The following is a 57,671-nucleotide window of genomic DNA, read 5'->3' on the forward strand; positions in this document are numbered from 1 at the left end:
CCAGCTTATCAAAGGAGTCGACTAAAAAGGGGAGATTGATCAACCCGAAGCGTGGTCCCAGGTTGGTGGCGGCAACAGAGCTGCACCCCATGCCCTGAATGGCGCCCATCTGCAGCTGGTTGAGCACTTCCACCTCGCCGCCGAGCATGGAAAACGGCTTAAAGTCGAGATAGATTTGACCGTTGGTGCGTTTCCATAGCTCATCGCGTATGGCAAAGCCGGCATAAACACCTTTGATAACCGGGTGGGACACATTGGAAACGATGCAACGGTATTTGGCTCCGGATGGATCAAAACTCGGTTTCCACGCATCCAATGACGGGGGGGCTGCGGCGAAAGAAATTCCGCTAAGCAAGAGGCTAAAAAGGCAACATAGGGCTACAATCGAAAGTCGTTTCCTATTCATCGTCTTCTCCTTACATTGAGTTGAACATATGGTTGGTGTTGATATGCTCGTGCGGCTGGCCATATAGGCCACAATGCGGTCACCTTATACAAAAACCGGCAATATAGCAACCGCTTTTAAGCGGTCAAAGGACTGTCGGGCGATATTGTATCCATAATGATTAAAGCGAGTTGAATTGAATGAAAGGTTTTAATGGCGGCTGATAACGGGCACTATCCCCTGATCTTTTTATGGGAATTGCGTGCGTTCTGCGTTGCGGGGTGGCTCAGGATCTTCTGTAATCCGCCGGGGTCAGGTTGTGCTTTTTGAAAAGCTCATAAAGATCGGCCCTGAATTTTCCGGAAATTTCAGCAGCCCTGCTCATATTTCCCTCGGCTTTCTCAATCAGTTGAAGCAAATAGTTTTTTTCAAAGTTGGCTTTGGCCATTTTATAAGGCTGAATTTCGCTGGGTTTGATGTTGCGGGACTGAAGCATAAACTCTTCGGTAATGACTTCCCTTGTGGTCATGGCGACCGCACTCTCTATTGAATTTTCCAACTCCCGTACGTTTCCTGGCCAGTCGTATTGAATCATTTTTTGCAGCGCGGAAGGGGACATTCCCTTAATTTTCTTGGGTCCGTTTCCGGTGAATTTTTTTAAAAAGAAATCACATAACAGCGGAATATCTTCTTTCCGTTCCCTGAGCGGCGGCAGGTGGATCACAATGACATGAATCCGGTAGAAAAGATCTTCTCGGAAAAGCCCCTTCCGAACGGCTTCCTCAAGATTTCTGTTGGAGGAGGCGATCAGGCGCACATTGAGTTTAAAGGGAAGCGTGCTTCCCACCGGCAATACTTCTTTTTCCTGAATGACCCGCAGCAGCTTGGGTTGCATGGACAAAGGCATTTCCGATATCTCATCCATGAAAAAGGTGCCGTCCTGCGCCCGGGCAAACAACCCTTGCTTGCTGCCGACCGCACCGGTAAACGCGCCTTTTTCGTAACCGAACAGTTCGCTTTCCAGAAGTGTTTCGGGAATGGCGGCGCAATTGACCGCTACAAAGCGTTTATCCTTTCTGGGCCCGGCCACATGCAGGGCTTTGGCGATCAATTCCTTGCCGGTTCCGCTTTCTCCCTCGATATAAACCGTTGAATCCGATTGAGCAGCCAGGGCCACTTTTTCCAGCACGCGCTGCATTTTTTCACTTCGACCGATGATATTGTCAAATCCGTAACGCTGCCCGATAAGGTTGCGAAGCCGGTCGATTTCCCGGCTCAATTCGTTTTTTTCAAGGCAATCTTTTATTTTTCCGTGTAACTCCTGATAATCAAACGGCTTGGTAATATAACTGGTTGCCCCTTTTTTCATGGCATCCACGGCGCTATCGATACTGCCGTGAGCCGTGAGGATGATGACGGGCAATGCCGGACTAAGTTGGTGAAGTGCTTCCATAAGTGCAATTCCGTCTGTTTTGCCCAGTTTTAGATCCACCAGCGCCATATCATAAGACGCGTCCTCGGCCTGCTTGAGCGCCTGCTTGGCTTGCATGGCCGTGTCCACTTCATAGCCATCGGCTTCCAATCGCAATTTGATGACCTTAAGAATATTGATGTCATCATCAACCACAAGTATCTTGTTCATCTTTTTTTCCCCTACACCCGGCTTTGCCGGAAGTTTTTAGCCAGTAGCCATCCGCTTGCGGCGCATGGCTTGTTTTGCGAACTGTCTAGGATTATGCGGGTGCCTCGCAGACCTCTTTGACAATAGGGTTAATGTTCGGCCGACTCCCGTTTTCTTTCTTCAATTCCCAGATCGACTTGTTTAAGCTCCTCAATCTGGTTTTCAAGGAGGCGGATCTTCGCTTTCAGGTTGCTTATCCGCGTTTTGAGAGTGTTATTATTGTGCGTGAGCCGCCTCAGGGTGTCTTGATTGTTCTGCGCCTCGGTTTTCAGCGCCTGGATCGCTATATTCTGTTGTTCAAGCGCTTCGAGCGTAATGAGCCATGTCTCGGCCTCGGCGCTTAGTCGGCTGTCGGGGAAGCGGTCTCTCAGTTTTTTAAAACAGTCGGTTGCTTTTATATTGTTTTTATTCGGATTTTTTGAATGAAGGTGGAACAGGCTTCTTTGATAAAGCGCCTGGTCGCCGATCATTTCGGAATAGCGCTGTAATGCGATTTCATTTTTTTTAAAAGCGTGTTCAAAATCACCCCGGACCGCATCTTCAGCAGCTCTTGAAAGAAAGGCGTGAGCCCGTTCTTGGGGGGTATCGGAAGGATCGGAATGAGCGCATCCGAAAAAACCGATCAGAATGATCACGCTGCAGGTAACGTAAAGAAAAAGGTGCTCCATTTTTCGGGCTCGCTTTCGGCCCATATTTTACCTCCATGAGCGGACACAATATGCTTGGCAATCGAAAGGCCCAGACCTGTTCCCCGGCCGGTTTCCCTGCCATTTTCTATGCGGTGAAATTTGTCGAATATTTTTTCCAAATGGGCCTGTGCCATGCCGGCACCGGTATCCGAGACGGCTACCTTGATAAAGTCCCCGGCGTCGTTTTGCGCGTCGGCGCGGATCATAATCGAATCCCCGGCTGAAGTAAATTTCAAAGCATTTCCCAATAAATTTTCCAGGACCTGATCGATCCGCTGCGAGTCAATGGAAACATAGGGCAGGGTATCCGGAATGCAATGGCTTAGGGTGACCCCTTTGCGCTGGGCGATGGGCGTCAGCTTTGTGATCATTTGCTGGGCCAGTGTTTTAAAACAACAAGCTGTGAAATGGTACACCATCATGTTCCCTTCCATTCGTGAAAGATCCAGAATTCGATTGACCGAGGCGATCAGCCGCTCGCATTCCTGCTTGGTGATAGACAGGAGTTCCTGCTGCTTTTCGGGATGCTCGGCATAGGTGCCCTCCAGCAGCATGCTCGAGGCCTCCCGGATGGCGGTAAGCGGCGTCCGCAACTCATGAGAAACATGGCTGATGAAATCTATTTTCATCTCATCGAGCTCTTGTAATCGAAGGCACATGCGATTGAAGTCGTCCGCCAACTCCTTGATTTCCGGTGGAGAAGAAATATGGGTAATGGGTACAAAGCGGCCCTTGGCAATCTCTTTGGTGTGCTGCTGAAGCCGTAAAATAGAGCGATTGATAATGCGGGTATTCAAAAAAGCGATCAGTGCCCCCAGCACAACCACAAGACCGGCGGACAGAGCGGTTGTTCTAAGCACCTGGTCGCTGATCCGGCCCGACTGTTGAATCTTTTCATTGCGACTGCGCCTTGATAATTTTATTAATTGCCTTATCGTCTGATCAATTTCATTCGTGATGCGATCTTTTTGTAAACTTGTTTCCCCGGTCGAGACGTTCGATGACGGGGTTTCTATCTGCCTTGCTTCCACGTCAAAAACAGAAAGGTAGCGTATGTACAACTCAAGTGTTTTAGAGAACAGGGCCAGTTTATCCGGGTCGGTCATCAGGGGGCGAAGCGTTTCATGGTTGGCAAGAAAAAAGTCTTTTATTTTCCAGAATTCATCATGAAAATCTTTATCCTGAGCAATGAAATATTTTTTTTCAATGCCGACCTGGGAGATAAGGGTTTCCAATAAAAGCTCCGATATTCGGATGGCCGTGCCGTCAACCGAATCGATTGCCCGCGTGAGCCGATTCAAATGGTTCAATTTTAATGTAACGAACCCCCCCATAAATATGACCACCATCATGATGGCCAGATAGCCGATCGTTAGTCGCTTGAGAATGGTCCATTTCATAGAGGCGCCTTTTAAAAAAAGGTTGTGCTTTTCAGGAAAATGAATCTGACATAGGGGGACGCTTCCGTCAAGTCGTGGGTGCCCGGGGAAAAACGCATCGTCGCTCCTTGGGAGCCCTCTTGTCGGTGCGTCGTTAATTTTTTATTCAATCTGCTTGATTAATTCTTCAAAACACACTACGAAGCGCTTACGAGCATTATGGATTGCCATCTGCCTCTCATTATAGTGCTGTGAATGGCTTGTTAGTACACAAGCCGTCAAATTTGTGGCGACGCCGTCAATGGAACCTGGTTCGTGACACTACCTTTTTTGCCCGATATATATAACGATAACATTTCCTATCCCTTGTTATTTTTTGCTTTTCGCTTTTCAGTGCGGTCGTCTGCAGGGGGTACGGTTGATGATTAAATGCGATCAAGGTGGCGTATTATCTGTATGAAGTTTCATTCATTGATTATTTATCGATATGAAAATTTTCAATAACAGCCTGATAAATAAGATATATAAAGTGTATAATATTCCATACATCAAGGCTTTTTGCGGAACCGAATGGCCTTAACTTGAATAATTTTTCCTTCGGCGCGCATGCCCGACAATTTTTGTTTAATGATAACAATATTGGATAATTAAGTTTTTCACTACCTTTTTTGTGGATAAAAAAAGAAAGCAGCGGATGAGGGGCCGCTCTTGGTATGTAACTTGCTTGAGAACCCTACTGACCGGCGTTGGTAAATAATGTCATGCGGCATCTGATATGCGGAAGGTTCAACTTTTACCGGGTCTTTTTTTGAGCTATGAACGTATGGGGAAAAACCGTGTTGGACATCTTCAATCATTATAAGGATGTATCGTAAGCTTATGAAACGAAAATTTGAAGTACCAGCCGTCAGGACAAAAGACCAGCTGTTCGCCGAAAAACTGAGAAATAAAATTAAAATTGATATTGAGGATGCTGCTGCTTACCAATTTAAAATAGCCGACAAAAAGGAAGAGCTAGAATGTGCCAGCAGATTGGTGCATGATAAATATGTTCGAAAAGGATACATGACGCCGACCGAAAGCGGGCTGCGATTGAGCCTGCGAAACGCATTGCCTGAAACGACAACTTTCATAGGGGTAAAAAATCAAGTTGTGGCCAGCACGCTGACCCTTTTCCAGGACAGTGAAATGGGGCTTCCCATGGATGCTATTTATAAGCCGGAGCTGGATCAGTTACGCAGCCAGGGTCGCAAAATCGCTGAAGTCGGCTCCCTTGCTTCACATATTTGCGTGGCCAAATCAGATCAAACCGTCTTGATGCACGGAAACAAGATCATGCATTCCTATAGTCGTGATTATTTGGGCGTGGATGATCTTGTCGTTGCCATTAATCCGAAACACCAATGGTTTTACCAGCATATATTGCTTTTTGAGCAGATTGGGGAGTTAAAGGCTTATGATTATGTGAAAAAAGCACCTGCCGTGGCGTACCGGTTAAATTTAAACATGGCGGAGTATCATTATAAAGCAGCTTATGAAGATAAGCCGCCCGAAAAAAATCTTTACCGGTTTTTTTATGTGGATAAAAGCCCTTCTATTCGATTCCCTGCGGAAAACCAATGCCTGTGTTTTTGGAATAAAGAGCGAATCAAGTATTTTTTCGAGGAAAAAACCTGTTTGCTGGCGGAGGCTGATAAAGAGGCGATCGAATGTTTGGAAAAAAAATATAAAAACTTGGAAAAAACTTATTATATGAAGCTGCCAGAGCCGCCGGCCTATCCCGCCACTGCTGCCGATTTGCTTTATCCCGATTTTCACCGTTTAAATTATTTGCCCGCCGCTTGACGCGGGAATATCAAAAATACCGTGCCGGCCGTGCAGGGTACGCAAGGCCGGCATAGGCCCTTTACCAGAAAAATGCACGCTTTTGCGTGTATATTCGCCGAAGGTGAAAGATGGCTTTTATGCCTCCTATCATCCCAGCCTTCCAGCTTCCGGCGTTGCCGGGTTAGGTCAATGCTTGAAGCTTCTTTGCCCGGTATACACCATCGTGGCGCCGGCTTCATTGCAGGCTTCAATGGACTGATAATCATTGTCGGAGCCGCCCGGTTGAATGACGGCTGACACGCCCTCCCGAAGGCCCACATCCACGCCGTCTCTGAACGGGAAAAAGGCATCGCTCACCATGGCCGCACCGATCAGACCGCCTTTTTCATTTTTCACCCGGTTGTCGATTTCAGCCTTTTGAGTCGGATTTGTCAATTCGTTGTAGGCAATGCCATATTGTTCAAAGCAATATCGGTCCGCGAGTTTTCGATAGGCTTTGTCCCTTGCGATTTCCGCGACGCCGACCCGGTCTTGCTCGCCGGTGCCGATACCCACGGTGACGTCGTTCTTAACATAGATCACGGAATTAGAGGTGATGCCGGCTTCCACGAGCCAGCCGAAAAGCATATCCCGATATTCCTTGTTCGTGGGAGGGCGGTTGATTTGGTAGCGGGTTCCCTGGACCTCACAGGTTGCAAGGGCCAGATCTTCCTTTGTGCGGGCCCGGGCCGTGAAGGGCCACTGGGCGATAATGCCGCCGTCGATCAGGCTTTTTAAGTCGATGTAGGCTTGCCCGACATAGTCCGAAAGGCGATGAATGTTCTGAATTTTGATAACGCGAAGGTTTTTTTTCCGTGCGAAAAGCGCCATGACACCCGGCTCGAAATCCGGCGCGACCACTACTTCCGCATATTGCCGACAGATTTCCTCGGCGGTTTGTTGGTCGATGGCGCGGTTGACGGCGATACAGCCGCCGAAGGCCGCGACCCGGTCCGCCATATGGGCTTTGGTGTAGGATTCGGCCAGGGTGGTTGAACGGGCCACGCCGCATGGATTATTGTGCTTCACGATGACCGTTGTCGGCTCGTCCGTAAAATACCGAAGGATATTTAAAGCGTTATCCGCGTCGGTGAGATTTGTTTTTCCCGGATGCTTTCCGGATTGAAGCAGCTCGATGTCCGAGACCAGGTATCGGCCCGGTTGAATGGTTTGAACGTTTCCCAATACCAGGTTGCCGTTGACCAGACGGTAGAGTGCGGCTTCCTGGCCCGGATTTTCGCCGTAGCGAAGGCCCTTTCGAACGCCGTCTATGGTCCATGCCACCTTTTCATAAAAAAGCGTTTGGCGTTTGGCGCCATCCACAAAGCTGATTTCCATTTGCGGGGAAAAATGATCATCCATGATGGTTCGGTATATCTGTTTCAGGTCTTCTGCCATGAGTGACTCCTGATGGTTGATTTGAGGGGATTACAGTTGATAACAGCCGGCTGCATCGGCCGGCGTCTTTGTTAATAAAAAGTCGGCGATGGCGCGATCGAAATCGGCCGTGTGGGAAAAGGCCTTTTGCGCCAGGGAAAAGCGCTGCTTCAGGCTCAGGTGGCCGCTTGTTTTTCGCATATCGTCAACGATCATGGGATAATCCGCCGGTGTGACCACCGACGCCACGCGGATGAAATTCTTGGCCGCGGCGCGGATCATGCAGGGGCCGCCGATATCAATGTGGGTGCGCGCTTTTTCCACGGAAGTCTCGGGACCGGCAACGGTTTGCTCAAAGGGATAGAGGTTAACGACTACCATATCAATCGGCACGGCCTGAGTGCGCTTCAGATCCGCTTGATGCGCCTCATTATAGGTTTCGGTCAGTAATCCGAGATAAATTTTAAAATCAAGGGTTTTTACCAGCCCGCCCTGAGTTTCGGGTTGACCGGTATAGGCGGAAACCTGCGTCAGGCAGTCCGCCTTGCCGCCGAGAATAGATAGTATTTTTTGGTAGGTGCCGCCGGTGGAAAAAAATTGAATGTCCGGGTTTATCTGCAGCAGTGCGGTGATAAACGCCTCAAGTCCGTCTTTATCCGAAACGCTCACCAGGACGCGATTGATTTTGACGAAATCATCAATTTTTTCAACAAGATTAAGTGTCATTTGATTTACCTTTCTCCATTGAATTCCTGAATAAACCGCTTAAAAAAATGATCCATGAACCGATGCCGCTCCTCGGCGATTTGACGGCCCGTTTTTGTCAGAATGCGCTCTCTGATTTTACAAAGTTTGACTTTAAATTCACGATATCCGGTGTCATTCCTGGAATAAGAGGGCGCCGTGGTGACATCGATATTCGGGTTATGCAGGCAGGCGCCGACCTCGCCGGCAAACATAAAGGCTCTTGCCACCCCGACAGCGCCGATGGCATCGAGTTTGTCCGCGTCGAATAACACTTTGGCCTCAATCGTTTCCGGTGTCACCGCACCTCGGAATCTGTGGGATTCGATACAGTGAAGAATATTATCTTTACGGTTCTTGTGAATGGCCAGTTTAGAAACGATCGGGGTGGCCAGTTGCGCCCCTTTTGCCGCATGGCAGATCGCCCCTTTTACCGCATCCTGATACCCTCTGCCGATATCGTGTAAAAAAGCTGCGCTTAGCACAACGGTCAAGTCCGCGCCCTCCGCCTCTCCGATACGGCGGCAAAGGCGGCTGACCCGTAAGGTGTGGTCCCAGTCGTGGCTGCCTGTGGCGCAGGTGAACAGGCTTCGGGCGATGGTTTTTACGATCGCTATCGTGCTCTCGCAGATGTCCGAATCATTTTCCGTGATAGGATAACACGGCGCAACATTACCGTCGGTTTTCATCGGTGGGACTCCGGCTCGAGTTATCCGCCTTGGTTATTGTCAGCCCGCAAGCGACATAAAGCCATTTGCGTCAAAAATGATGTTCAATTAGCATAAAACCCATAAAGCGGGCAACCACTTGCGGACGGGATTTTATGCAATCGACATTAGGGATTCCCATCGTTCATATTCCGTTGCGACCTGCAGCCCCCGTGATTCAAGCAGGCGGACGATAGCGGGAGAATTATACCGCAGATAAGGATTGACGTTCAGTTCATCGAGCAGGGTTGAGCGGACATGGGTGGGCGTATAATTACTCAAATAAACATCGATATCCTTGTTTTCCGGCTCCAGGTGCCGTGCAAAGGCCATGGAAGCGGCGACATAATCGTGCCCTGCGTAGATAACGGTTTCTTCGGGAAAAGCCGCAAGGGCTTTGAGTGATAAGAAAAACCCGTGCATGTCGCCGGAAAAACAATTGCCGATCGTCCCGTTGAAGAGCGTATCTCCTGTCAGCAGCGTGTTGCCGGCCTGAAATACCACTGAGTCGGAAGAATGGCCCGGTGTGCGAAACACCCGGACCGTCCCGCCGTCAAGGGGGAATTGCTTTTTTTCTGCGCTCATGAACGCCGTAAATGCCATGCCGCCGGAAGCTTGCTTCAGGGCCTTGTCTCCGGTGGTGTGATCCGTGTGGCTGTGTGTGTTGGTGATAAATTGAAGGTTAAGCTTGTGAAGGCGCAAAAAGGCAGATATCTCTGCCGTGGCGCCGCCGTCGACGGCCATGGCGGTTTGGGGCCCATAAATAAGGTAGCCGAGGTTATCGGCTGAATATCGAAATTGTTGAATTTGAAGTATCGTGTTTATGGGGTGCCCCCATTTTGTTTTTCTTTTAAAAAGTTTTCAAAATCCAGCAGGATGGGTATTGCCTGTGAATTATCGGTTGCCGGGTGCTGATGAGCGACGCTGGGTGCTTTGCGTTTTAGCCGCAGTTCCATCAGTTGGCGAATGGCACCGAGTTGTACGGATATAGCCGAAAGGCTATGCGCGATTTCGTTCAGCACCGGCTCCAAACCCGCAGGGGAAGTATTCGAGACGGGCAAGGGGGAGGATTCAGCCTGTTGCGGCTTGGGTTGCTTTTCCACCGGATCACGCAGTCCCAGATACTCCGACCAGAATGTTTTCATATCCGTGAGTGAGTGATCGCTCACTTTCCCGGAGATCAACCGTTCCGCTATTTTACGAATACATATCGACGCCATGGCCTTTGGATATAAGGATATAAAGGGCTTTTGAAGCCTCACCGCCTCGGTGACATGGGCATCCTGCGTGATAAATCCGATGGCGGAGATTTTCAAGGGAAGGTGTTTCGCCACGGTTCGGCTCAGGCTCAGATAAGGGATCTTGGCATGCTGTAAATGACGAGCCTGGTTGACGGCCACCAGGACGTGCTTTGTAAATCCTTGTGCGCTTAAAATTTTCAGCAGGGAATAGGCGTCGGTGAGGGATGTCGGCTCGGGTGTGATAATCAGCAGCATCTGTGAGGCGGCGCGACAAAAGGCGGTCACATCCCCGCCGGCGCCGGCGGACGTATCGAAAATGACAAAGTCGTAGTCATCGAGCATCTTGAATTCAGTTAGAATTGGTTCGATTTGCTCCGCTTGAAGATTTGCCAGCTTGGAAATTCCCGTGCCGCCCGGAACGATATCAATTCCCATATAGTTGTGAATGATGATGTCGGAGAGGGTTTTTTCCCCATTGATCACATGCGCTAGATTGACCTCCGGATAGATTCCCAGCAAAATATTGATATTGGCAAGTCCCATATCCGCATCAAACAGGCAGGTGCGATATCCCCGGGTGGCCAACTGAAGGGCAAGATTGACGCTGATATTGGTTTTGCCCACGCCGCCCTTGCCGCTGGTTACGGTAATGATTCGTGGCATGACTCCCTCACGGTATGGAATGGGTTGCCGGCCGGTACGGCCGTAATAGCGCCCCCCGATTTCATCGCGATAATTCGAAACAGCACCCGATCACAATGATGGATTTGGCAGATTTTCTGAAGATGGTTCCGTATAAACTCACTGAACAGTTTCAGCTCGGCGGGCTGAGCGCGCAATCCCCTGGCGATGGCCAGTTTTTCGTAGGCACTGTGAAGTCGCGCCACTGCTTCCGCCTGAGCGTCAGGGTGTGACAACAACTCGATGCTGACGATGGCGCCATCGGCGATGGCGGTTTGTGTTTCGTCAACCGTCAATTGCTTCGGTTTTAGCCGGGGTACCGGTGACGGGTTCATATAGATCAGTCGAAAGAGTCTTTCAAAAGATTTTTTGGTGATCAGTGTGCTCTCGATTCTCAAATCAATCTGCTTTGTCCTCAGTGCGCGAATCACTTTGATGCTTTCCGGATCGGATATGGCGACGGTTAGATGATTTTTATCAAGGCTCACCGGCAGGACATGAAACCGCCGGGCAAAATCATGGCCGATAATATCGGTTAACGCGTCTCTTTGATTGGCGGAAAAGATCAGCCGGTCATATTGTTTGAACGGAAGATTGTATTGAATGGAAATGGCCTCATAGAGTTGGGTTTCCGTGATGAGCCCCTCTTGCAGCAATATTTTTCCGATCGGTTCGGCGCGATTTTTCTGTGCTGAAAGGACGGTTGCGAGCACTGTTTCATCAATGGCGCCTTGCCGGATCAGAATCCGGCCGAGTTTTAAATGTTTGCGGTATTTTGACAGGACGGTGTTTAAATCGATGGGGGTGATCAAATGCAGGTCGCAAAGAATTTCACCAATGGTTCTGGGTAATTTTTTGGCGCGCACGGCGCTTGCCAGGTCCGATTCGCTGATCAGGTTAAGCGTCACGGCCAGTTTTCCCAGCCGAATGTCATCCAGTGTTCGCTCAAGAAAACCCCTCAGGTGCGCTCGTGTGATAACGCCTTGCCGCAATAACGCTTCATCCAGCGGAATATCCGCGCTTTTATGTTGGATAATGGTATCGAGCGTGGCCGGGTCCAAAAGGCCGGTTTCTACCGTATAAGCGCCGATGTGGTTGCGAAGCTCCGTGTGAGCCAACAGGCGCTGAAGCTGGTTCGCGCGGATAAGCCCTTTTTTTACAAGAAGTTTGCCCAGGGGAAGCGCGGCCTGACACGCCTCCTGCTTTTGAATTTCCAGGGCGGTATCAATATCCGATGCGTGGACATACCCTTCGTTTACGAGCAAGGTGCCGATCTTCTGTGTTCGGGTCTCAATCGGGTGTTGTTCCGGTTCGGGCGGCATAATGTAAGATCCTTAAAATAAACGACAGCGCGCATTGGGGGGCCGCACCCGTTTTATTCTTTGAAATTGTTGGACATACTTTATCGTTCCGCGTGTATGTTGTCAAGGCCTTGAATGCTTTCGGGTGAGGGTTATTTCTGCCGCAGGGGGTGTTTTCGGATAAACCACCCACTTTGCTCCCCACCGGACGAATGGCCCATCAATTTTGGATATTTTTATTATAAAAATAAGGTGCTATGTCCTTTTAAATGTGGCGTAATTCAGTATTTTTATCTTGACATTGGCCCTTAAATAGGGTTTTAACGGTTTAAAGTGGATTAAAGTGGATATATGGGGAGCGAAATGTTTCGAGGTAGTTCCAATCATACCATTGATGAGAAGGGACGATTTATCATCCCCACTCGCTTTCGGGATGTTATCCGTGCCAAGGGGGAGGAAACCCTCATGATCTCCAAAATGGACGGATGTCTTGTTGCCTATCCCATGGATGAATGGAGCAAAATCGAGGAGCGATTGCTGGCGACGGTCGATAAAAGTGCTAAAATGCGCCGGTTCCGGCGTATTTTTATTGGCGCGGCATTTAAATGCCAGGTTGATCGGCAAGGACGGGTGTTGATTCCACCGGTGCTGCGGGAATACGGCGCATTGGATAAAGAGATTAGTCTGGTGGGTGTGCTCGATCACTTCGAAATATGGTCCAAGGAGAAGTTGGACCTAGAGGAAATGCATCATGAGGAAGATCTGAAAGAGGAGGACTTCAGCAACGAAATAGCCAAACTCGGACTATAATGCCATGCCGACTCGCCACCCCTCAGCCATGCCCGAAGAAGTGCTTGCGTGCTTGAATTGTCAACCGGGAAAAATTTATGTCGACGGCACCCTCGGGGGTGGGGGGCATGCCAAGCGGATTTGTAAGCGCATTTCACCGGGGGGGCGGTTGATCGGAATCGATCAGGATCCGGCGGCCGTAAAAAACGCTGAAGTGGTTCTTGCTTCCTATGCGTGTGAGCACCACCTGTTCCACGAAAACTTTCAAAACCTGCCGGCCATTCTTTTGCGGCTCAATATTCCGGCCGTCGATGGTATTTTACTCGATCTTGGAATCTCCCTTTATCAGCTTGAAGCCAGTGGACGAGGCTTTAGTTTCATGCGAGACGAACCGCTCGATATGAGAATGAATCCGGCAGTGGGCCCTACGGCCGAAGCGCTGGTCAACGGCTTGGACGCTCGGGAGCTGACCCATATTATTCGCACCTATGGCGAAGAACGGTGGGCCAAACGGATTGCTGGGCGGATTGTGGCGGCGCGGGGCGAAGCGCCGATTCGAACCAGTCGAAGACTGGCCGAGATCATTACCGCTGCGGTTCCGGCCAAGGCGGCCGCCAAAGAACGGATTCACCCGGCCACCCGCTCCTTCATGGCGCTTCGAATTGCGGTGAACCGGGAGCTGGATGTGCTGACGGGCTTTTTGGAAACGGCGCTCGACTGCCTCGCGCCCAAGGGCCGCCTCTGCATTCTTTCCTTTCATTCCCTGGAAGATCGGGAAGTAAAGAGACGCATGAAATTCTGGGCCTCGGGGTGCACATGCCCCAAGGAGATTCCGATTTGCGTGTGTGGGAAAAAGCCCTTGGTTCGGATGCTGACCCGAAAGGTTATGCGGCCTACGCCCGCTGAAATTGCAGACAATCCCCTGGCCCGCAGCACTCGGCTTCGGGCAGTGGAAAAACTTTAGGCCGCAGCCTGTTTCGGGTGAGGCTGCAGGATAAGCGCATGGAGTAATCGATGCCGCCCAAACAATCGCAGCGAGGGAGTGCCTACAGGAAATGGACCAGTATTTGGATTCTCGTGATGATGGTGTTTATCAGTCAATTGCTGATTTATGCCTGGTGCCGGGTGCAAAACGTCCGGAGAGGATATGAAATCATGGAAGTGCTGGCGGAGCAAAGACGGCTTCTGGCCGTGCGCGAAACGCTTAAAGTCGAATTGGCGCGGTTAAAATCACCCGGCCGGATTGCCCGCATTGCCCGGGAGCAATTCGGGCTGGTATCTCCCGGCAAACAACAAACGATTGATATGGAATGAAGCGAACCCGAAACGACCCGATAAAACGACGCATCGTTGTCGTCGGCGTTCTTATGAGCCTTTGGTTTGCCGCCGTCGGCGGCAGGGCGGTTTATTTGCAGGCTTTTCATGGTGACTGGCTTTCGCAGCGGGCATCGAACCAATATGAGAGAACCTACGAGCAGCAGGCAAAACGCGGCACCATCTTTGACCGGAATTTTCGGGAGATGGCCCTCAGTGTGGACGCCACATCTATTGGCGCCAACCCGGGTTGCATACAAAACAGGGTTGAGACGGCCAGCGCGTTGGCCGGTGCTTTAAATCTCGACGGAAAAGAACTGATCAAGCGGCTTTCCTCGAAAAGCCCCTTTGTGTGGGTGGAGCGTCAGATAACCCCCCGGGAAACCGAGTCTGTTATGGCGCTGTCTTTGCCGGGCATCGCTTTTCGGCAGGAACATCAGCGCTTTTATCCGAGCCGAACCCTGGCGGCCCAGGTGATGGGCTTTGTCGGCATTGACGGCCGGGGCTTGGAGGGGATCGAATTTCGGTATGAACAGGACCTTAAGGGGGATACGCGCCGTCTCACCGTTTTGAAAGATGCGCTCGGAAAAGGATTTTCCCCGGGCCAGGCCGATCCTCTCGGAAACTGTAATGTATCCGAAAACGCAGAAGCGCTGGTTCCGGCCGGGAATAATGTGGTGCTGACCATTGACCGGACGATTCAATACGTTGTTGAAGAGGCCCTTGCTGAGGCGGTTCAAAAGTTCGATGGCAAGTCCGGTATCGCCATTGTCATGTCTCCGTCCACCGGCGCTGTTTTGGCCCTGGCCCATTACCCGTTTTTCAATCCGAATGCTTATGCGAATTTCCCCAAGGAAATATTGCGGAACCGGGCTATCACGGATCCGTTCGAGCCGGGCTCCACCCTGAAAATGTTTACGGCGGCCGCCGCGCTCGAACACGGCGGGCTGACGCCGGAGACGCAATTTTTCTGCGAGAACGGCTCGTTCCGGGTCGGCCGGCACACGATTCGCGATACCCACCCCCATGAACGGCTGACACTTCAGGAGATTGTTCAGGTATCCAGCAATATCGGCGCGGCAAAGGTGGGTGCTCGAATCGGTGCTTCGGCATTGCATACGACCTTGAAAGACTTCGGGTTTGGTGAAAAAACGGGTATTGATTGTCCGGGAGAAAGCAACGGTTTTCTGTTGCCGTTCGATCGCTGGACGCCCATAGATGCATGTGCCATTGCATTCGGCCAGGGGGTTTCCGTTTCCGTGGTGCAGCTCGTCACTGCCGTTAGCGCCATTGCCAATGACGGCATGTTAATGAAGCCTTATATCGTGGAAGCGATCACGGATGCGGGCGGACGGCTTGTGAAGCGTTTTTCACCCCAAAAGGTTCGCCAGGCGGTTTCCCCCGGCACCGCGCGTGCTGTCGCCCGCATGCTTGAAACCGTGACCCGGGAAGGCGGCACCGCCAAGGAAGCGGCGATAGAAGGCTACCGCATTGCCGGTAAAACCGGTACGGCGCAAAAGGTGGATGGCGGGGGCGGGTACGCGCGGGGAAAATATATTGCTTCCTTTGTCGGGTTTTTCCCGGTGGCGCAACCGATGGCCACCATTCTTGTGATGGTGGATGAACCGAAAAAAGTCCATTACGGCGGGCTCGTGGCTGCGCCGGCATTTCGAAAGATCGCTCTGGAATTGATCAATTACATGCATCCGGAAACCGGGCGACCCGAGGGCGGCCTGACGGCATCGCTGAAACGGGGGGTGCGCGGGTGAAGTTTTCACTGCTGCTCAAAACGGCCGGCATCGACCCCATTCATTGTACGTTGACGCAAGGGGCCGAGGGGAATGATCCGGATATTCAGTCCGTTCATTACCGATCTCAGTCCGTTGAACCGGGTGGGCTTTTCGTGGCGATTGCCGGGCATGCGGCCGACGGTCACGACTTTATCGAGAATGCCCTATTCCGCGGCGCGGTGGCCGTCATCGCGCAACAACCGGTCAAAACCGATGTGCCATGGGCACAGGTGACGGACAGCAGAAATGCGCTGGCCAAAATTTCCGCCTGTTTTTATGGCGCCCCTTCTGACGCGCTCGTGCTGATCGGCATCACCGGCACCAACGGCAAGACCACCGTAACCTATATTATGGAGAGCATTCTTGCCAAAGCGGGCAAGGCTTCCGGGGTGATTGGCACCATTAACTACCGCTATGCCGGAAAATGTATCGATGCACCGGTGACAACCCCTGAATCGCTTGACCTGCAACGGATACTGGCCGAGATGCGGGCCAACGGAATTACCCATGTGGCCATGGAAGCTTCTTCACACGGCATCGATTTGTCCAGAGTGGCGGCGTGCCGGCTCGATGTGGCGGCATTTACCAATCTGACGCAGGACCACCTGGATTATCACGGCACCCTGGCGAATTACTGGGCCTGCAAAAAACGGTTGTTTACCGAGCTGCTTGAAGAGGGGCCCAAAAAGGATCGGGCTGTGGCCGTGATCAACTGCGACAACGCCCATGGCCGAGAGCTGATTGGCCTGTTGACCGGAAGAACCCCTGCGCGAAAGGTTATCTCCTACGGATCGGAAGAGACCTGTTCAATCAGGCCGGTGGATTGCATTCGGGATGGTAGCGGCATTCGAGGCGGCATTCACACGCCTGCCGGTCGGTTTTCGTTTCGCTCTTCTCTGGTGGGCCGGTATAACCTGGAAAATATTCTCTGTGCCGTGGGTATCAGTTTGGCGCTGAATCTTCCGCTTTCCGCGATACGGGAGGGCATAGATGCCTTGAAGCAGGTTCCCGGACGACTGGCCCCGGTTGAAAACAAGACTGGTCGGTTCGTCTTCGTTGATTATGCGCACACGCCGGATGCGCTGGAAAATGTGCTGGATGCGTTAAACGAGTTAAAAACGGGCCGACTCATTTGCGTGTTCGGCTGCGGCGGCGACCGGGATCGAAAGAAAAGACCCATGATGGGAAAGATCGCGGCGGAACGGGCAGATCTGGTGGTGGTGACATCGGATAACCCCCGTACTGAAGCACCCGATCAAATTGTGGCCGCCATTGTCTCCGGCATCTCCCCTGTTACGGCGCGGCGGTTCAACGTAGCGCAGATTTTGGGGGGCAGCCGGGAAAAGGGCATTGTGGTCGAAACGGACCGAAAGGCGGCTATCGGATTGGGGCTGATGGCGGCTGATTCAGGGGATATGGTGCTGATTGCCGGCAAGGGGCATGAAACATACCAGATTTTAGGAACTCAAAAGGTGGCCTTTGATGACCGCGAAGTCGCCTCGGCGGTGCTGAGGAAGCTGGAACAACACAGCGACGGACAGGCGTAAATGATACAAGCACGGCACATGGATTGGACGGTGTCCGACATTCAGGCAGCCACTCAGGGCCATTTGGTATGCGGGAATCCCGCCCTTCGGTTTTCCGAAATCGGCATTGATTCACGGACCTTGGCTTCCGGCGCCTTTTTTGTTGCGATTGCCGGCCAAACCCATGACGGTCACCAATTTGCCGAAAGCGTCATTCAAAGGGGTTGCCGAGGGGTGCTTCTCCAGGCGAACCAGGTCAACCGGATGCCGATTGAAGCATGGCAAGCAGCGCAGGTTGTCTGCATCAGCGTTGCCGACACCACCCAGGCGCTCGGAGATTTGGCCGCTTATCACCGAAAGCGAGCCGGTGTAGGTGTTGTGGCCATAACCGGGTCAAACGGCAAGACCTCCACGCGCGAGATGACGGCTTTCGTGGTGGCGGAGAAATTCAACACGCTAACCACGATGAAAAACTTTAATAATGAAATCGGATTGCCCCTGACGCTTTTCCGATTGACTGCCGGCCACGAGTGGGTGGTGGCGGAGCTGGGGATGAATCACCCCGGTGAAATACGGCGGCTTGGCGCTATTTGCCGCCCAAATATCGGTGTCATTACCAATATCGGCCCGGCGCATCTCGAAAATCTCGGGTCTCTGAACGGGGTCATGGCGGCCAAAGGGGAACTGCTGGAAGCCATTGAGCCGAAGGGGACTGCTGTGTTGAACGCGGATGACCCGAGATGCCTGAAACTGGCGGACCATGTTTCTCATGAGGTCCTGCTGTTCGGTTTGTCTGAAGCTGCCCATATTCGCGCGGTCAATCTGCGTGAAAAAGGGCGGGCGACAGCGTTCACGTTGCAGCTGCCTGAAGCGAAGCTGAATGTGGAACTCAACGCGCCGGGCCGATTCATGGTGTCCAATGCGTTGGCCGCGGCGGCGGTGGGGGTTCGGCTGGGCATTTCTCCCGAGGGAATCAAATCCGGGCTTGAGCGATTTAAAGCCGTGAGCGGGCGCGCCACGGTTCTGGATACGGCGGCGGGAATTTATGTGATCGATGACACGTACAACGCCAATCCCGGCTCCATGGCAGCGGCTATTGCCATGTTGGCGACGCTGGGCAAGGGAGCGCGCTGCTTTTTGGCTGTGGGGGATATGTTGGAATTAGGGCCACAGGCAGCGGCGTTGCACCGGGAAATCGGCGAACAGGCGGCCCGTGCGGGCCTGTATCGAATCGGCGCCACCGGTCAATTTGCGACGGATTTGGCCGATGGGGCGCTGGCCGGCGGAATGGCTCCGGCCGGCATCGTTGTCGGCACCCGGCAGGAGCTTCTTGCGGATTTTAAACAGCAGTTGACTTCGGGCGATTGGGTGCTGGTCAAAGGATCCAGAAGCATGGCCATGGAAAGCATTTCAAATGATCTGGTGGCCTGGGCTGGCGGCCCGGCAACACCCAAACCCACAGCGGGCTGAAGCAGAAAACCACTTATGCTGTATCATCTATTATACCCACTGCATGTCAGCATTTCGGCGCTCAATGTGTTCCGGTATATTACGTTCCGGACGATCTATGCGGTCTTGACCGCCTTTTTGATATGCTTTTTGCTCGGACCCTGGGCCATCAAAAAGCTGAGCCAAATGCAGGTAAAACAATATATTCGGGAGGATGGACCAAAAGATCATCAAAAGAAGGCGGGCACGCCCACCATGGGAGGGATTCTGATCATCTTCGCCGTGTGTATTTCCACCCTCCTGTGGGCCCGTCTGGATGTCATTTATGTGTGGATTGTGTTGCTGGCCACCGTCGGTACGGCATTGATCGGGTTTTATGACGACTATTTGATGCAGGTGAAAAAGCAGAGCAAAGGTCTCAGCGCCCGGGGCAAGCTGCTCCTCCAGTGCGTGGTGGCGTTGGTCGCCGGCATTCTGGTTTACCGAGTGCCCGGATTTTCCACGCAGGTTACCCTGCCGTTTTTTAAGGCCATTTCACCGGAAATCGGCGGCTGGTATATTTTGTTTACCGTCCTGATCATCGTCGGCACGTCCAACGCCGTCAATTTGACCGACGGGCTGGACGGTCTGGCAATTGGGCCGGTGATTATTGCGGCGGGAACGTATATGATTTTTGCCTATGTGGCGGGGCATGTGAATCTATCCGATTATCTTCAACTGACCCATGTGCCGGGCAGTGGTGAGATAGCGGTTTTCTGCGGGGCTTTGGCCGGCGCCGGCCTCGGGTTTTTGTGGTTTAATGCCTATCCGGCGCAGGTGTTCATGGGCGATGTCGGTTCGCTTCCCATTGGTGCTGCCCTCGGCACGGTGGCGGTGATCACCAAGCAGGAAATTTTGTTGATATTGGTGGGCGGGCTGTTTGTGATTGAGGCGCTGTCGGTGATTTTCCAGGTCGGATTTTTCAAAATGACCCACGGGCGGCGTATTTTTCGCATGGCACCGCTGCATCACCATTTTGAGCTTAAAGGGTGGGCCGAACCCAAAGTCATCGTGCGGTTCTGGATTATTGCCATCGCGTTGGCGTTACTCTCAATGAGCACGTTGAAATTGAGATAAAAAAGATGAATGATGCTTCGAACATAACGGGTTCCCCGGCACCCTACGGTATCGCCGGACGGCGCGTGCTGGTGGTGGGGTTGGGGCTGTCCGGAGCGTCGGCTGCGAAAATGCTTGTTGAAAAGGGCGCAGCAGTGACGGTGACCGACGCGGTGGAGAGACCTGCGGCCGCGGATCGGATGGCTGCGCTGACGGCGTTGGGCGTTCAGTTCGAGTTGGGCGGGCATTCCGCGCGATCTTTTGATACCGCGGATTTGATTGTGGTCAGCCCTGGTGTGCCCGAGACCATTGCGCCGATTGCGGCGGCGAGGCATCGCGGCATTTGCGTTATCGGTGAAGTGGAATTGGCCGCAGCCTTAATTTCCGCGCCGATTCTGGCCGTTACCGGCACCAATGGCAAAACCACGACGACCACGCTATTGGGACATATGCTTCAAACCGCGGGGTTGCGGGTGTTTGTCGGCGGCAATATCGGAAGACCGCTCATTGAATGCGTATCGGAGCCGGACCGTTTGGATGTCGTGGTGGCCGAAATCAGCAGTTTTCAGCTGGATACCACGCGCAGCTTTCGGCCCAAGGTGAGTGTGCTGCTGAACGTGACGGCGGATCATCTGGACCGGTACTCGGATTTTGATGCGTATGCCGCCTCCAAAGGGAGAATCTTTGAAAATCAACAGGCCGGCGATACGGCCGTTGTGAACGGATCAGACGCAGTTGCCGTCAAGGTCAGCGAAGGAATTCGGTCGCGCCGTTGGTTGTATAATGTCTCCTCGCCAATATCGGATGGTGCCATGTTTCAAGAGGATGCCCTGGTGTTGCAAACCCCGGACCATCGGGGGCAACAAATTGATCTATCGGGGCTTCGGCTCAAGGGCAGGCATAATCGTGAAAATGCCGCCGCCGCCGCCTTGGCTGCCTTGGCGTTCGGTGTTTCCCCCGTGAATATTGAAAAAGCCTTGTCCACCTTTGAAGGTCTTGCGCATCGGGTGGAGAGCGTTGGCACCATTGGCGGCGTGGAATTTGTCAACGATTCAAAAGGCACGAATGTGGATGCCGTGGTCAGAGCCCTGGAGTCCTTTGACCGGCCGGTGGTGCTCATTATGGGCGGCCGGGACAAGGCCGGTGTCTTCGATGTGCTTTGTGATCCGGTGCGACGCCAGGTTCGCTGCCTGGTGCTGATCGGGGAGGCCACCGAAATTATTCGCCGTGCCTTGGGGTCATGCGCGCCAACCCGAACGGCAAACGATATGGACGATGCCGTGGCCCAGGCGTTTTCCGCGTCAGAACCGGGGGATGTGGTGCTGCTTTCGCCGGGATGTGCCAGTTTTGACATGTATACCAGCTATAAACACCGGGGGGAATCCTTTCGAAGCGCGGTGAAGAAACTGGAAGGATGAGGGAGTTAGGAAATCCATTGATGGCAGAGGCAATTTTAGAAAAGCAGCAGAAAGTGTATACCGTAAGCCCGGCATATGACGGGTATCTGCTGTTTCCGGTGCTGTTTCTGGTCGGCATCGGCGTGGTGATGGTGTATAGCGCCAGTTCAGCCGTGGCGATGAAAAGTTATGGCACCGATCAGTTTTTTTTGAAAAAGCAGGCCATTTTTTCCCTGGTCGGCATCATGGCGTTGGTGATCTGCCGCCGCGTGCCGATTCGTTTTCTGCGTCGGATGGCCTACCCGATACTTGCCCTGGCCGTTGTGGGGCTGGTGGCGGTCCTGATTGATGGGGTTGGCAGGACTGCGGGGGGTGCCACCCGATGGATTCGGGTGGGATGGTTTACCTTTCAACCCTCGGAGCCGGCCCGGTTTGCGTTGGTGATTTATCTGGCCTACTCGCTTTCCAAAAAAAAGGACCGGCTGCACGATTTTGCCATCGGCATGTTGCCCCATGTCCTGGTGCTGGGGTTTCTAAGTTTCCTGATATTGATGCAACCCGATTTCGGTTCGGTGATTATTTTATGTGCAATTACCTGGACCATGCTCTTTGTGGGCGGGGTTCGATTGAAACACCTGCTGTTGCCTGTACCGGTGCTGGTACCGGGACTGATATGGGTTATGTGTACGGCGGAGTACCGGATAAAACGCCTGATGAGTTTTTTGGATCCCTGGCAGTATACCAACGACAGCGGGTATCAGATTGTCCATTCCCTTATGGCTTTTGGAACCGGCGGCATATGGGGGGCCGGTGTCGGGCAGGGATATCAGAAGCTCTTTTATTTGCCAGAGCCGCATACGGATTTTATTTTTTCGGTAATCGGCGAGGAATTGGGGTTGGTGGGCGTGCTCGCTATTTTAGGACTGTATTGCCTGATCGTCTGGCGAGGGGTGATCATTTCCAAAAACGCCCGGGATTCTTTCGGCGCGCTGGTGGCTTTCGGGCTGAGCGCGGCCATCGGCCTTCAGGTGGCGATTAACATGGGCGTGACGCTCGGCATGTTGCCCACCAAGGGACTGACCTTGCCGTTGCTGAGTTACGGGGGAACCTCCCTTATCATGAATATGGCCGCTATCGGCATCATTATGAATGTGGGCGCGGAGAGAACGGTATGAATTTGTCGCCGATCCTTGCGGACAATCCGCCTGCGTTCCCGAAAGACAAGGCGCTTCGGGTGGTGATTGCCGGCGGCGGCACGGGCGGGCATATTTTTCCGGGGATTGCAATGGCTCGGGCGTTTGCGGCGAGAAATTCAGGGACGCAGATTTTGTTCGTAGGCACCGGCAATCGGTTTGAAAGACAGGCGCTGGCCGGTTTGCCATTTTCGCACACCGCTATTCCGGCCGAAGGCATCAAAGGGCGGGGCGTGTTTCGGAAACTAGGGGCGGTTATCAAGATACCCATCGGGGTGGCCCATGCGGTCGGGGTGTTGGGAAAATTCGGGGCGGACCTGGTCGTGGGTGTGGGCGGGTATTCTTCCGGCCCGGTTGTCATGGGTGCTTTTCTGATGCGAATTCCCATTGTTCTTCAGGAGCAAAATCTGCTGCCGGGAATGGCCAACCGGGTGCTGGGACGCTTGGCCAAACGCATATATCTTTCTTTTGAAAACACGGCGCCGGTGTTCGATTCAAAAAAGGTGCTGGTTACCGGCAATCCGGTGCGCCCGGAGATTGCTTCTTATGCCGCAAGTTCCGGGGAGTTGGGCGCACGAGCCGGAAAAGAGGATCGATTTACCGTGCTGGTTTGCGGCGGCAGCCAGGGCGCGCATGCCATTAACCGAGCCGTGATGGATGCGCTGGCGCATCTTCGAAATCAGCCGGTTGATCTGATTCATCAAACCGGCGTTGCGGACGAAGCAGCTGTTCGGGAAGCCTATGAAACACAGGGCCTTTCATTCCGGGTTTCAGCCTTTTATGAGAACATGGCGGCGCAATACGCGCTGGCGGATCTGGTGATCTGCAGGGCCGGCGCCACCACGGTGGCGGAATTAACCGCGATGGGAAAACCGGCGCTGTTTATTCCCTATCCCCATGCTGCGGATCAGCACCAGGCGTTAAATGCGAAATCCATGGCGGATGCCGGCGCCGCCGAGATGATTCATGAATCAGTACTGACCGGGCAATTGCTGGCGGATCGGATCACGTATTATGCGGCCGATTCACATGCCCTGGCCCGCATGGCGGAAAGGTCGGGGCGGTTGGGCCGGCCCGGGGCCGCGGAAGCAATCGTTGATGATTGCTATCGGCTTTTAATGGAAACACCATCACGAAAAACAATTTCGGACTGAAAGTTTATCATCTGATATGTATAGAAAAAAATACCATATTCACTTCGTGGGCATCGGCGGCATCGGCATGAGCGGCATCGCCGAGCTGTTGCTGAACCTGGGGTATTATGTTTCGGGGTCGGATTTACGCGATACCGATATCACTCAGCGGCTTGTGCAGCTGGGCGGAACCGTGGTTCAGGGACATGATGCATCCAATGTAACCGGCGCCGACGTGGTGGTGACCTCATCGGCCGTTGTTGCGGAAAATCCCGAAGTGATCGGTGCGCGGCAGGCGGGGATTCCCGTGATTCCCAGAGCGGAGATGCTTGCCGAGTTGATGCGGCTTAAATACAGTATCGCGGTGGCCGGCTCTCACGGAAAAACCACTACCACCTCCATTATTGCCGCCGTGTTGGGACAAGGCGGGTTGGATCCCACGGTGGTGATCGGCGGGAAATTGCGAAGCGTGGGAACCAACGCCCTGCTGGGGCAGGGGGACTTTATCGTGGCTGAGGCGGATGAGAGCGACGGCTCTTTTCTGAAAATGTCACCCACGATTGCCGTCGTGACCAACATTGACCGGGAACACCTGGATTTTTATCCGGACCTTGCCGCGGTTCAGGCAAAATTTCTCGAATTTCTCGATCGAATTCCGTTTTACGGCCGGGCGGTTCTCTGCCTGGATGATGAGCCGGTTCAAGCGCTGATTCCGAATATTAAAAAGCCGTTCGTTACTTACGGCATGAGCACGCAGGCTGATTTTCAGGCCCGCCGAATCACCTACCAGGGCCTTCAAAGCCGTTTCGATGTGATTTATCGCAGCACTGTGCTGGGAGAAATTATTCTGAATCTGCCGGGTCAGCACAATGTCTATAATGCCCTTGCCAGCATTGCCGTGGGCATGGAATTGGAAATTCCATTTGAGGTAATGAAGCAGGCGCTGGAAACCCTGGCCGGTGTGCAACGACGCATGGAAGTAAAGGGAGAAACCCATGGGGTTCTAGTGGTGGATGATTATGGGCATCATCCCACGGAAATCAAGGCCACGTTGCTGGCCGCGATGCAGTCCTGGCCGGAACGGCGAAAGGTCGTGGTGTTTCAACCCCATCGCTATTCACGGACCGCCGCCCTTTTTGATGAGTTTACCCGGGCCTTTTATCATTCGGACGTGTTGTTGGTGCTGCCCATCTATGCCGCCAGCGAAGAAAAAATGCAGGGCGTTGATTCGGAACAATTATGCGAGGCCATTTGTGCGCACGGCCATCGCGAGACCGAGTTTATGCCGGATGCGCAGGCGGTTCTCTTTAATCTGAAAAAAAAGTTGCGGCCCAACGACCTGCTTTTGACCATGGGGGCGGGGGATGTGTGGAAAGTCGGCATGGCACTGCTGGAAAACTGGCCGAACGAAACGCCGGATAAAGAGGATTCCCGATAGGCTTTATGAATGAAACGGCTTGAAAAACCCCAAATAGAATGGTTGGCACAGCGGTTTCAAAACCGGGTGCGGTTTGATGAACCGCTGGCTCCTTATACCTCTTTTCAAATCGGGGGCCCTGCCGAGGCATTGATTATTCCGGAAAGCCCGGCGGAGCTGACGGCGCTGATCAAAGGCGCCAGGGAGCGGGAAATCGCCTACCGAATCATCGGCGGCGGCACCAATTTGCTGGTAAACGATCGGGGCGTGAGCGGGTTGGTGGTGGTGACGACCCGATGCTTAGAGCATATTCTATTGGTCGAAGAGGCGGTCGGACACATTCATATCAGCGTGGGCGCCAGTGTTCTCATGAAACGGTTATGCCGGTATTGTCTGGCTCAGGGCTTTCAGGGGATGAATTTTGCGATCGGTATTCCCGGAACGATCGGTGGCGCACTCATCATGAATGCCGGAACAGGCAAAGGAACCGTGGCGAATGTGCTGTCGGCCATGATGCTGTTGACGACAACGGGCGAGATTTGCACCTTGAACCGGAACCAGTTTCGTGCGGAAAACCGGCGACTTTCCTGGGAACCGGTTGAAAGCGACGAGGCGTATCCCCCGGTGATTCTGGGATGTGAATTAACGCTGACTCGGGCCGATGCCGCGATGCTTCGGGCTGAGGCCCGCCACATCATGCGTCAGCGGGGAAAGACTCAGCCGCTCGGTATTCCCAGTGCTGGATGCATTTTTAAAAATCCGGTGGACGGACTGCCGGCCGGACAATTGATCGACATGGCGGGACTCAAGGGGGCGCGCGAAGGCGGAGCGGTTATATCGGCGCGTCATGCGAACTATATTCTCAACGCGGGCGGCGCCACAGCCGCGGAGGTAATGGCCCTGATGGCCCGGGTCAAAGAGACGGTTTGGAACCGGTTTCAAATTCAACTTGAACCGGAGGTGAAACTTGTTGGGGAATGACCGGATTCGAAGAAACAGAGCGCGGCCCAGAAGAAAAAAAACCGGCATTCCGGTAACCCGAGTGCTGGTGGTGGGATTAAGGCTTACCGTTGCCTTGCTCGGGCTGATCTGCCTGAGTTTGTCCTATATCTTTGTTTATGACGTGATGACGCAATGCGATTTTTTCAGGTCTAAAGAGATTCGTATTCTCGGGGCAACGCGGTTGACCAAACAGCAGGTGCTGTTGCAGGCCGGGATAGCGCCGAATATGAATATTTTATCGGTCAATTTGCACCTGACTCGAAAACGCTTGCTGTGTCATCCCTGGATCGCCGAGGCCCAAGTGACGCGGGAGCTTCCTGACCATATCATCATTCATATTCGGGAAAATGAACCGCTGGCGGTGCTGAATTTGGGGAAAAAATTCATCATCAACACGGACGGGGAAATATTTAAAGAATGGGCGCCGTCCGATTCAGTCGATTTGCCCCTGGTAACGGGACTTTCTTTCTCCGATATCCGGCTGCCTTCGGATAACGGTAGCCCGGCATTCAATGCCTTGATGACGGCGCTGTATCTAGGGCAGGAGAAAGGCTCGGTGCTGCCAAACCGCTTCATTCGGAGAATCCATGTGGACCCGGATCTCGGATTGACCTTGTATGCCTTTGCAGACGAAAAGGCCGTGAAGTTGGGATACAGAAGCTACAGGGAAAAATTGCGGTGTTTAAGCCCATTGCTGTATCGATTGAACCAACAGCCGGAGTGGATGGGATTTGATGCCATCGACCTGGCGAATCTAAACCGCGTGGTGGTGAACCCCCGTACGGGGAGGGCGTTTGACGGTGATTTTAAGGAGGGTTTCGGTGCAGGCACGTGAAAATATTATCGTAGGACTGGATATTGGTACAACCAAAATCTGTGCGGTGGTGGGTGAGGTGGTGGGCAATGATATCAATATTATAGGTATTGGCACGCATCCATCCATTGGTTTGCGAAAAGGCGTGGTGGTCAATATCGAGTCCACCGTGGAGTCGATCAAAAAGGCCGTGGAAGAGGCCGAGTTGATGGCGGGGTGTGAAATATCCTCTGTGTATGCCGGAATCGCTGGCGGCCATATCACCGGCTTCAACAGCCGGGGGATTGTGGCGGTCAAGGGTTCCGAGGTGACGCAACAGGATGTGGAGCGCGTGATCGAGGCGGCCCGTGCCGTGGCGATTCCCATGGACAGAGAGGTTATTCATGTGCTTCCGCAGGAGTATATCGTGGATGATCAGACCGGTATTCAAAACCCGGTGGGAATGACCGGGGTTCGGCTGGAAGCCAAGATTCACATTGTTACCGGTGCCGTAACGAGCGCGCACAATATTGTGAAATGCGCCAACCGGGCCGGGCTGGATGTGGGGGATATCGTTTTGGAGTCCCTGGCGTCCGGGGAGGCGGTTCTCAGCGGCGAAGAAAAGGAGTTGGGAACGGCGCTTCTTGATCTGGGTGGTGGCACCACGGATCTGGCGGTATTTTCCGAAAAAAACATCAAGCATACGTTTGTGCTGGCCCTCGGGGGAAACAACCTGACCAATGATATCGCCATCGGACTGCGGGCACCCATTGCCGAAGCGGAGAAAATAAAACGAAAATACGGTGCATGCGTGGCTCGGCGAATCGGAGGCGATGAAACCATCGAGGTGCCGGGCATGGCCGGCGGCAAACCCAGAAAACTGCCCAGGCAGATTCTGGGAGAAATTCTGGAGCCGCGCATGGAGGAAATTTTCACGTTGATCAAACGGGAAATCTACCGGGCGGGAATGGAAAGCTTTATTTCTTCGGGCGTGGTGGTTACGGGCGGTTCCGCCCTGCTTGAAGGCGTGACGGAGGTGGCCGAATCCATCTTCAACCTGCCGGTGAGACTGGGGAAACCCTGCGGTATCAGTGGGTTGGTGGATGTGGTCAATAATCCCATGTACGCCACCGGCGTGGGGCTGGTTCTGTTCGGCGCCAGAAACAGCAGCGATAAAAAGTTCAGAATCAGGGATTCGAATATTTTCAACCGGGTGATGGCGCAAATGAAACGATGGTATAAAGAAGTGATTTAAAAATGATTTAGTAAATAAACAGGCAATCGGAATCGGGGCGTGTCATTGCAACATGAATGGATGTATCTAAAATGGGTTAAGGGGGGGAATGCACATGTTTACGTATGTTGAAAATGAGAAGACGGCTAAAATTAAGGTGATCGGTGTGGGGGGTGCCGGGGGTAACGCTATTAACAACATGATCGCTTCCAATCTGCAAGGGGTTAAATTTATTGTGGCCAATACGGACGCACAGGCGCTCGACATCTCCAAAGCCGCAGAAAGAATTCAGATCGGTGAGCGGCTGACCGAAGGACTTGGCGCCGGCGCCAATCCGGAAATCGGCAGGCAAGCCGCGCGCGAAAGCGAATCCGAAATTAGAAGAGCCCTGGAGGGCAGTCACATGGTATTTATCACGGCGGGGTTCGGCGGCGGTACCGGGACGGGCGCTGCCCCGGTGATTGCTGAGATATGCAAGGATATCGGGGCGCTGACGGTAGCGGTGGTGTCAAAGCCCTTTTCCTTTGAAGGCCGAAAGCGCCTGGTTCAGGCCGAGGAAGGCATTGCGGCGTTAAAAGAAGTGGCGGACACGGTGATTACCATTCCGAATGATCGGCTTCGCGGATTGGCGGAGAAAGATGCCAAGATGGTCGATATGTTTATCAAGGCTGATGAAATCTTGCTTCACTCCGTCAAGGGGATTACCGATCTCATCATGATGCCGGGGCTGGTGAACCTGGATTTCGCGGATGTAAAGACCACCATGAGCAAGGCCGGCATGGCCATTATGGGCATCGGGGTTGGCCGGGGTGAAAACCGGGCAGTGGAAGCGGCGGAACGGGCCATTTCCCATCCGCTGCTGGAGGATAGTTCCATTGCCGGCGCAAAGGGTGTTTTGATGAATATCACCTGCTCCAGTGATTTAACCATGGATGAGATGACGCAAGCCTCCGAGCGAATCTATCAGGAAGTCGGGGATGAGGCGGAGATCATCTGGGGCGCTGTCATGGATGATTCACTGGGAGATGAGATGCGGGTAACGGTGATTGCCACGGGTATCGGCGCCGATCTGAAGCCGGTGGCCAAATCAAAGCCGCTGGAGGTACCTTTGCGTGGGCGGGTTCGGGACATTACGCCCGCGGACATGCAAAATGCAGTGGAATTTGATGAGCCGACCTTTCTTCGGCATAAACGGGCGGTGGGAGATGACACCGGCGCTACTTATCGTGGATACAAAGGCATTGTTATTGATAATGATGATCTGGATGTGCCGACTTTCTTACGCAGAAAGGCGGATTAATACCAACCGGGTGCCGCCCTTCATATAGGAACCATTGCTTTGGGCTTAGAAACGAAAAGCGTGAGAGGCGATGTGACGGATGTCTTCTTGCCGAGCGAACGGCGTTCCGGAATGGATCGGCGTCAGTTCACCTATGATGCCCATATTCCGGAACGGCGCATTCGGCGTGATCGAAGACAATTGCTGAAAACCGGGGATGCAGTGGTAACGAAAAAGGGAATGATGGCTCCGCGGGGGCATCCCTGAAAAAGTTCGCCGATTGAAAAAAGGACCAATGATTAGGGAGCAACTCCCGGCTTGCCGTGGATTGACTTCATCGGGCGCTGTGCGGCATGCTGTTGTTAAAAGGGGATAACCTAATCCGGCAAGGCCGGATGCTGGAAGGCTGGGATGCTGGGAGGCATAAAAGCCATCTTTCACCTTTAGTGAACATACACGCAAAAACGTGTATGTTTCTGATAGCGGGTCTAACGGCGTCAATAGCACTAATCCTTTACCCGGCCAGGTGAAAATAGGGTGAGCAGATCCGAAAAACCCCCCATTTCGGTTTTAGATAGGGAATTGGGGACGATTTATAAAGATTGGCGCGGTCGAACCCGCATCGCGCTGATTTACCCCAATCGGTACACCGTGGGCATGAGTAATCTCGGCTTCCAACAGGTTTACCGATTATTTAACGCGCTGGACGGCGTTGTGTGTGAAAGGGCCTTTCTGCCATTCCCCCCCGACGGGCAGGGGGCCCTTATCACCACTGTTGAGTCCGGGCGCCCGCTGGCGGATTTTGATATTCTCGCCTTTTCCATCTCTTTTGAAAGCGACTTTCTCCATTTGGTAAGCATTCTGGCCGCGGCGAAAATACCCCTGAATGCGGTGGATCGGGGAGATAAACATCCCCTGGTGATGGCCGGTGGCGTTGCCTGCTGGATTAATCCCGAACCGATTGCGCCGTTTGTGGATTTATTTTTGATAGGGGAGGCTGAAGCGCTGTTGCCCGGGTTTATGGCGGCCTTTGAACCCGGGCGGGAAAAAACCGCGCAACTCAAACAATTGGCGAAAACCGTGCCGGGTGTTTATGTACCGGCCTTATACCGGATTTCCTATCACGCGGACGGTAAAATCGCTGCCTGTGAACCGACCTGCGATGTGCCTGAAAAAATTCAAAGGGTATATGCCCGGAATCTTGCCGAAACCACCGCCTGCAGTACGATTTTAACGCCGGAGACGGCTTTCGGCGACAGTTTTCTGGTGGAGGTTTCCCGAGGGTGCCCCCATGGATGCCGGTTTTGCAGTGCCGGGTATGTGTATCGGCCCCCCCGGTTTCGACCTGCAGCGGTGTTGGCCTCATGTGTGCGGGAAGGCGCTGGAAGAAGTAAACAGATCGGGCTGATGGGGGCGGCCGTATCCGATCTGCCCGGTTTGGGGGCCATTTGCGAATCGGCCATAGCGCTTGATTGCCGATTGTCATTTAGTTCTTTGCGGGCAGATGCCCTTACGCCGGAGCTGATTCGAGTGATGAAGCAAAGCGGCGTGAAAACGGCGACCATCGCACCGGATGCCGGATCTGCGCGAATGCGGCGGATCATCAACAAGGGAATCTCTGAAGAGGATATTTTTTGCGCGGTTAACGCTTTGGTGGATGAAGGCATTCCGAACCTGAAACTCTATTTTATGATCGGGCTTCCGGAAGAACGCACGGCCGATGTGGATGCGGTAGTGGACCTTTGTGACCGCATTAAAGGTCATTTCTTGAAATCGAGCCGGGTTAAAGGGCGAATGGGAACCATTACGGTGAGCGTAAACGCCTTTGTCCCCAAGCCTTTTACCCCCTTTCAATGGCATCCCATGGCGCCGCTTGCGGACCTTAAATTAAAAATAAAACACATCAAGGCGGGACTCGGCCGCATTGCCAATGTCCGTGTCCATGCCGATGTGCCGCGGTGGGCCTTTATTCAAGCACTTTTGTCCCGTGGGGATCGAAAGGTAGCCACGCTGTTGACGGCCGCCCATGAAACCGGCGGGAATTGGCCAAAGGTGCTTAAATACGCATCGGCTGCGACGGATTTCTATGTTTATCGGTTGCGGGAACCCGAAGAGCGGTTCCCGTGGGACTTTATTGACCACGGTATTGATAAGGCCTTTTTGTATCGAGAGTATCAGCGGGGGCTGGCGGAAAAAGAATCCCCGGATTGCCCCATGCAGGACGGATGCACCCTGTGCGGGGTTTGTCGGGTAGCTGATAGGTGATAGCTGATAGCTGATAGGTGATAGCTGATAGGTGATAGCTATTAACCAGGAGATTCAAAATGACCAGCCGCTTAGACGGCTTGTACAAGCGGCTGAGTATCCGGTTTCCCGCCGTGATGGAGGATTTCATTCAGTTTTTCGGATAATTGGGATAGCGTATACGGCTTTTGAATAAAGCCGTTGCAGCCCCGGCCTAATATTTCTTTGGCCTCCCCCTTGATACTGTATCCGCTGGACAGAAGGACGCGAATCGCGGGATCGATGGCCTTGATACAATCATAGGTTTCTCCGCCCCCCAGACCCGGCATAATCATATCCAAAATGACCAGATCGATATGAGATTGATTTTTCTTGAAAATTTCTATGGCTTCCATGCCGCTTCGCGCGGTTATGACCTTATAGCCCACACCGTGAAGCATTTCTTCGGTTACGTCGGAGACATTGGCCTCATCATCCACCAGCAGGATGGTTTCTTTGCCATTGTGGATTTCACTTTTACAGGTGATTTCCTCAGCGGCCGCTCCGGACGTGGCGGGAAGGAAAAAAGCAAACGTGCTGCCCACGCCTCTTTCGCTGTATACCTTGATGGCGCCGCCATGGTTGTTGATAATGCCGTATGAGGAGGCCAACCCCAGCCCAGTGCCGCGTCCGCGTTCCTTGGTGGTGAAAAACGGCTCGAAAATTCGTGATTGAAGCTCTTTTTCAATACCGTCCCCCGTGTCTTTCACGGAGATCTGAATGTATTTGCCGTTTCTCAACCCCAGGTCCACGGCGCTTGCGCCGTGCACATCGATGTTATTGGATTCGATCAGAATCTCTCCCCCCTTGGGCATCGCCTGCCAGGCATTCACATATAGGTTGAGCAGCACTTGTTGAATTTGTCCCCGATCAATGGACGCACACCAAAGCGTGTCCAGCAGATTTAGGGTCAACTTGATTTCTTTTTTCGCTCGGCCGAACATGGCGGCTGTTTTTTTGATCAGCTGGTTTAAATCGCTTGATTTTAAATCGTATTTACCCCCTCTGGCAAATCCGAGCAATTGCCGGGTTAATTCAGCCCCGCTTTGGACATGCTCTTCGATGTGCATCAGGCGGGTGTTGTTGCGATGGCTGATCTCCGGATCCGCCAGTATCAGTGAGGTATACCCCTGAATTCCCATCAGAAGGTTGTTGAAATCGTGCGCAATGCCGCCGGCCAGCGTGCCGATGGCCTCCATTTTTTGCGATTGGTTTAAATGGGTCTCCAATTGCTTGCGGTAGCTGACATCCCTTGCAACGCCATAAGTCCCTAAAAATGTGTTGTTTTCATCGTCATACATACCGGTCGCTTTTAATTCAACGGTGATATGGGGGCTATCGGCCAGTTCGCGCCGAGAAGCCGTTTCTTTATACAGCATGCGCAGCTCAATGCCTGCTGTGGCACGCTCGCCAGTTCTTCGCTCGTTGAACAGCCATTGGGATTTTTTCCAGTCCTCCGGGTGAACGATGACGGTGTAATGCTTGCCGATCAACTCCTGCGTGTCGTATCCCAAAAGCCGCGTGACGGCATGGTTGACGAAAGAGAGATTGGCCTCGGGATCTAACTGGTAGATGATATCCGGAGAATTTTCCACCATGTATTTGTATTCAATACGGCTGCGTTTGAGGCGTTGGCGAACATGATGGTGTTCCAGCGCGTTTTTAAGGGTTTTCATCAAGTCCGCATCGTCAAAAGGTTTTCGCAGAAAATCGTAGGCTCCTTTTTTCAAAGCGGAAACAGCCGCTTCAACCGTGGCCTGCCCGGTCATCAGGACGATCAGGGAGTCCGGGTGCTGCTGAAGAATTTTCTCCATGAGTGCAAACCCGTCTATCTTCGGCATGCAAACATCAAGCAAGCAGAGATCAAACCTTTCCCGCGCCATCACGGCCATTGCGTCCAATCCGTTTTCAAAGGTTTTCACGCGGTATCCCTGGCGCTCGATCAGGAATTGGAGACTTTCCAGCATACGCTGTTCGTCATCAACGATTAGAATTTTACCGGCGGGTTCCATCTGTGCCTCCATGTCTTAAATTCCCCTGCCGGAAACTGGCAAGGTAATCGTAAAAGTAGTTCCACTGCCGATACTGCTATGACATGTAATCGTTCCGTTTAGTTCCCTGATAATGCCGTGCACAATGGACAGCCCTAACCCGCGCCCTTGCTTTTTTGAAGAAACAAAGGGTTCGAAGAGTCGCTCTCGAATCGATTCCGGGATTCCGGGGCCGTTATCCTTGATCGTAATGTCCAGATTTCCGGTCGAGCCGTCTGTCCCCTCAGCGCGGTCCGGCTGGGCATCCGGTACATATCGGGTTGAAATCATCAGTTGGCCGCCCTCATGCATGGCCTCCACCGCGTTTTTGATTAAATTAATAAATACCTGCTTCAGGCTGTTCTTTTCACTGATGATGGGCGGCGCATTTTTATCCGGCGAAAACTGTGTTTCGATCATTGCGGGTCGCAGGAGCGGGTCTTTCAGTAGTTGAAGCATATCAGCCAAGAGGGTATTGACGTCGACTGGCGCCCGGCCGGCGGCTCTGGGATGAGAAAAATCATTGAGCTGGCGAATCATCAGGCCGACCCGGTCGATCTCTTCTCCAATGATGCTTAATTCGTTTTGGGCGGGATGCTTTTCCGGCAATTTGAGCCCGAGTATTTTTAAATAGTTTTTGATAATGCCGAGGGGGTTGTTGACTTCATGCACCACCTTGCGCGATAACGAGGTCGAGGCTTTGATACGCTCTTCCTGAACGAGCAATGTCTGGTGTTGCTGAATCTTCTCCGTGTGCAGGCACATTCCCACATGGCCGAGAAATAAATCCAGTATTTTTTTCTTCTTAAAAAAACCGTCGACTTGCTGATCATGAAATCCTGCTACAATCATGCCGATGGGTTTTCCATGAACCCGTATCGGAAGGCATAGCATTCGATCGGCTTCCAGGAGCCGGAGTATTTGCGACTCTCCGATGGACAGGGGGCGTTCATTGGACGGGAAAACCGTATTGGGCGCGCTTTTGCCATGAAAGACGGTTGCAAAAATACTTCTTCTTCCATTTAGAACGATAGGCAACTGGTCGATCAACTGGCTGCTACTGTTTCCCGGAACGGCCTGGCCGATCAGTGCGTTCTTTCTATCATCATAGAGGAAAAACAGCACACGCGGCACATCAAAAAGGATCGAAAACCCCTGCTCGGCGATTTTCAGAATTTCCTCTCGACTGGTGGCCTCCAGAAGGTTTTGTAGGGTTCCGTAGACAAGAGAGAAGGTTTTAACTTCCGTTATCAGCGCTTCTCCAGCGGCTTTTCCCATGGCTTCGTCGGGTTGAGCATCAATTCCCGGAGCCGCCAGCGGGATACCCAAAGACCGGGCGAGCGCCTGAATCTCTTTGCCGGCCTGCCGAGTGATGGATTCCAGCTTTTCCGATTCCAAATCAACCATGCCGCCGGCAGCCGTCACCGTGGTTGCGGGTATTTCTTCCCGACGCCGGCTCATCAGGTTGGCCGCGTAGATAATTTTTACCAACGGCAACGCTTCAGCGACCTGACCGATCGGGCGGTGATGATAGAAGATGGCATCTGCCATAAAGGAGTTTAATTTCCACTGCCTGACGAGCCAGGCACCCACTTCGTGATGGGGGGCGCCCAGCGTTTTTTCTCCTGCCAGCAGGCGGGCGGTATCCCCGTTGGCTTCCTTGAGAACTTCGGTGTATTCCTCCCTGAAATTGGTCCACAGGACGAGCTTGCCGATATCGTGCAACAGGCCGGACAAAAAAGCTTCCTCCGGTGAAGGATAGGCCGTTTCAATGGCGATGGCCTTGCTGATGGACGCACACATGAGCGAGTGCCACCAAAAAGCCGGCAGGTTCAACCATTCATTGCCGCGCATATGGCTAAAAACGTGAAGCACCGAGGCGCTGATAGCAATATTTTTAATTGTGTTGGCGCCTAGATAAACAATTGCTTTTTCAAGGGTGGTTATTTTTCCATTCAGGCCGGTATAGGCGGAGTTAACAAGCTGAAGTACCTTTGAGGAGATCGCGGGATCCTTGAACGTAATTTCCGATAAGCTTTGGGGGCTGCAGCCCTCATCATTACAGGCTTCTACCAGCCTAAGCAACACCTGCGGCAGGGTTGGCAGGTTTCTGGAGCATTTGAGTCGGGTGAATATATCGGGAGCATTTGTCACTGCTGCGTCCAACCTCCGTTTATTCTTGAATTTTTCTTAATGCGCCGAGGGCGAAATGTCAAGAAAATAATTGATTTTCATGGGTTATGGATTTTTCTACTTTTGACCGTGGCGGGGGAAATGCGGACGGGCTGAATTGGTTGCGTTGAAAAAATTGACAGATGTGGATGAATCCGATTACAGTGAATCATACCGGACCCGGTCTGCATCGCTCCAGAAATACAAGATTGTTCTGGGCATGGCAAGTTTTTGAATCTTCAGGGGGTGTCCATTGAACAGCCGAAACAACAGGCCCGAAAAAGCCGCTGAAATTGGCCGTCGGGTCGAGAGGATCGCAGGGGAAAAGGTTGCCGATTGGCCGGAAAACACAGAGGCCCTGTGGTCCGAAGAAGCCCGAACGCTGCTCCATGAGCTGCGGGTTCACCAGATCGAGCTGGAGATGGAGAACGAGAATCTGCGCCGGGAACTGGCGGCATTGGCTGCTGAGCGGGCAGAAGAAGATGTTCTAAAAGGCCGGGAGTTTCTGGCGGATTTTCTGGACGCCATTCTGATTCCGGTATTTTATAAAGATATTAATGGCCGATTTCAGGGGGTAAACCGAGCCTTCGAGACCTTATTCGGCGTGACAAAGGACGAGATCATCGGCCGGCACGTCCTCGATATCCATCCGCACGACAAAGCGGCCAAACTCCACATGGCCAAAGATAGGGCGTTATTGGCCCAACCGGGAACGCAAGTGTACGAATCGCGGGCGCGGGATAAGCATGGCGTGTTGCACGATGTGGTGTTCCACAAGGCCACGGTGGTGAATTCTTCCGGCGAGATCAGCGGCCTTGCCTGCGCCATTTTGGACATCACCGAGCGCAAGCGGGCCGAAGCGGCGCTGCGGAAAAGCGAGCAAAAGCACCGGACCATTCTTCAGACATGCATGAACGGCTTCTGGATGGCGGATACGCAGGCGCGGTTGCTGGAGGTGAATGAGACCTATTGCCGGATGACCGGTTACAGTGCGCAAGAACTCCTGACCATGAGAATTTCCGACCTGGAAGTAAATGAAACGGCCGAAGACGTTGCCGCTCATAACCTGAAAATTAGGACACAGGGACAGGATCGGTTTGAAACGCGGCACCGCCGCAAGGATGGGCGTATTTTTGACGTTGAAGTCAGTGTCCAGTACCAAGCGGACGAAGGCGGGTGGTTTGTGTCGTTTATGCGCGATATCACCGAGCGCAAACGAGCGGAAGAATCATTGCGGAAAAACGAGAAAAAGCTTCGGACCATTCTTCAGACGGCCATGGACGGCTTCTGGATGGCGGACCTGCAGGGGCAGTTGCTGGAAGTGAATGAAACCTATTGCCGGATGAGCGGTTACAGTGCCGAAGAACTTCTGACCATGAGTGTTTCCGACCTGAAAGCCGATGGAACGGACGAAGCCACAGCCGCTCGTATTCGAAAGGTAAGAGCGCTGGGAGAGGATCGGTTTGAGGCGCGGCATCGCCGCAAGGATGGCAGTGTTTTTGACGTTGAAATCGGTGTTCAGTACCAACCTGACGACGGCGGGCGATTGGTGGTTTTTTTACGGGACATCACCCGGCGCAAGAAGGCTGAGGCGGAGCTGCACGAGGCCAATGCCATTCTTAAAGCGGCTATGGACCAGAGCGGGGCAGGTATCGCCATTGCCGATGCGCCGAATGGCATGATACGCTATGTGAACGAAGCTGGGTTGCGTATTCGAGGGGGCGATCGCGAAGCCCTTGTGAACAAGATCGGGATCAATGAGTATACGGCCACCTGGCAGATGATGGGTCTTGATGGCAGACCGCTGCAACCCGATGAAATCCCCCTGGCCCGCGCCATTTTGTACGGCGAAACCTGCAGCCGGGAACTGCTTTTTTGCCGCGCCGGTGAGAACCGTTTCGTGTTGGCTCATGCCGCACCTATCACCGATGCGACGGGAATAATCACCGCCGGCGTGGTTGTTTTTGTTGACATCACCGAACACAAGCGGACCGCAGAAACGCTGCGGATCCTTTCCTCCCGATTGCTGACCGCTCAGGAAGATGAGCAGCGCCGCATTGCCATGGAGCTTCACGATCAGACAGGGCAGGATCTCAGCGTACTCAAGCTTCACCTCGCCACCCTCAAGACACGGCTGCGAAAAGATCAGGCGAACCTTAAAGAAGCGTTTCAAAAGGTGCTGACGGTTACCGACGGCATTATCGAAGATGTTCGCCGGCTGGCCCACGGGTTAAGCCCGAGCCAGCTTGAGGCATTGGGACTCAATGCCGCGTTAGGGGCGTTGATTCGAAATTTTTCCGAAAAAACCGGCATTCCCATTCACTACGATTTAAACGCCCTGGAAAATATTTTTCCGCCGGAAACGCAGATTGTCCTGTACCGGATTTTCCAGGAGGCCCTGACCAACATCTACAAACATGCCCGGGCCAAATCGGTTCTGATCAAGGCGGATCGCCAAAGCAATACCGTCTTTATCAAAATCAAGGACGATGGTCAGGGCTTTGATCCCGACAGCTATGCCAGGCGTGATCCTGCTGATGTCGAGCGGGGGATGGGATTGTCCGCTATGGAGTTAAGGGCGACAATGATCGGCGCCGGGTTGAAAATATTCAGTCAGCCGGGAAAAGGCACGGAAATCATTCTGTTGGTGCCGGCAAGGGGCAGATGCCCAGGGCATTAAACAGTGGATGCTTTACCGACGGATTTCCGCCTTTTTTCAATGGGGAATAACCGCCCGGAACAGAAATTTCATCGGCAGGCGACGAATCCTTCTTGTGTCATTATGCACCGCCGCCTAACACCGCATAAAGTCGCACCTGGTTGGAGAGTTTTGTCTGACGAAGACCGACAAGCCCCTGTTGTGCCGCATAGAGCGCGCGCTGCGCATCCAGGACGCTTAAGTAATTATCGACTCCCTTGGTGTAACGCGCGTTGGAGAGCCGATAGGTTGCTTCGGCGGCGCGTACCAGAGATTGCTGCGCCAAGAGGCGTTCATCCATTGTACCCTGAACGGCAAGGGTGTCGGCCACCTCCCGAAAGGCGGTCTGAATCGCCTTCTCATATTGAACCAGGACGATTTCTTGTTCTGCTTTAACGGCATCCAGCGCCGACCAAAGCCGCGCGTCAAAGATCGGTAGATTAATCTGCGGCGCAAAAAGCCAGGTGCCGGAGCCGGAGCCGAAAAGCCCGGATAGTTCATTGCTTGCCGTACCTACAGCTGTTGTCAGTGAGATGCGCGGGAAAAGAGCGGCCCGGGCGACGCCGATATTGGCGTTGGCTGCCTTGAGAAGAAGTTCCGCCTGCAGAATGTCCGGGCGATGCAGAAGCACTTCGGATGAAATCCCGGCGGAGATGGGTTTAAGCGGTTTAATGTTCGCCAAATCCTCAGAAAGGGTTTCACTTGGTATGGGGGACAGTGTTCCGACCAGAAGATTCAAGGTGTTTTCATCCTGCGCTACCAACTGCATGTAGCGGGCAATATCTCCCCGGGCAATATCCACCTGCGTTTGGGCGCGATGGAGATCCAGCTCCGAGCCGAGCCCGACTTCATGGCGACGCTTGATCAAATGATAAGCGGATGTTTGGGTGTCAAAGGTGGTTTTTGCCAGTTTTAGATTCTCCCGATCCGCCGCAAGGGTCAGGTAGGTATCGGCGACGGTGGAAATAATGAGAATCTGCGTGCCGCGACGGGCCTGCTCCGTTGCCAGAAATGTTTCCAGCGCCTGATCCTTCAGGCTGCGAATACGCCCGAAAAAGTCGATTTCCCAGGCCAAAATGCCCATGCTGACATCGTATTGCTCTGCGGTTCGGGCGTGGCCTTCGGTGGTAAGATCCGCCGGGATGCGTTGCTTGCTTCCATTGGCCGTCGCGTCAAGTGCCGGATAAAGCGCTGAACGCTGGATTCGATAGACTGCCCGTGCCCGTTGCACATTCAGTGCGGCAAGGCGCAAATCGCGATTGTTGGCAAGGGCGGTTTCAATTACCTGTTGCAACCGTTTATCGGTGAAAAATTCCTGCCATGGCAGGTCGGTAGGGCTCGGTGCGCCCGGTGTAGTCCGGGCGGTCTTATATGCAGGGCCACTTGGCCAGTCAGCGGGAATCGGCGCTTCCGGTTTTGTGTATTCGGGCGTCAACATGCAGCCGCCCAGAAAGAGGATGCCACCCAATAGAAGAAACAGGTTTTTATTCATGACGTTGATTTCCTGATAGGGTGTTAGCGGTGCGGGGTTCCCGTTCACGCTGACGGTGTTTCCCGAGTGCTTTATAGATCAACACATAAAAAAGCGGGGCAAACAGGGTAACCAAAAAGGTGGAGGTTATGACGCCACCCACGACGCCGATACCGATGGCCCGCTGGGCACCTGCGCCCGCTCCGCCGGCGAGCGCCAGCGGCAGAACCCCGAATCCGAAGGCCAGCGAGGTCATGATAATGGGGCGCAGCCTCAATTTGGCGCCTTCAAGCGTCGCATCGATCAGGCGCATGCCTTCATCCACCCGGGCTCTGGCAAACTGAACGATCAAAATGGCGTTTTTCGTGGCCAGCCCCAACAGGGTCAACAAACCGATCTGAAAGTAAACATCGTTGGGCAATCCCATGAGGGTTGAAGCGATCACACCGCCGATGACCCCTAAGGGCAGGGTCATCAGAATGGAGATGGGGATGGGCCAACCTTCATACAGGGCCGCCAGGCATAGAAAGATTACCAGGATGGAAAAGGCATACAGCAAGGGCGCCTGGGAGCCGGCCATTCGTTCCTGATAAGACAAACCGGTCCAGTCAAAGCCGATGGTCCGGGGCAATTTGGAAACCGCCGCTTCCATGGCATCCATTGCTTCTCCCGAGCTTCTGCCTGAAGCCGGCTCGCCCCAGATGTTGATGGACGGAAAGCCGTTGAACCGCTCCAGCCTGGGAGAACCCGTGCTCCAGTAGCCGGATGCAAACGAGGCAAAGGGAACCATTTTGCCGGCATTGTTTCGCACGTAGAGTTTTTTCAGATCCTCCGGCAGGCTGCGATAGGGCGCGTCCGCCTGAACGTACACCCGCTTGACCCGTCCGGACTGAATGAAGTCGTTGACATAGGCGCTGCCGAAAGCCGCTGAAATGGTGTTGTGAATGGCGGTAATGGGCACTCCCAGCGCGCCGGCCTTATCCCAATCGACATCGATCCGGTATTGGGGAACGTCTTCCAGGCCGTTGGGGCGGACTCGCATTACCCTCGGGTCGGTTGCCACGATGCCCAGCAACTGGTTTCGCGCGGCTATCAGGTCGGCGTGGCCCGCGCCGCCCCGGTCCAGCAATTGAAAATCAAACCCATTGGCCTGACCGAGTTCGATGACGGCCGGTGGCGGAAAGGCAAAGACCATGGCCTGACGAATTTTTGAAAAAACGCCCATTGCCCTTCCGGCCACGGCGTTTACTTTCAGGTCCGGTCGTTGCCGGAGTTCCCAGTCTCTGAGCCTTACAAAGGCCATGCCCACGTTTTGCCCCGTACCCGAAAAACTGTATCCTGCGACCGTCATCAGGGATTGAATGGCTTCTTTTTCGTCCACCAGAAAATGGCTCTTGACGGTCTCCATGATCGCCCGGGTTTGCTCCAGGCTTGAGTTGGCCGGCAGCATGGCCTGAACAAAGAGCATGCCCTGATCCTCCTCCGGAAGATAGGCGGTGGGCATTTTCTTGAAGAGGTACCCCATTGCCACGACGATGACCAGGAACAGCAACAGATAACGCAGTTTCTTTTGAAGCGAGTGCGCCACCAGTTTCAGGTAAAGCTCCCTGGATCGGAAAAAAGAGCGATCAAACCATCGGAAAAAAGGGCGCATGAAAAAAACGGCGTTATCCGCCGGTTCATGACCGGCTGCCACCGGTTTGAGCAGGGAGGCGCACAGGACCGGCGTCAAGATCAAGGCCACCAGCACCGAAAGGAGCATGGAGGCGATGATGGTCACGGAAAACTGTCGATAAATCACGCCGGTGGAGCCGGGAAAGAAGGCCATGGGCCCGAAAACCGCCGATAGCACGAGCCCGATGCCGATCAATGCGCTGGTGATCTGTTCCATGGACTTGGCCGTGGCTTCTCGGGGACTGAGCCCTTCTTCGCTCATGATTCGCTCCACGTTTTCCACCACCACGATGGCGTCATCCACCAGAAGGCCGATCGCCAGCACCATGGCGAACATGGTCAGCATGTTGATGGAAAAACCGAAGAGCCCCAGAACCGCGAAAGTGCCCAAAATGACCACCGGCACCGCGATGGTCGGAATCAGCGTCGCCCGCATATTCCCCATGAAGAGATACATGACCAGGAATACCAGGAAAACCGCTTCCACCAAGGTTTTAAAAACCTCCTCGATGGCGACCGAGACAAAGGGGGTGGTATCGTACGGATAGACCGCTTTCATTCCGGGGGGAAAATAGCGGCTCATCTCTTCTATTTTAGCCCGAATCGCATCCGCCGTCGCCAGCGCGTTGGCGCCGGCGGCCTGACGAATCGCCAGGCCACCGGCCGGCTTGCCGTTAAAGTTGGCTTCGACATTATACTGCTCGGTTCCCAGCTCCGTTCGTCCTACATCCTGAATTCGAACCACTGACCCATCCGGATTGATGCGCAGCGGGATGGCGCTGAATTCCTCCGGGGTTTTCAGCAGGCTCTGAACAATGATGGACGCATTCAGGCGTTGGCCTTTCACGGCCGGTGCGCCGCCGAACTGCCCGGCGGAGATTTCCACATTATACGCCCGAAGGGCTGCAACCACATCTTCAATCGTTACATTGTAATCGGTCAGATTGTCCGGGTTGAGCCACACCCGCATGGCGTATTGAGAGCCGAAGGTGTTTACCTCCCCCACGCCCGGCACCCGCGAGAGAACCTTTTCCAGGCTGGATTGGGCATAATCCCGCAGGTCGTTGCCGTCCATACTGCCGTCTTCCGAAATCAGGGCCACGACCAACAGGAAGTTTCGGGTGGATTTGCTCACCTTGACCCCCTGGCGCTGCACCACCTCGGGCAGGCTCGCCATGGCGAGCTGAAGTTTGTTCTGAACCTTGGCCCAGGCCAGGTCCGGGTCGGTTCCCGGGGCAAAGGTCAGTTCAATGCGGGCGCTGCCGGACGAATCACTGGTCGCCGAGAGATACAGCATATCATCAAACCCGGTCATTTTCTGCTCGATGATCTGCGTGACGCTGTTTTCAAGCGTTTCCGCAGATGCCCCCGGATAAAACGCTTCAATGGCGATGGACGGCGGTGCGATCGGAGGATACTGGGAGATGGGCAGGTTATAGATCGCCAGGCCGCCCGCCACCATCATAACAATGGCAATCACCCAGGCAAAGACGGGACGATCCAGAAAGAATTTTGATAACATCGCGCGCCTCCGTCAGTTCGGTTGAGAAGCTGTCTGAGCCTTGTTCGCCGGGTTTTTATCATCGCCTTCAAAAGGAACCACCTTTACGGCTGCTCCGGGGCGCACCTTCTGAATCCCCTCAACGATGACCCGATCCCCTTGCGCCAGGCCGGATGAGATGAGCCATTTATCGCGAACAGCCCGGTCGATCGTCAGCATGCGCTGCTGGACCGTGTCCTTGTCATCCACGATCAGGGCTGTCGGATTGCCCTTGGGATCACGGGAAACCGCTTGCTGAGGGATGACGATCGCCTGCTCATGGACGCCTTCTTTCATCACCGCCCGAACGAACATGCCGGGCAGCAAAAAGTTGTCGGGATTGGGAACGACAACCCTCAGAACGACGGAGCTGGTGGTCGGATCCACGGTGACATCTTGAAACTGAAGGGACCCCTCCATCGGGTAAGCCATGCCATCTTCCATGATGAGGGTGACCTTGTTCTGATTTCCTCCGTTTTGGTTGACGCGACCGTCTTCCAGGCGCCGCTTCAGGCGCAGCAGGTCGCCGGTCGACTGGGGGACATCCACATATAGGGGGTCCAGTTGTTGAATGGTTGCCAGCGCTACGGGTTGGTAGGCAGTTACGATAGCCCCTTCCGTCACGTTGCTTCTGCCGATGCGGCCGGAAATGGGGGCGAGAATGCGGGTGTAATCTAAATTGATGCGGGCCGTTTCCACATTGGCTTTCCAATACTGAATATCGGCTTCGATCTGTCCCAGGGCAGCAGCCGCATCGTCGTAATCCTGCCGGCTGACGGCTTTTTCGGCAAGCAATTCTTTGTAGCGCGCGGCCCTTGACAGAGCCGCCGGCAGATTCGCCTCGGACCTGCCGAGAGCGGCTTTTGCATTGTTGAGAGCGGCTTGAAAAGATGCCGGATCAATCTGGTAAAGGACATCGCCTGTCTTTACATCAGCGCCTTCCGTAAACATTCGCTTTTGAATCAGGCCGGCAACCTGGGGTCTTATTTCCGCAATCCGATAGGCCGATGTCCGGCCGGGCAATTCAATGGTCAGCAAGATCTTCTGCGGCTGAACCGTCAGGGCGACGACTTCCGGAATGGGCGGCGGCGCTGATGCCTGCTGCTGGCGCTGGCAACTTGGCATGCACAGGCTGAATAACGGGACAGCTGCCAATAATATCATGGTTAAAGTCATTTGACTTTGCGGTCGCATGGGTGTTTTCTCCCTCCGGATTGGGGTGCCTTGGTGGCTTGTGCTGTAATAAATTTAAAATAATCCAATTACATTAAACTAAATTGCTATTTAAGAAAAATTAAGCTAACATGCACTCAAAAATATTTCAACGATTAATTTTTCCGGATAAGTGTTCAGGAATGATCCCATGACCAAACGAGAAGACGGCAAAGAAACCCGCCGAAGGCTATTGAACGCAGCCTGCGAAGTGTTCGCCCAAAAAGGCTATCGGGATGCCATGGTGGCGGAAATTTGCCAACGGGCAGGCGCAAACGTGGCCGCTGTGAATTATTATTTCAAAGATAAAAAAAATTTATACAGAAGCGTCTGGCAACACGCGCTTGAAAATTTTGAAGAATTGGCTTTTGCTGAAATTGCCGACTACTCCCCACAAGACCGCTTGCGGGCCTATATTCAAACCCTTGTTCAGAATTTTACCGCAAGGGGTGATATGGGCCGCTTCGGCCGTCTCTATCTGATGGAGATGGTCAACCCTACCGGGCTGATTCAGAATGCCTGGCACGATACCATCGAGCCGATCAGGCGAAAGCTGCACCAGACTATTCGCGACATTATCGGCCCGGAAGCGGAGGAAATAAGCATACGGTTTTGCGAACTGAGCATTGTCAACCAGTGCCGAATGTTCGTAACCATCAAACACAGCGATCTTGAATATATGATAGGCAAGCCGCTTAGCCCGGAATTGATCAAACAGCTGGCCGCGCATATCGCTGATTTTTCCCTGGCGGGGATCAGTGCGATTGGACGCAACTTGGGTGGCTTAAACACCCAAAAAACGTAGTCTGGTGAGGGCGTTCCCGGCATGGGCCGGCCCGAAGTTTCCGATTCTGTTTGTCAGACAGAATAAGGCGGTGGATTCATGAAACCCAACCATCAGCAACAACTCTTTGATGCCATGAAACAACCCGAATTTTATCCGCATTCTGCAGCCAGTATCGAATCTCGGGAAACCCATATTTCCATGGTGTTTTTGACCGGCCGCGTTGCCTATAAAATCAAGAAATCCGTGAATTTGGAATTTCTTGATTTTACGACCTTGGAAAAAAGACGACATTTTTGCCGCCGGGAGGTTGTTTTGAACCGCCGATTATCGGAAGACATTTATCTTTCCGTGGTGAAAATTTACTGGGACGGGGAACGATACGCCCTGAAAGGCCCGGGATCTGTGGTCGAATATGCCGTAAAAATGCGTCAACTTTCCGAGAAACAATCGATGACGGCCATGCTTGCAGCGCATACCTTCACATTTGAAAACACCGAGCGCCTTGCGCAACATCTGGCCGATTTTTATCGAAACGCAAAAACCGGTGGCGCTATCAATGCCCTGGGCTCATGGCGAACAGTGTGGCAAAATTGCGAAGAAAATTTCAAGCAAATCAAGGAATTTCCCGCTGATTTTTTTGATTCGCAGATGATGTCCATCGTTCGAGGGGCGACCCGTGCTTTTTTGAAGCGAAAACGGCGGCTGTTTGAACGGCGGGTCAAAGACGGCAAGATTCGGGACTGCCACGGAGACCTGAAAACCGATCATGTTTACGATACCGGTGAAATTCAGATTATCGACTGCATTGAGTTTAATCAGCGGTTCCGCTATGCGGACATTGCCGCGGATATCGCCTTTCTTGCCATGGATCTTGATGCCCTCGGCCACGCAGCGCTTTCACGGGCTTTTCTGAAGGAAATCGTTCGACAGACAGCCGACACAAATTTATATGGGTTAATTGATTTTTATAAATGTTATCGGGCCATCGTGCGCGCCAAAACCACTGCTTTTCGCATGAAAGAAATTCCGGCGGATACCCCTGAAAAAAAGGCGCTTCGAAAGCAAATCGACCGGTTCATGCTTCTTGCCTATGAGTATGCCCGATGTTTCACCCGCCCCACCTTGTGGATCATTCACGGTCTTCCCGCTTCCGGTAAGAGTACGGTGGCGAAGGGACTTTCAGCCGCGCTGGATATTGCGGTTTTCAACTCCGATGTCGTTCGCAAGGAATTGTTCGGGATAGACATGCTGACGCCCCGGGTTGTCTCATACGGGACGGACATCTATTCCAAGGAAGCGACCGCATTGACCTACGGGCAATTGCTGCTCAAGGCGCAGGAAGAAATAATGAATGGCCGGTCGGTCATTCTCGATGCGACCTTCGGTACGCGCCATCAAAGAAAAGAAGCAAGCCGTCTGGCCGAGGATGAAGATGCCAATATTCATTTTATCGAGTGTGTCGCACCGGAAAGGATACTGCGCCGGCGACTTTCCGCGAGAAAAACGGGTAGCTCCGTATCAGATGCGCGCCTGGCGCATTTTGAGCAAATCAAGAAGCGGTATGAACGGGTAGACCGGTTGAATGAGGCGTCATCTTTTCGAATCAACACGAATCAGCCGGTGTCGGAAAGCCTTGGACGGATCCTTTCTCGCGCGCATTCACAGCGATTCGGTCGAAAGGGATAAAAAAACTCAAACCTTTTAAATGCGGGAGAATAGAGATGTTAACCACCAGAATTACGGAGATGTTCGGTATTGAACGGCCGATCATTCAGGGCGGCATGATGTGGGTCGCCAGAGCGGAACTCACCGCGGCGGTGGCCAACGCGGGCGGAATGGGGTTTATGACGGCCCTTACCTTTCCAGACGCGGAATCCCTGCGGGCCGAAATAAAAAAGTGCCGGAAAATGACGAATAAGCCCTTTGGCGTCAATTTTACCTTTCTGCCGACCTTGCGCGCTCCGGATTATCCGTCTTACATGAATGTTTGCATTGAAGAGAATATTCGCTTCATTGAAACGGCCGGCCGGAATCCAGAGCCTTACATGGCGAAACTAAAAGCCGCGGGCATCAAAGTTGTTCACAAGTGTACCTCGGTTCGTCACGCCATCAAGGCGGAGAAAATAGGATGCGATGTGGTCAGTATCGACGGGTTTGAGGCCGCGGGACATCCTGGAGAAGATGATGTGACGTCCCTGATACTCATTCCGTTGACAAGGGATGCGATTCAAATTCCCATTATCGCCTCCGGGGGATTTTGCGATGGACGCGGTCTTGTCGCGGCGCTTGCGCTTGGGGCCGATGGCATGAATATGGGGACGCGGTTTGTCGCCACCCGGGAAGCACCCGTGCACGATGGCGTGAAGCTGGCCTTGGTCAGACATGATGAGCGGGATACACGCCTGATTATGCGTAGCCTGCGAAATTCGGAGCGGGTTCTTCACAATCAGGTGGTGGACAAGGTGCTTGAAATCGAAAGCAGAGGAAATGCCAGGATTGAAGATATCGCACCGTATGTGTCGGGGCTTGTCGGAAAAAAGATGCTGGAAGACGGAGACGTGAGCAAAGGCGTTCTTGCCGCCGGACAAAGCATGGGACTTGTTCGCGATATTCCCAGTTGCCGGGAACTGATGGATCGCATCATGGCGGATGCGGCAGCGATCATACGAAAAAAATTCAACCAGGTTATGTCACCTCCCGTTTCATAGCGCCTAACATCTCGCATCGCGGCGGCTCATGAGCGTATAAGACAAAAAAGGACAGGACCATTACCCCAACCATTACACCCATAGGCCCGCCACACCGAATAGGTCGTTCGGTTTTTGTCAACATCGGCGTTTAAAAATTACAGTGTCAATGCAACGGGTTATCCAGCGCTATAGGCACAAGTGCCTATAGCGCATAGGTACATATGCCCATGCTTTTTTAATCGTAAAACAAACAAAACCAGTTAGTTATATACATATTTGGCTTGACAACACCTGCCATTTAATCGAGGATAATTTTCCTGCGATCCGTGAGGAGGTTACTGTTCCGCCCAGATTGTTCGCAATTGATCAAGCTATAATTGTGCTGAAAGCCGAGGAGAAATGCCAGTGAAACCAGATTCCGTTGCAGCGCTTGCGCTTTCGGAAAAAGTTAAAGAACTTCAAGCGGAAGATCAAAAGCCGAGCCTTGTGGTGCCGGCGAAAAAGCTTGCGATCAAAAGCCTTGAGGCGGTTTTCCATATCGCACCGGATATCGCGCTGCAATATATTGATCAGGATGGGACCGTGTTCAAATGGAACCGAACTTCGGAGCGGCTGTACGGCTATTCTGAAAACGAAGTCGTGGGCCGACACATTCAAGAGGTGTTGCTGCCCGAACCGGCCGCGCAAGAATTCACGGCCCTGTTGAATAAAGTGTGGAAAACTGGAAAGCCGATGTCGCCGATCGGGTGGCATATTCGCAGCGCCGGAGGAGACATTCTTCATGTTCGGGCCAGCGCGGTGCCGGTTCTGGAGCAAAATAAGCCGATCGCCCTTTGCTGTATGCAAGTGGACGCAACGGATACAAAGCGCGGTGAAGACCTGTTGATGCAATTAAATCGCAATATTGAAAAACAGGTTGCGCAAAGGACCGCCGAGCTTCAGCATTTGAACCAGACCCTGCAAACTGAAATCGCGGAGCGCGCGCGCATGCAAGACGCCCTTTTAGAAAGTGAGCGGCGCTTTAGAATTTTTGCCGACTACAACTATGCATGGGAATATTGGGTAGGCCCGGATCTTAATATGGTGTATGTCTCTCCGTCCTGTGAGCGCATCACCGGATATCGCGCCGGTGAATTTATGGAAAATAGAAAATTGCTTTTCTTGTTGGTGCATCCGGAAGATCAACCCAAGTTTAATTGCCTGAAGAGTGAAACCGCCTGCATGAAAAGCAAAAATCAATTTGATTTCAGAATCATGACGCGAAGCGGCCGATTGCGCTGGATATCACATATCTGCCAACCCGTTTTTAGCGAAACGGGGGAGTTTTTGGGCCGGCGCGCGAGCAATCGGGATATTACGGATCAACGATGGGCGGAGGCCGAGCTGCGGGCAACGCGCAAAGAATTGGAGCATCGGGTTGAGGAGCGAACCGAGTCCTTGCGCAAAACCAACACCGAGCTGGATTACAAGCAGCGGGAATTGTTGCAACAGCAAGCAGCCACGGAAAAGCTCAATCAGGAGCTGCTTGAAACGAATAAGGCGGTTTCCATTCTGGCCAAAAACATCGAGAAAACGAAAAAGGAAAATGAGAAAAAGATTGCGGCGATTATCTCCGCTAAAATCATGCCGATCATCAATCAGTTGAGAAAAGATGCGCGCATGGAAAAAGGACGGCCGGATCTGGATGTAATCACCGCCTATCTCAATGAGTTAACCTCCCACCTGGATGACGCCACAACCACTATCATGGCCCTGAGCGCCATGGAGGCCAATGTTGCCACGCTGATCGGCAACGGCCTTTCCACCAACGAAATAGCGGCCCGGTTAAACATTTCCATTTTGACGGTAAAAACGCATCGGAAAAATATTCGCAAAAAACTCCATATTCAAAACACGGATGAAAACCTCGCCAATTATCTCAAGTCAAGAATGAGAAGATAGCGCCGAGCCATGGCCTCCGGTCTGAAACCGGTAGCAAACCATGTCAAAGAATTTGAACGCGTGCCGGGGCGCCGAAGCATCCGGTGGCCGGCGCTACTGCCGCCCTTGATGAACTCTTTGCTGAAATTTGAGCGAGCAGCAATCGGATATAACGACAGCAGTATATATATAACGATCTTAATTTAAAGTGATTAAAAAAATTAGAGGTATATAAAATACCCACTTCATACCCCCTATAATTCCTCCTTGACGATTTTCCACCTTGAGAGTAGCTGATACCGACGCCGGTCATATCATGACACGTCACAACATCAATCACCGCGCATCAATTTTAAGAAAAACCGTTTTACTGATCGTGCATTGCGGCAAAGTCCATTCGAAACGTCGGGTGCTCTTTACAAGCAGCCGGTCTTATGTAACCGACCGGGCGGAGCTGTCGCTTTATAAGCCTGTCATACTCATCGAAAGCACCAGTTAAAGCGCTCTTAGCCGCTGTAAGAAATCGAGCCGCAAGCAGTCCGGCGCTGAAGGGGGGGCATCAATTTGTCTGCAACGGGAAACAATCAGCGGAAATCCACCCGGTTCAAACCGAGAAAACGAACCTTCGCCGCCCTTGACAGAAAGCTGAATCAGGTCGGTAGAATCGTTGACATCAGCCTTGGCGGTCTTTCCTTCGAGTTTATCGGCGAGGAGGAGCCATCGGATGCGGGGATTCATCATGTCGACATCTTCACGCTGGATGAAAGCCTTGGCCTTCCGGGGCTCCCTTGCAAGCTTATCCATCAATCGACCGCGACACTTCCGGGCGTGAAAGGGGGCGACACCGAGAATCTCCGGATACGAAAATGCGGGGTTAGGTTCAGTGGCCTTCAGACGGAACACTGGCGCCGTCTCGCTGATTTTCTGGATGCCTGCGCATTTGCGGAGGCTTCGGATATAGCCCATAGCCCAGGGTGAATTTATTCAACAAACCGGCTACCACCCACCGGTGCTTTTGGCATCGAATTAAATCGATAAAAATGGAATCAAATTTGGCTGGCGATACCAAATGCCAATTTTTCCTTGGCAGCGCGATGAACCACAGTGAAGATGAGGCATATATAATGGAGGTTCACATGCTTACACAAACATTAAACATCAATGAGGTTAAGGCTCAGCTTTCACAATTGATTGAGGATGTTGCTGCGGGTACTGAGGTAATTATCGCCAAGGCTGGGAAGCCAAGCCCGGCAGATCATACTTGACGCCGGCAAAGTTTTTGTTTCAGCGGCCTCGGTTTGGGAGATTGCAATCAAGGCAAAAATAGGCAAGTTGGAAGGCGAACCGAAAGAATTTGTGACTGCAATAGCGAAAAGTGGGCTCAGTGAGCTTTCGGTCTCAGCCCATCATGCGGCGAGTGTGCATGAATTACCTCTTTATCACCGTGACCCGTTCGATCGGATGCTAATAGCCCCGGCACTTTCCGAGCCCCTTCGACTTCTGACTACGGACAGGATGCTTGGGCGCTACTCCGATCTGGTGATCATAGTATAACCCATAGCCCGTTTGTTTGACATAAAGCGGAGCTTGATATATTTTCCAGACAGGCATTAAATGCGAGATGGATATGGATTCTCCGCTTACCGGACAACAAATTATAATTCAGTTGAGAGCAGAAAAAGAATATTTGAATAAAGCCTTTGGCGTGGTGGAAATTGGGTTGTTCGGTTCTTTTGCCGGCGGCCATGTGCGAATCGACGGCGAATCCTGCCGCATCCGCGCGGCCGTCCTGCCCTCGGCGGCTATTCCGCGCATGCCGACGGCGAGGACCTGCTGCAATGGGCGGCGGCCGTTCGGCCCGGGAAGGTCAAACTCGTTCACGGAGAGGTGTCTGCCCAAGCGCACCTTTACCGGTTGATTCAATCGCATTTGGAATTCAGCCCTGATGGTAAAGGCATTGTTTCGGACTTCGACATTTGAAATTAAGCCCAGCACCCAGTGCCTATAACTTGTTTTTTCAATGCCTCAGAACTCTTCCTGCTCACCGTTCACCGTTCATCTTTTACGGCTTTTAAACAGTTGGAACGTTTTTTCTTAGCGGCCTCTTTTTGAATGCAAAAAGTGGCTTCTAAGCCCGATTTCAGGGCATTTTTTGGGTCTAACGGGTTAAGTTAATATGATTTTTCTTAGTCCGACCCAAAATGATCGGATTTCCGCAAACCGAAAAAACGCCGTTTTACCCGCAGCCCCTATGCGGCGGCCAAGCTGTATGCCTATTGGATCACAGTGAACTACCGCGAAGCTTATCGGTTATATACCTGTAACGGCATACTGTTGGCCGTTGACGGCAAGGTGAAACGTAGGGTATCTTATATAACATGTATCACTGTAGCCATCACCCAAATCGGGAGATATTAAAATGCAGGCAGAAAAAATGTTGGTTGAAACAGATCAATATGGGCGACTGTTGCAACAACCCAAATTACCTCCCAATGCCCGTATGGAGGCAATCTTCCTGTTACTGGAGGATACCCGTAAAAGTGGTAGGGCCATTAGAAAGCCGTCCAAAAAAATTATGGGAAAAGGAAAGATCATTGGCGATATTATGGCGCCGGTTGCCCCGATTGAAGATTGGGATGCATTGCGATGATTTTGATGGATACTCATATTTGGCTTCGCTGGTTGTTGCCTGATGACCCGCTACCTCAAAACGTAATCAAGCTGATTGAAACAACCGAGAACCTGGCGGTATCCTCTATTTCATGCTGGGAAGTCGTTTTACTGGAAAAACTCCACCGGATAGAATTGCCTTTATCTGCTGACGAATGGTTGAAAGAGGCACTCAATGAATCGATAGTGACAGCGTTGCCGATTACTGCGACTATTGCCAGCCTTGCAGGATCACTGCCATATCATCATAAAGACCCTGCAGACAGGTTTATTATTGCCACAGCAATTTACCACGATATGAAACTGATTAGTTTTGATGGCTATTTCCCATCGTATTGCGAACTAAATAATCGTTTGATAACAGAAAGTTCGAAATTATAATTCCCTTGGCGTACACGAAAAGACCCGCCATCATTGTTTTAAAACCCTATCGTCCATGGCCTATAGCCAGCTTTTCACTGTTCACCGCATAACATACGACGAACGGGACGTTTTTTTTAGCCAGACCCAATGCCGCCAGGCATGGCCTATTGCCCATAGCCCCAACCATGACCGACCTCATCCCTATTGAAAACATCACGGGCATGATTTATCTGATCCGTGGACAAAAGGTTATGCTTGGCCGAGACCTGTCAGCTCTGTATGGCGTTGAAACGAGGGTTTTGAAACAGGCGGTCAGAAGGAATATTCAACGTTTTCCTGAAGATTTTATGTTCGGATTGATAAAATCACGCCTGATTGCCGGGTTGTCGCAAGGGATGCGTTTTCGGAGTTGCTTCCTGAATTTATTGAAAAGACAACGAGGCATTTTACGGCGGAGAGATTTGTTCGGTATCATAGCACGTCCATCGGGCTCGATAAAAAATTCCGTGAGACGCTCATATCCATGATAGAAGGCGATGAGGTTGAGGTGTCTTTCCAAGATGCTGTTCGAAATAACCAATTGTTCGGCACCCCTCAACCGCTTCAAACGCTTTCGGCTTTCCGGGCGCGCAGCCCAGTTGATAAAGGAAAATGATTGGGATTTGCTTTTAGTGGTGGCAGAGACAGGAGAATGGTTGAAGAAAAAAGAAATTTCCGAAGTGCTTAAATACCGAGAAAACGCGAAGATGGCCGTCATTGTGGCCGATAAGGCCTTTTCATCCGAATTGAATCCGAGTTTGGCGCTATTCTTGGAGAAAGAATCCGCTGGTTGCCGTGGTGGCTCCATATTCAGCATTTGACGCTATTTCTGAAAAAAGGAACGGTGCTTCACGGGCTGTATTTTGAGAGGCGTCTTCGAAACTCGCACAGTATCCCATTTTTTCTGGATGGAGAGGATACAAATATGGCACTTGATGTGTTTTTAGCCTATTGGATCAAGGCAAGAAATTTTGAAGCGGTCCAAGATAAGATCATAATCGATTCATATGCGGTCGCCAAGGAGAGAGCGGAATTGTTCAAGAGTGTCTATATTTGAGACGTTATGTGCTACGTTTCGGTTTATTTGGTTCATACAGTCCCAGAATAAATAATGGCAACGGGTTTTTCTTTATCTACTTTGCTGGCCGCCGAAAGGGTATGGCCGGCCGCTGTTGTTTTGATGATTTGCTTTTAGGAGGGCCATTTCGGGGTTAAAAAGGGCCTTCTAAGGGCAGTTCCGAGGCATATTTTGGGATTACTTGCTTGGATTTATTCGTTATCTTTTGGTCCGACCCCAAATTGAACTCACATCACCCATCGTTGTCACAAGAAAGATTTTCTGCTGAAATTTTCAAAGGACCGGCAGCGATGGCTGCAATGGCTTTTTGAAGCCAGAAAACGATACGAGACCTCGATTCTGAATTATATCGTCACGTCAAATCATGTCCACCTGCTGGTGTATGACACAGGTGAACCGGAAAGCATTCCCAGAATGCTGCAACTGGTGGCTGGCCGGACTGCTCAAGAATACAATCAACGTAAAATGCGAAAAGGTGCTTTTTGGGAAGACCGTTATCATGCCACGGCTGTTGAAACGGATGACCATTTAATCCGATGCATGGTATACATCGATATCAACATGGTGCGCGCCGGTGTTGTAACTCATCCATCTGAATGGAAGGAAAGCGGCTACAACGAAATTCAAAACCCCCGGAAGCGTTATGCGATCATAGATCAGAACAGACTCCTATCTTTGTTCGGTAAAGCAACTATAGATGATTTGAAGTCATCCCATTTTAAGTGGGTGGAACAAGGGCTGGAAGAAAATAAGAAGACGCGTCAATCGAAATGGACAGAAAGTATAGCGATCGGGAGCGATGAGTTTGTGGCGAAGACGAAGAAACAGGTTGGAACTGGGAAAATCGAATCTAAAGATGAAGATTTCTATTTGCGGGAGTCACAAGAGCCGTTTGGATTATCCGAAGCTTCCGATCTTCAAAATGAAGAACAAAATTCTTACGAATGGAGCGTTTTTGCTTAGATTCCCCCATTTTTTGGGGCTTTTGCAGATTAAGTACTTAAGTTAACATGATTTTGATTGGTCCAACCCGCGATCGATCTTCGCCCGGTTGGGTTGTCTTAGGGGCTTCGTTTTGGGGGTGAAAAGTGGTTTCTAAGGTCGATTTCGGGGTACTTTTTGAGCTTATTCAGCTAATTTTATTTGTTTTTGCTTGGTCCGACCCCAGATTGCCTCTTGGTCCGACCCCAGATTGCCTTAATGGGGCATTTAAGCTCTATTCGTGGGTGTTTTTGCAGATTAACTACCTAAGTTAACATGATTTTGCTTGGCGACCCCAAATCCGATATTTTGAGACTACGGGATTTCCCAGCTACTTTGGTTGGTTTCCATATACATTGAAAAGTGGACAGTTTACTTGCTACAAAGGCGGACATTTCTATTTGTTGCTAACAGGTAAGAAAATTTTCACTTGACGCATATCATAATTATGATAATTTAAAGTACCAATTATGATAGGAGGTGCGATATGCCTTTGATAAGACCTATATCTGACTTGCGCAATCGGGCACTTGAAATATCCGAGATTTGCCATGCCGAGGGACAACCCATTTTCATCACACGCAATGGCAAGGGTGACATGGTTGTTATGAGCCAGGCTCATTACGAACGCCTGCAAAGCTTGATTGAATTGTATCAAAAGCTGGGGGAAGCTGAAGTTTTGGATGCGGAGGGAGAAAAGGGGATTTCCCACACGGATCTTATGAAGAAGCTCAAAAATAAAATAAAATGACCGTCACGCTCGAAATACGTTATTTGGCGACTGCAGAAAGAGATTTGGATGACATTTTTCAGTACATTATCAAGGATAACCCGGTTGCGGCGTCATCGCTTCTGGAAGAGATTGATCGATCAATTTCCAATCTGTCATCCAACCCCGAACTCGGAGTGGTCCCGAAAGACGATCGATTGAAAAAACTGGGATATAGAGTTTTGATCATCAGAAAGTATCTTGTTTTTTATGTTATAAAAAATGAGGTCATACAAATTCGGCGCGTTCTCCACGGTGCCAGGCAATACGGCTTTCTCCTATAAAACCCAACGGCATAAATTGGCGCAGTTTTCTTCTCTTTACCGTAAGGCCAAACAGGGCTCGGCATGCCGTTTTCACACCTTGTACGACCGGGTCCGGCTTCGCTCGTGTTATATTCGTCCTGCCGGACGGGTGGGTGTTAACCCTCTGAACTGGCGGTATTTTTCTTTGCGCTTATTGCCCCTTCGGCATACACATTCAGTTGACTGGTTTTTTAGAGCCCTTTTTTGAGGCGTAAAATTAGGATTCTAAGGTCGATTTTGGGGCAGTTTTTAAGCTTATCAAGCTAAATTTATTTGTTTTTTTTTGGTCCGACCCCAATGGAATATCCGACAAATCGACTTGAAATATACCAACATGTAATATATTTTGGTATAAAGTTTATTCATGGGGGAATATAAAATGCAAAAAAACACAAGCGTGACCCTTGGCAAGCACTATGAGGCATTTATTGCGCACCAAATTGAAATCGGCCATTTTTCATCGGCCAGTGAGGCGATCCGGGCTGGCCTTAGGCTTCTTGAGGAAAAGGACTTTAAAATGGCAGCGTTGCGACGCGCTCTTGAAGATGGTGAGAATAGCGGCTATGCTGAATACACTCTTACCGGCCTGACGGAAGATCTCGATAAGGAAAGCGTCGGATAGTGGCGGCATTTCGTCTTACCGCCAGAGCTGTGGAGGATATGAAAGCCATAGGTCGTTTTACAGAGCGTAATTGGGGCCGATGGCAAAGAAACAAGTATCTATCCATGCTTGATTCCTGTTTTCAAACGATTTTGCACCAACCTGAAATTGGAATTCAGTGTGGTGATATCAGATCAGGTTACCGGAAATATCATGTTGGCAGGCACCTCATTTTTTACCGCCAAGTTGATATCTATATTGAGATCGTACGTATTTTGCATGACAGCATGGATATCGAACTCCACTTTTAACTCTTGGAAGCAATGTGTTTGTGACGGACACGAAAAAGCGGCGCGGTGCAGGAAGGGCAGGGATTGAAGGCGGAGATTTTTACTTGCGGGATTCTGCACCGGCTGTTTGGATTATCTGCGACTTTAGACCCTCAAGATGAAAAGCAGAATTCCTACGAATGGGACATTTTTTCTTAGAAAACCCATTTTGGGGATGAAATGGGGGCCCTAAGCTTAATTATGAAGTGCTTGTTGAGTTTAACTTGCTGATTAATTGGCAAATTGCTTGGTTTGGCCCCAAAACGGACAATGATGTTTCCGAGACATCCACAGGCCCGGATGTCCGATTTAGCCATTCTCAAAAAATTCATCAATACCACATAAGCTCAGTATCGCCATGCCCAGAGCCAATCGTCATTTTATACCAGGTCATGCTTGGCACATCACCCATCGTTGTCACAAGAAAGATTTTCTGCTGAAATTTTCAAAGGACCGGCAGCGATGGCTGCAATGGCTTTTTGAAGCCAGAAAACGATACGAGACCTCGATTCTGAATTATATCGTCACGTCAAATCATGTCCACCTGCTGGTGTATGACACAGGTGAACCGGAAAGCATTCCCAGAATGCTGCAACT

At 52.1% G+C, this 57,671-nt stretch carries 51 protein-coding genes and 1 pseudogene (2 of these 52 cut by a window edge); 37 read left to right on the forward strand and 15 right to left on the reverse strand.

Features of this window, described 5'->3' with window-relative positions:
- From RBT11_16550 to RBT11_16565, 4 genes are all read right to left on the reverse strand, one after another.
- On the reverse strand, window positions 1-406 hold the beginning of the coding sequence (locus tag RBT11_16550) for a TRAP transporter substrate-binding protein (protein MDX9788390.1). 677 nt of this gene lie to the left of the window's left edge; 406 of the gene's 1,083 nt are visible here — the first part of the coding sequence; its start codon is at window positions 404-406; the stop codon falls past the left edge of the window.
- Between the two features lie 265 nt (window positions 407-671).
- Window positions 672-2,027: a sigma-54 dependent transcriptional regulator gene (locus RBT11_16555; protein MDX9788391.1), complete on the reverse strand. Its 1,356-nt coding sequence runs from the start codon at window positions 2,025-2,027 to the stop codon at window positions 672-674.
- Window positions 2,028-2,155: 128 nt separating this feature from the next.
- Window positions 2,156-2,758, reverse strand: a complete 603-nt coding sequence (locus tag RBT11_16560; protein MDX9788392.1) for a hypothetical protein — start codon at window positions 2,756-2,758, stop codon at window positions 2,156-2,158.
- Entirely contained in the window at window positions 2,698-4,155 is a 1,458-nt protein-coding gene (locus tag RBT11_16565) for an ATP-binding protein (protein MDX9788393.1), read from the reverse strand. The genes RBT11_16560 and RBT11_16565 overlap by 61 nt, the downstream gene beginning before the upstream one ends.
- 858 nt (window positions 4,156-5,013) lie before the next feature.
- On the opposite strand from RBT11_16565, the gene RBT11_16570 reads away from it, so the two are divergent.
- Window positions 5,014-5,979, forward strand: a complete 966-nt coding sequence (locus tag RBT11_16570; GenBank protein ID MDX9788394.1) for a hypothetical protein — start codon at window positions 5,014-5,016, stop codon at window positions 5,977-5,979.
- A 168-nt stretch (window positions 5,980-6,147) separates the two neighbouring features.
- Here RBT11_16570 and RBT11_16575 read toward each other — a convergent pair whose 3' ends face one another.
- The 6 genes from RBT11_16575 to RBT11_16600 form a co-directional block, all read right to left on the reverse strand.
- Entirely contained in the window at window positions 6,148-7,398 is a 1,251-nt protein-coding gene (locus RBT11_16575; GenBank protein ID MDX9788395.1) for an IMP cyclohydrolase, read from the reverse strand.
- Window positions 7,399-7,428: 30 nt separating this feature from the next.
- The gene (locus RBT11_16580; protein ID MDX9788396.1) at window positions 7,429-8,103 is read right to left on the reverse strand and encodes a hypothetical protein; all 675 of its coding nucleotides are present in this window, start codon (window positions 8,101-8,103) and stop codon (window positions 7,429-7,431) included.
- A 5-nt stretch (window positions 8,104-8,108) separates the two neighbouring features.
- Window positions 8,109-8,810, reverse strand: coding sequence for an HD domain-containing protein (locus RBT11_16585; protein ID MDX9788397.1), 702 nt, complete (start codon window positions 8,808-8,810; stop codon window positions 8,109-8,111).
- 132 nt (window positions 8,811-8,942) lie between these two features.
- Window positions 8,943-9,572 (reverse strand): hydroxyacylglutathione hydrolase C-terminal domain-containing protein, encoded by a 630-nt coding sequence (locus RBT11_16590; GenBank protein ID MDX9788398.1) that lies wholly within the window; start codon window positions 9,570-9,572, stop codon window positions 8,943-8,945.
- Between the two features lie 77 nt (window positions 9,573-9,649).
- Complete coding sequence (locus tag RBT11_16595) at window positions 9,650-10,732, reverse strand: MinD/ParA family protein (GenBank protein MDX9788399.1); 1,083 nt, start codon at window positions 10,730-10,732, stop codon at window positions 9,650-9,652.
- On the reverse strand, window positions 10,711-12,072 hold the full coding sequence (locus RBT11_16600) for a hypothetical protein (GenBank protein MDX9788400.1): 1,362 nt from the start codon (window positions 12,070-12,072) through the stop codon (window positions 10,711-10,713). The genes RBT11_16595 and RBT11_16600 overlap by 22 nt, the downstream gene beginning before the upstream one ends.
- Before the next feature lie 342 nt (window positions 12,073-12,414).
- On the opposite strand from RBT11_16600, the gene mraZ reads away from it, so the two are divergent.
- The 17 genes from mraZ to RBT11_16685 all read left to right on the forward strand — a co-directional run bounded on the left by mraZ (window position 12,415) and on the right by RBT11_16685 (window position 31,727).
- Entirely contained in the window at window positions 12,415-12,861 is a 447-nt protein-coding gene (mraZ, locus tag RBT11_16605) for a division/cell wall cluster transcriptional repressor MraZ (GenBank protein MDX9788401.1), read from the forward strand.
- A 4-nt stretch (window positions 12,862-12,865) separates the two neighbouring features.
- Window positions 12,866-13,804, forward strand: a complete 939-nt coding sequence (gene rsmH, locus RBT11_16610; GenBank protein ID MDX9788402.1) for a 16S rRNA (cytosine(1402)-N(4))-methyltransferase RsmH — start codon at window positions 12,866-12,868, stop codon at window positions 13,802-13,804.
- 50 nt (window positions 13,805-13,854) lie between these two features.
- Complete coding sequence (locus RBT11_16615) at window positions 13,855-14,154, forward strand: cell division protein FtsL (protein MDX9788403.1); 300 nt, start codon at window positions 13,855-13,857, stop codon at window positions 14,152-14,154.
- Entirely contained in the window at window positions 14,151-15,923 is a 1,773-nt protein-coding gene (locus RBT11_16620; protein ID MDX9788404.1) for a penicillin-binding protein 2, read from the forward strand. The genes RBT11_16615 and RBT11_16620 overlap by 4 nt, the downstream gene beginning before the upstream one ends.
- On the forward strand, window positions 15,920-17,491 hold the full coding sequence (locus tag RBT11_16625; protein MDX9788405.1) for a UDP-N-acetylmuramoyl-L-alanyl-D-glutamate--2,6-diaminopimelate ligase: 1,572 nt from the start codon (window positions 15,920-15,922) through the stop codon (window positions 17,489-17,491). The genes RBT11_16620 and RBT11_16625 overlap by 4 nt, the downstream gene beginning before the upstream one ends.
- Window positions 17,492-18,940, forward strand: coding sequence for a UDP-N-acetylmuramoyl-tripeptide--D-alanyl-D-alanine ligase (murF, locus tag RBT11_16630; GenBank protein ID MDX9788406.1), 1,449 nt, complete (start codon window positions 17,492-17,494; stop codon window positions 18,938-18,940).
- 15 nt (window positions 18,941-18,955) lie between these two features.
- Window positions 18,956-20,035: a phospho-N-acetylmuramoyl-pentapeptide-transferase gene (gene mraY, locus RBT11_16635; GenBank protein ID MDX9788407.1), complete on the forward strand. Its 1,080-nt coding sequence runs from the start codon at window positions 18,956-18,958 to the stop codon at window positions 20,033-20,035.
- A 5-nt stretch (window positions 20,036-20,040) separates the two neighbouring features.
- Complete coding sequence (gene murD, locus RBT11_16640) at window positions 20,041-21,432, forward strand: UDP-N-acetylmuramoyl-L-alanine--D-glutamate ligase (GenBank protein ID MDX9788408.1); 1,392 nt, start codon at window positions 20,041-20,043, stop codon at window positions 21,430-21,432.
- Window positions 21,433-21,452: 20 nt separating this feature from the next.
- Window positions 21,453-22,586, forward strand: coding sequence for a putative lipid II flippase FtsW (ftsW, locus tag RBT11_16645; GenBank protein ID MDX9788409.1), 1,134 nt, complete (start codon window positions 21,453-21,455; stop codon window positions 22,584-22,586).
- Window positions 22,583-23,758 (forward strand): undecaprenyldiphospho-muramoylpentapeptide beta-N-acetylglucosaminyltransferase, encoded by a 1,176-nt coding sequence (murG, locus tag RBT11_16650; protein ID MDX9788410.1) that lies wholly within the window; start codon window positions 22,583-22,585, stop codon window positions 23,756-23,758. Before ftsW ends, murG begins: the two co-directional genes overlap by 4 nt.
- A 16-nt stretch (window positions 23,759-23,774) precedes the next feature.
- A complete protein-coding gene (gene murC, locus RBT11_16655) occupies window positions 23,775-25,175 on the forward strand; it encodes a UDP-N-acetylmuramate--L-alanine ligase (GenBank protein MDX9788411.1) in 1,401 nt (466 codons plus the stop codon).
- Window positions 25,176-25,184: 9 nt separating this feature from the next.
- A complete protein-coding gene (gene murB, locus RBT11_16660) occupies window positions 25,185-26,135 on the forward strand; it encodes a UDP-N-acetylmuramate dehydrogenase (protein MDX9788412.1) in 951 nt (316 codons plus the stop codon).
- Window positions 26,122-26,991, forward strand: a complete 870-nt coding sequence (locus tag RBT11_16665) for an FtsQ-type POTRA domain-containing protein (protein MDX9788413.1) — start codon at window positions 26,122-26,124, stop codon at window positions 26,989-26,991. Before murB ends, RBT11_16665 begins: the two co-directional genes overlap by 14 nt.
- Window positions 26,978-28,204 (forward strand): cell division protein FtsA, encoded by a 1,227-nt coding sequence (gene ftsA, locus RBT11_16670; protein ID MDX9788414.1) that lies wholly within the window; start codon window positions 26,978-26,980, stop codon window positions 28,202-28,204. The genes RBT11_16665 and ftsA overlap by 14 nt, the downstream gene beginning before the upstream one ends.
- Before the next feature lie 94 nt (window positions 28,205-28,298).
- Window positions 28,299-29,483: a cell division protein FtsZ gene (gene ftsZ / locus RBT11_16675; protein MDX9788415.1), complete on the forward strand. Its 1,185-nt coding sequence runs from the start codon at window positions 28,299-28,301 to the stop codon at window positions 29,481-29,483.
- A gap of 39 nt (window positions 29,484-29,522) precedes the next feature.
- Entirely contained in the window at window positions 29,523-29,729 is a 207-nt protein-coding gene (locus tag RBT11_16680) for a hypothetical protein (GenBank protein ID MDX9788416.1), read from the forward strand.
- A gap of 270 nt (window positions 29,730-29,999) precedes the next feature.
- Window positions 30,000-31,727, forward strand: a complete 1,728-nt coding sequence (locus RBT11_16685) for a radical SAM protein (GenBank protein MDX9788417.1) — start codon at window positions 30,000-30,002, stop codon at window positions 31,725-31,727.
- Window positions 31,728-31,798: 71 nt separating this feature from the next.
- Here RBT11_16685 and RBT11_16690 read toward each other — a convergent pair whose 3' ends face one another.
- Window positions 31,799-33,769, reverse strand: coding sequence for a response regulator (locus tag RBT11_16690; protein MDX9788418.1), 1,971 nt, complete (start codon window positions 33,767-33,769; stop codon window positions 31,799-31,801).
- Between the two features lie 3 nt (window positions 33,770-33,772).
- Window positions 33,773-35,929, reverse strand: coding sequence for an HDOD domain-containing protein (locus RBT11_16695; protein ID MDX9788419.1), 2,157 nt, complete (start codon window positions 35,927-35,929; stop codon window positions 33,773-33,775).
- A 271-nt stretch (window positions 35,930-36,200) separates the two neighbouring features.
- Here RBT11_16695 and RBT11_16700 point away from each other — a divergent pair, with 271 nt between their 5' ends.
- Complete coding sequence (locus tag RBT11_16700; protein ID MDX9788420.1) at window positions 36,201-38,627, forward strand: PAS domain S-box protein; 2,427 nt, start codon at window positions 36,201-36,203, stop codon at window positions 38,625-38,627.
- Window positions 38,628-38,727: 100 nt separating this feature from the next.
- On the opposite strand, the gene RBT11_16705 is transcribed toward RBT11_16700, so the two are convergent.
- The 3 genes from RBT11_16705 to RBT11_16715 are packed head-to-tail and all read right to left on the reverse strand — an operon-like array spanning window position 38,728 to window position 44,524.
- Window positions 38,728-40,137 carry an efflux transporter outer membrane subunit gene (locus RBT11_16705; protein MDX9788421.1) on the reverse strand — a complete coding sequence of 470 codons (1,410 nt, stop codon included), beginning with the start codon at window positions 40,135-40,137 and terminating at the stop codon, window positions 38,728-38,730.
- Window positions 40,130-43,312, reverse strand: coding sequence for an efflux RND transporter permease subunit (locus RBT11_16710; GenBank protein ID MDX9788422.1), 3,183 nt, complete (start codon window positions 43,310-43,312; stop codon window positions 40,130-40,132). Before RBT11_16710 ends, RBT11_16705 begins: the two co-directional genes overlap by 8 nt.
- Window positions 43,313-43,324: 12 nt before the next feature.
- Complete coding sequence (locus RBT11_16715) at window positions 43,325-44,524, reverse strand: efflux RND transporter periplasmic adaptor subunit (protein MDX9788423.1); 1,200 nt, start codon at window positions 44,522-44,524, stop codon at window positions 43,325-43,327.
- A gap of 169 nt (window positions 44,525-44,693) precedes the next feature.
- Here RBT11_16715 and RBT11_16720 point away from each other — a divergent pair, with 169 nt between their 5' ends.
- The 18 genes and pseudogenes from RBT11_16720 to RBT11_16805 form a co-directional block, all read left to right on the forward strand.
- Complete coding sequence (locus tag RBT11_16720; GenBank protein ID MDX9788424.1) at window positions 44,694-45,347, forward strand: CerR family C-terminal domain-containing protein; 654 nt, start codon at window positions 44,694-44,696, stop codon at window positions 45,345-45,347.
- A 78-nt stretch (window positions 45,348-45,425) separates the two neighbouring features.
- Window positions 45,426-47,015 carry an AAA family ATPase gene (locus RBT11_16725; protein ID MDX9788425.1) on the forward strand — a complete coding sequence of 530 codons (1,590 nt, stop codon included), beginning with the start codon at window positions 45,426-45,428 and terminating at the stop codon, window positions 47,013-47,015.
- A 35-nt stretch (window positions 47,016-47,050) separates the two neighbouring features.
- Window positions 47,051-48,037 carry a nitronate monooxygenase family protein gene (locus RBT11_16730; protein MDX9788426.1) on the forward strand — a complete coding sequence of 329 codons (987 nt, stop codon included), beginning with the start codon at window positions 47,051-47,053 and terminating at the stop codon, window positions 48,035-48,037.
- Window positions 48,038-48,424: 387 nt separating this feature from the next.
- Window positions 48,425-49,960 carry a PAS domain S-box protein gene (locus RBT11_16735; GenBank protein ID MDX9788427.1) on the forward strand — a complete coding sequence of 512 codons (1,536 nt, stop codon included), beginning with the start codon at window positions 48,425-48,427 and terminating at the stop codon, window positions 49,958-49,960.
- A 543-nt stretch (window positions 49,961-50,503) separates the two neighbouring features.
- Entirely contained in the window at window positions 50,504-50,917 is a 414-nt protein-coding gene (locus RBT11_16740; protein ID MDX9788428.1) for a PilZ domain-containing protein, read from the forward strand.
- Between the two features lie 74 nt (window positions 50,918-50,991).
- A complete protein-coding gene (locus tag RBT11_16745; GenBank protein ID MDX9788429.1) occupies window positions 50,992-51,204 on the forward strand; it encodes a type II toxin-antitoxin system prevent-host-death family antitoxin in 213 nt (70 codons plus the stop codon).
- A gap of 362 nt (window positions 51,205-51,566) precedes the next feature.
- Complete coding sequence (locus RBT11_16750; GenBank protein ID MDX9788430.1) at window positions 51,567-51,857, forward strand: hypothetical protein; 291 nt, start codon at window positions 51,567-51,569, stop codon at window positions 51,855-51,857.
- Between the two features lie 295 nt (window positions 51,858-52,152).
- A pseudogene (locus RBT11_16755) lies at window positions 52,153-52,357 on the forward strand (GDP-mannose 4,6-dehydratase).
- A gap of 1 nt (window position 52,358) precedes the next feature.
- Window positions 52,359-52,589 carry a hypothetical protein gene (locus tag RBT11_16760; GenBank protein MDX9788431.1) on the forward strand — a complete coding sequence of 77 codons (231 nt, stop codon included), beginning with the start codon at window positions 52,359-52,361 and terminating at the stop codon, window positions 52,587-52,589.
- Entirely contained in the window at window positions 52,586-52,990 is a 405-nt protein-coding gene (locus RBT11_16765) for a type II toxin-antitoxin system VapC family toxin (GenBank protein MDX9788432.1), read from the forward strand. The genes RBT11_16760 and RBT11_16765 overlap by 4 nt, the downstream gene beginning before the upstream one ends.
- A 203-nt stretch (window positions 52,991-53,193) precedes the next feature.
- Entirely contained in the window at window positions 53,194-53,499 is a 306-nt protein-coding gene (locus RBT11_16770; protein ID MDX9788433.1) for an ORF6N domain-containing protein, read from the forward strand.
- Between the two features lie 33 nt (window positions 53,500-53,532).
- On the forward strand, window positions 53,533-53,832 hold the full coding sequence (locus RBT11_16775; protein ID MDX9788434.1) for a hypothetical protein: 300 nt from the start codon (window positions 53,533-53,535) through the stop codon (window positions 53,830-53,832).
- 104 nt (window positions 53,833-53,936) lie between these two features.
- Window positions 53,937-54,068 carry a hypothetical protein gene (locus RBT11_16780; protein MDX9788435.1) on the forward strand — a complete coding sequence of 44 codons (132 nt, stop codon included), beginning with the start codon at window positions 53,937-53,939 and terminating at the stop codon, window positions 54,066-54,068.
- 252 nt (window positions 54,069-54,320) lie between these two features.
- Entirely contained in the window at window positions 54,321-55,052 is a 732-nt protein-coding gene (locus tag RBT11_16785; protein ID MDX9788436.1) for a transposase, read from the forward strand.
- 505 nt (window positions 55,053-55,557) lie between these two features.
- The gene (locus RBT11_16790; protein MDX9788437.1) at window positions 55,558-55,821 is read left to right on the forward strand and encodes a type II toxin-antitoxin system prevent-host-death family antitoxin; all 264 of its coding nucleotides are present in this window, start codon (window positions 55,558-55,560) and stop codon (window positions 55,819-55,821) included.
- On the forward strand, window positions 55,818-56,123 hold the full coding sequence (locus RBT11_16795; GenBank protein ID MDX9788438.1) for a type II toxin-antitoxin system RelE/ParE family toxin: 306 nt from the start codon (window positions 55,818-55,820) through the stop codon (window positions 56,121-56,123). Before RBT11_16790 ends, RBT11_16795 begins: the two co-directional genes overlap by 4 nt.
- A 400-nt stretch (window positions 56,124-56,523) precedes the next feature.
- Window positions 56,524-56,766, forward strand: coding sequence for a type II toxin-antitoxin system ParD family antitoxin (locus RBT11_16800; protein ID MDX9788439.1), 243 nt, complete (start codon window positions 56,524-56,526; stop codon window positions 56,764-56,766).
- A 666-nt stretch (window positions 56,767-57,432) separates the two neighbouring features.
- Window positions 57,433-57,671: the 5' end (the start) of a transposase gene (locus RBT11_16805; GenBank protein MDX9788440.1), read on the forward strand. Its footprint extends 538 nt past the window's final position; the window shows 239 of its 777 coding nt (coding positions 1-239); the start codon lies at window positions 57,433-57,435; its stop codon lies off the right edge, out of view.

The organism is Desulfobacterales bacterium, from assembly GCA_034003325.1.
In the GTDB taxonomy this organism is placed as follows: Bacteria; Desulfobacterota; Desulfobacteria; order Desulfobacterales; family JAFDDL01; genus JAVEYW01.

Coding starts and splice junctions, on each gene's coding strand:
- RBT11_16555 (MDX9788391.1), bottom strand. CDS start 2,027: ATGAACAAGATACTTGTGGTTGATGATGACATCAATATTCTTAAGGTC.
- RBT11_16560 (MDX9788392.1), bottom strand. CDS start 2,758: ATGGGCCGAAAGCGAGCCCGAAAAATGGAGCACCTTTTTCTTTACGTT.
- RBT11_16565 (MDX9788393.1), bottom strand. CDS start 4,155: ATGAAATGGACCATTCTCAAGCGACTAACGATCGGCTATCTGGCCATC.
- RBT11_16570 (MDX9788394.1), top strand. CDS start 5,014: ATGAAACGAAAATTTGAAGTACCAGCCGTCAGGACAAAAGACCAGCTG.
- RBT11_16575 (MDX9788395.1), bottom strand. CDS start 7,398: ATGGCAGAAGACCTGAAACAGATATACCGAACCATCATGGATGATCAT.
- RBT11_16580 (MDX9788396.1), bottom strand. CDS start 8,103: ATGACACTTAATCTTGTTGAAAAAATTGATGATTTCGTCAAAATCAAT.
- RBT11_16585 (MDX9788397.1), bottom strand. CDS start 8,810: ATGAAAACCGACGGTAATGTTGCGCCGTGTTATCCTATCACGGAAAAT.
- RBT11_16590 (MDX9788398.1), bottom strand. CDS start 9,572: ATGGCCGTCGACGGCGGCGCCACGGCAGAGATATCTGCCTTTTTGCGC.
- RBT11_16595 (MDX9788399.1), bottom strand. CDS start 10,732: ATGCCACGAATCATTACCGTAACCAGCGGCAAGGGCGGCGTGGGCAAA.
- RBT11_16600 (MDX9788400.1), bottom strand. CDS start 12,072: ATGCCGCCCGAACCGGAACAACACCCGATTGAGACCCGAACACAGAAG.
- mraZ (MDX9788401.1), top strand. CDS start 12,415: ATGTTTCGAGGTAGTTCCAATCATACCATTGATGAGAAGGGACGATTT.
- rsmH (MDX9788402.1), top strand. CDS start 12,866: ATGCCGACTCGCCACCCCTCAGCCATGCCCGAAGAAGTGCTTGCGTGC.
- RBT11_16615 (MDX9788403.1), top strand. CDS start 13,855: ATGCCGCCCAAACAATCGCAGCGAGGGAGTGCCTACAGGAAATGGACC.
- RBT11_16620 (MDX9788404.1), top strand. CDS start 14,151: ATGAAGCGAACCCGAAACGACCCGATAAAACGACGCATCGTTGTCGTC.
- murF (MDX9788406.1), top strand. CDS start 17,492: ATGATACAAGCACGGCACATGGATTGGACGGTGTCCGACATTCAGGCA.
- mraY (MDX9788407.1), top strand. CDS start 18,956: ATGCTGTATCATCTATTATACCCACTGCATGTCAGCATTTCGGCGCTC.
- murD (MDX9788408.1), top strand. CDS start 20,041: ATGAATGATGCTTCGAACATAACGGGTTCCCCGGCACCCTACGGTATC.
- ftsW (MDX9788409.1), top strand. CDS start 21,453: ATGGCAGAGGCAATTTTAGAAAAGCAGCAGAAAGTGTATACCGTAAGC.
- murG (MDX9788410.1), top strand. CDS start 22,583: ATGAATTTGTCGCCGATCCTTGCGGACAATCCGCCTGCGTTCCCGAAA.
- murC (MDX9788411.1), top strand. CDS start 23,775: ATGTATAGAAAAAAATACCATATTCACTTCGTGGGCATCGGCGGCATC.
- murB (MDX9788412.1), top strand. CDS start 25,185: ATGAAACGGCTTGAAAAACCCCAAATAGAATGGTTGGCACAGCGGTTT.
- ftsZ (MDX9788415.1), top strand. CDS start 28,299: ATGTTTACGTATGTTGAAAATGAGAAGACGGCTAAAATTAAGGTGATC.
- RBT11_16690 (MDX9788418.1), bottom strand. CDS start 33,769: ATGGAGGCACAGATGGAACCCGCCGGTAAAATTCTAATCGTTGATGAC.
- RBT11_16705 (MDX9788421.1), bottom strand. CDS start 40,137: ATGAATAAAAACCTGTTTCTTCTATTGGGTGGCATCCTCTTTCTGGGC.
- RBT11_16710 (MDX9788422.1), bottom strand. CDS start 43,312: ATGTTATCAAAATTCTTTCTGGATCGTCCCGTCTTTGCCTGGGTGATT.
- RBT11_16715 (MDX9788423.1), bottom strand. CDS start 44,524: ATGCGACCGCAAAGTCAAATGACTTTAACCATGATATTATTGGCAGCT.
- RBT11_16720 (MDX9788424.1), top strand. CDS start 44,694: ATGACCAAACGAGAAGACGGCAAAGAAACCCGCCGAAGGCTATTGAAC.
- RBT11_16725 (MDX9788425.1), top strand. CDS start 45,426: ATGAAACCCAACCATCAGCAACAACTCTTTGATGCCATGAAACAACCC.
- RBT11_16730 (MDX9788426.1), top strand. CDS start 47,051: ATGTTAACCACCAGAATTACGGAGATGTTCGGTATTGAACGGCCGATC.
- RBT11_16750 (MDX9788430.1), top strand. CDS start 51,567: ATGGATTCTCCGCTTACCGGACAACAAATTATAATTCAGTTGAGAGCA.
- RBT11_16760 (MDX9788431.1), top strand. CDS start 52,359: ATGCAGGCAGAAAAAATGTTGGTTGAAACAGATCAATATGGGCGACTG.
- RBT11_16765 (MDX9788432.1), top strand. CDS start 52,586: ATGATTTTGATGGATACTCATATTTGGCTTCGCTGGTTGTTGCCTGAT.
- RBT11_16770 (MDX9788433.1), top strand. CDS start 53,194: ATGATTTATCTGATCCGTGGACAAAAGGTTATGCTTGGCCGAGACCTG.
- RBT11_16775 (MDX9788434.1), top strand. CDS start 53,533: ATGCTGTTCGAAATAACCAATTGTTCGGCACCCCTCAACCGCTTCAAA.
- RBT11_16780 (MDX9788435.1), top strand. CDS start 53,937: ATGGCACTTGATGTGTTTTTAGCCTATTGGATCAAGGCAAGAAATTTT.
- RBT11_16790 (MDX9788437.1), top strand. CDS start 55,558: ATGCCTTTGATAAGACCTATATCTGACTTGCGCAATCGGGCACTTGAA.
- RBT11_16795 (MDX9788438.1), top strand. CDS start 55,818: ATGACCGTCACGCTCGAAATACGTTATTTGGCGACTGCAGAAAGAGAT.
- RBT11_16800 (MDX9788439.1), top strand. CDS start 56,524: ATGCAAAAAAACACAAGCGTGACCCTTGGCAAGCACTATGAGGCATTT.